The organism is Kitasatospora sp. NPDC059795, assembly GCF_042732175.1.
In the GTDB taxonomy this organism is placed as follows: Bacteria; Actinomycetota; Actinomycetes; order Streptomycetales; family Streptomycetaceae; genus Kitasatospora.
Map to the genome: position 1 here is coordinate 1 of NZ_JBHWID010000016.1, position 57,671 is coordinate 57,671.

At 74.8% G+C, this 57,671-nt stretch carries 43 protein-coding genes (1 of these 43 running past the window's edge); 31 read left to right on the forward strand and 12 right to left on the reverse strand.

The genetic code is table 11. From position 1 onward, the window contains the following. Positions 1–125: 125 nt before the first annotated feature. Positions 126–560 carry a RidA family protein gene (locus ACFV4P_RS28035; protein ID WP_380475685.1) on the reverse strand — a complete coding sequence of 145 codons (435 nt, stop codon included), beginning with the start codon at positions 558–560 and terminating at the stop codon, positions 126–128. A 140-nt stretch (positions 561–700) separates the two neighbouring features. Here ACFV4P_RS28035 and ACFV4P_RS28040 point away from each other — a divergent pair, with 140 nt between their 5' ends. The 24 genes from ACFV4P_RS28040 to ACFV4P_RS28155 all read left to right on the forward strand — a co-directional run bounded on the left by ACFV4P_RS28040 (position 701) and on the right by ACFV4P_RS28155 (position 31,683). Beyond that, on the forward strand, positions 701–1,507 hold the full coding sequence (locus ACFV4P_RS28040) for a fumarylacetoacetate hydrolase family protein (RefSeq protein WP_380475687.1): 807 nt from the start codon (positions 701–703) through the stop codon (positions 1,505–1,507). Between the two features lie 131 nt (positions 1,508–1,638). Next, positions 1,639–2,142, forward strand: a complete 504-nt coding sequence (locus ACFV4P_RS28045; protein WP_380475689.1) for a cupin domain-containing protein — start codon at positions 1,639–1,641, stop codon at positions 2,140–2,142. Continuing rightward, the gene (locus ACFV4P_RS28050) at positions 2,142–3,068 is read left to right on the forward strand and encodes an acyl-CoA thioesterase (RefSeq protein ID WP_380475691.1); all 927 of its coding nucleotides are present in this window, start codon (positions 2,142–2,144) and stop codon (positions 3,066–3,068) included. The genes ACFV4P_RS28045 and ACFV4P_RS28050 overlap by 1 nt, the downstream gene beginning before the upstream one ends. Continuing rightward, positions 3,065–4,744, forward strand: a complete 1,680-nt coding sequence (locus tag ACFV4P_RS28055) for an AMP-binding protein (protein ID WP_380475693.1) — start codon at positions 3,065–3,067, stop codon at positions 4,742–4,744. The genes ACFV4P_RS28050 and ACFV4P_RS28055 overlap by 4 nt, the downstream gene beginning before the upstream one ends. Continuing rightward, positions 4,741–7,104, forward strand: coding sequence for a bifunctional salicylyl-CoA 5-hydroxylase/oxidoreductase (locus tag ACFV4P_RS28060; RefSeq protein WP_380475695.1), 2,364 nt, complete (start codon positions 4,741–4,743; stop codon positions 7,102–7,104). Before ACFV4P_RS28055 ends, ACFV4P_RS28060 begins: the two co-directional genes overlap by 4 nt. A gap of 67 nt (positions 7,105–7,171) precedes the next feature. Beyond that, a complete protein-coding gene (locus ACFV4P_RS28065; RefSeq protein ID WP_380475697.1) occupies positions 7,172–8,023 on the forward strand; it encodes a PaaX family transcriptional regulator C-terminal domain-containing protein in 852 nt (283 codons plus the stop codon). A gap of 456 nt (positions 8,024–8,479) precedes the next feature. Beyond that, complete coding sequence (locus tag ACFV4P_RS28070) at positions 8,480–9,910, forward strand: DUF2252 domain-containing protein (protein ID WP_380475699.1); 1,431 nt, start codon at positions 8,480–8,482, stop codon at positions 9,908–9,910. A 203-nt stretch (positions 9,911–10,113) separates the two neighbouring features. Next, positions 10,114–10,917: a hypothetical protein gene (locus ACFV4P_RS28075; protein ID WP_380475701.1), complete on the forward strand. Its 804-nt coding sequence runs from the start codon at positions 10,114–10,116 to the stop codon at positions 10,915–10,917. Positions 10,918–11,065: 148 nt separating this feature from the next. Then, complete coding sequence (locus tag ACFV4P_RS28080; protein ID WP_380475703.1) at positions 11,066–12,394, forward strand: hypothetical protein; 1,329 nt, start codon at positions 11,066–11,068, stop codon at positions 12,392–12,394. A gap of 32 nt (positions 12,395–12,426) precedes the next feature. Further along, on the forward strand, positions 12,427–12,831 hold the full coding sequence (locus tag ACFV4P_RS28085; protein ID WP_380475705.1) for a hypothetical protein: 405 nt from the start codon (positions 12,427–12,429) through the stop codon (positions 12,829–12,831). 31 nt (positions 12,832–12,862) lie between these two features. After that, entirely contained in the window at positions 12,863–13,102 is a 240-nt protein-coding gene (locus ACFV4P_RS28090) for a hypothetical protein (RefSeq protein ID WP_380475707.1), read from the forward strand. A 30-nt stretch (positions 13,103–13,132) separates the two neighbouring features. Further along, positions 13,133–13,372: a hypothetical protein gene (locus ACFV4P_RS28095; RefSeq protein WP_380475709.1), complete on the forward strand. Its 240-nt coding sequence runs from the start codon at positions 13,133–13,135 to the stop codon at positions 13,370–13,372. After that, positions 13,369–16,803: a hypothetical protein gene (locus tag ACFV4P_RS28100; protein WP_380475711.1), complete on the forward strand. Its 3,435-nt coding sequence runs from the start codon at positions 13,369–13,371 to the stop codon at positions 16,801–16,803. The genes ACFV4P_RS28095 and ACFV4P_RS28100 overlap by 4 nt, the downstream gene beginning before the upstream one ends. A 7-nt stretch (positions 16,804–16,810) precedes the next feature. After that, entirely contained in the window at positions 16,811–17,320 is a 510-nt protein-coding gene (locus tag ACFV4P_RS28105; protein WP_380475713.1) for a hypothetical protein, read from the forward strand. Continuing rightward, the gene (locus ACFV4P_RS28110) at positions 17,317–17,745 is read left to right on the forward strand and encodes a hypothetical protein (protein WP_380475715.1); all 429 of its coding nucleotides are present in this window, start codon (positions 17,317–17,319) and stop codon (positions 17,743–17,745) included. Before ACFV4P_RS28105 ends, ACFV4P_RS28110 begins: the two co-directional genes overlap by 4 nt. Further along, positions 17,736–19,616, forward strand: a complete 1,881-nt coding sequence (locus ACFV4P_RS28115; RefSeq protein WP_380475717.1) for a hypothetical protein — start codon at positions 17,736–17,738, stop codon at positions 19,614–19,616. Before ACFV4P_RS28110 ends, ACFV4P_RS28115 begins: the two co-directional genes overlap by 10 nt. Further along, positions 19,616–19,993: a hypothetical protein gene (locus ACFV4P_RS28120; RefSeq protein ID WP_380475719.1), complete on the forward strand. Its 378-nt coding sequence runs from the start codon at positions 19,616–19,618 to the stop codon at positions 19,991–19,993. The genes ACFV4P_RS28115 and ACFV4P_RS28120 overlap by 1 nt, the downstream gene beginning before the upstream one ends. 1 nt (position 19,994) lies before the next feature. Continuing rightward, entirely contained in the window at positions 19,995–20,603 is a 609-nt protein-coding gene (locus ACFV4P_RS28125; protein ID WP_380475721.1) for a hypothetical protein, read from the forward strand. Continuing rightward, positions 20,596–21,963 (forward strand): baseplate J/gp47 family protein, encoded by a 1,368-nt coding sequence (locus ACFV4P_RS28130; protein WP_380475723.1) that lies wholly within the window; start codon positions 20,596–20,598, stop codon positions 21,961–21,963. Before ACFV4P_RS28125 ends, ACFV4P_RS28130 begins: the two co-directional genes overlap by 8 nt. After that, positions 21,960–26,012: a LamG-like jellyroll fold domain-containing protein gene (locus ACFV4P_RS28135; protein WP_380475725.1), complete on the forward strand. Its 4,053-nt coding sequence runs from the start codon at positions 21,960–21,962 to the stop codon at positions 26,010–26,012. The genes ACFV4P_RS28130 and ACFV4P_RS28135 overlap by 4 nt, the downstream gene beginning before the upstream one ends. Then, entirely contained in the window at positions 26,009–26,599 is a 591-nt protein-coding gene (locus tag ACFV4P_RS28140) for a hypothetical protein (RefSeq protein ID WP_380475727.1), read from the forward strand. Before ACFV4P_RS28135 ends, ACFV4P_RS28140 begins: the two co-directional genes overlap by 4 nt. A 101-nt stretch (positions 26,600–26,700) precedes the next feature. After that, complete coding sequence (locus ACFV4P_RS28145) at positions 26,701–28,212, forward strand: hypothetical protein (RefSeq protein ID WP_380475729.1); 1,512 nt, start codon at positions 26,701–26,703, stop codon at positions 28,210–28,212. 3 nt (positions 28,213–28,215) lie between these two features. Next, positions 28,216–29,949, forward strand: a complete 1,734-nt coding sequence (locus ACFV4P_RS28150; protein ID WP_380475731.1) for a hypothetical protein — start codon at positions 28,216–28,218, stop codon at positions 29,947–29,949. Between the two features lie 3 nt (positions 29,950–29,952). Further along, a complete protein-coding gene (locus tag ACFV4P_RS28155) occupies positions 29,953–31,683 on the forward strand; it encodes a hypothetical protein (protein ID WP_380475733.1) in 1,731 nt (576 codons plus the stop codon). Positions 31,684–31,699: 16 nt separating this feature from the next. Here the strand turns inward: ACFV4P_RS28155 and ACFV4P_RS28160 are convergent, their stop codons facing one another. The 6 genes from ACFV4P_RS28160 to ACFV4P_RS28185 form a co-directional block, all read right to left on the reverse strand. After that, positions 31,700–33,499, reverse strand: coding sequence for a hypothetical protein (locus tag ACFV4P_RS28160; protein ID WP_380475735.1), 1,800 nt, complete (start codon positions 33,497–33,499; stop codon positions 31,700–31,702). Next, the gene (locus ACFV4P_RS28165) at positions 33,496–37,275 is read right to left on the reverse strand and encodes a DUF5682 family protein (protein WP_380476070.1); all 3,780 of its coding nucleotides are present in this window, start codon (positions 37,273–37,275) and stop codon (positions 33,496–33,498) included. The genes ACFV4P_RS28160 and ACFV4P_RS28165 overlap by 4 nt, the downstream gene beginning before the upstream one ends. A gap of 170 nt (positions 37,276–37,445) precedes the next feature. Continuing rightward, complete coding sequence (locus ACFV4P_RS28170) at positions 37,446–38,573, reverse strand: AAA family ATPase (protein WP_380475737.1); 1,128 nt, start codon at positions 38,571–38,573, stop codon at positions 37,446–37,448. 26 nt (positions 38,574–38,599) lie between these two features. Continuing rightward, complete coding sequence (locus tag ACFV4P_RS28175; RefSeq protein ID WP_380475739.1) at positions 38,600–43,618, reverse strand: hypothetical protein; 5,019 nt, start codon at positions 43,616–43,618, stop codon at positions 38,600–38,602. Next, positions 43,615–44,469: a DUF4132 domain-containing protein gene (locus tag ACFV4P_RS28180; protein WP_380475741.1), complete on the reverse strand. Its 855-nt coding sequence runs from the start codon at positions 44,467–44,469 to the stop codon at positions 43,615–43,617. The genes ACFV4P_RS28175 and ACFV4P_RS28180 overlap by 4 nt, the downstream gene beginning before the upstream one ends. A 128-nt stretch (positions 44,470–44,597) precedes the next feature. After that, positions 44,598–45,170: a DUF4232 domain-containing protein gene (locus tag ACFV4P_RS28185; protein ID WP_380475743.1), complete on the reverse strand. Its 573-nt coding sequence runs from the start codon at positions 45,168–45,170 to the stop codon at positions 44,598–44,600. A gap of 203 nt (positions 45,171–45,373) precedes the next feature. Here ACFV4P_RS28185 and ACFV4P_RS28190 point away from each other — a divergent pair, with 203 nt between their 5' ends. Then, on the forward strand, positions 45,374–45,787 hold the full coding sequence (locus ACFV4P_RS28190) for a hypothetical protein (protein WP_380475745.1): 414 nt from the start codon (positions 45,374–45,376) through the stop codon (positions 45,785–45,787). Between the two features lie 582 nt (positions 45,788–46,369). Here ACFV4P_RS28190 and ACFV4P_RS28195 read toward each other — a convergent pair. Together ACFV4P_RS28195 and ACFV4P_RS28200 are read right to left on the reverse strand one after the other, a co-directional pair. After that, the gene (locus ACFV4P_RS28195) at positions 46,370–47,023 is read right to left on the reverse strand and encodes a response regulator (protein ID WP_380475747.1); all 654 of its coding nucleotides are present in this window, start codon (positions 47,021–47,023) and stop codon (positions 46,370–46,372) included. Beyond that, positions 47,020–48,243, reverse strand: a complete 1,224-nt coding sequence (locus ACFV4P_RS28200) for a sensor histidine kinase (protein ID WP_380475749.1) — start codon at positions 48,241–48,243, stop codon at positions 47,020–47,022. Before ACFV4P_RS28200 ends, ACFV4P_RS28195 begins: the two co-directional genes overlap by 4 nt. 135 nt (positions 48,244–48,378) lie before the next feature. Here ACFV4P_RS28200 and ACFV4P_RS28205 point away from each other — a divergent pair, with 135 nt between their 5' ends. Genes ACFV4P_RS28205 through ACFV4P_RS28215 form a run of 3 tightly spaced genes read left to right on the forward strand, consistent with a single transcriptional unit; the run spans position 48,379 to position 51,367 of the window. Beyond that, positions 48,379–49,290, forward strand: a complete 912-nt coding sequence (locus ACFV4P_RS28205; protein ID WP_380475751.1) for an ABC transporter ATP-binding protein — start codon at positions 48,379–48,381, stop codon at positions 49,288–49,290. Beyond that, entirely contained in the window at positions 49,287–50,123 is an 837-nt protein-coding gene (locus tag ACFV4P_RS28210) for an ABC transporter permease (protein WP_380475753.1), read from the forward strand. Before ACFV4P_RS28205 ends, ACFV4P_RS28210 begins: the two co-directional genes overlap by 4 nt. A gap of 38 nt (positions 50,124–50,161) precedes the next feature. Beyond that, positions 50,162–51,367, forward strand: coding sequence for an alpha/beta hydrolase family protein (locus ACFV4P_RS28215; RefSeq protein WP_380475755.1), 1,206 nt, complete (start codon positions 50,162–50,164; stop codon positions 51,365–51,367). A gap of 153 nt (positions 51,368–51,520) precedes the next feature. Here the strand turns inward: ACFV4P_RS28215 and ACFV4P_RS28220 are convergent, their stop codons facing one another. Both ACFV4P_RS28220 and ACFV4P_RS28225 read right to left on the reverse strand, forming a co-directional pair. Then, positions 51,521–53,311 carry a glycoside hydrolase family 3 protein gene (locus ACFV4P_RS28220; RefSeq protein ID WP_380475757.1) on the reverse strand — a complete coding sequence of 597 codons (1,791 nt, stop codon included), beginning with the start codon at positions 53,309–53,311 and terminating at the stop codon, positions 51,521–51,523. Continuing rightward, entirely contained in the window at positions 53,311–54,057 is a 747-nt protein-coding gene (locus ACFV4P_RS28225; RefSeq protein WP_380475759.1) for a tyrosine-protein phosphatase, read from the reverse strand. The genes ACFV4P_RS28220 and ACFV4P_RS28225 overlap by 1 nt, the downstream gene beginning before the upstream one ends. Positions 54,058–54,270: 213 nt before the next feature. Here ACFV4P_RS28225 and ACFV4P_RS28230 point away from each other — a divergent pair, with 213 nt between their 5' ends. Next, positions 54,271–55,086: a GntR family transcriptional regulator gene (locus ACFV4P_RS28230; protein ID WP_380475761.1), complete on the forward strand. Its 816-nt coding sequence runs from the start codon at positions 54,271–54,273 to the stop codon at positions 55,084–55,086. A 2-nt stretch (positions 55,087–55,088) separates the two neighbouring features. Here the strand turns inward: ACFV4P_RS28230 and ACFV4P_RS28235 are convergent, their stop codons facing one another. Then, positions 55,089–55,715, reverse strand: coding sequence for a TetR family transcriptional regulator (locus ACFV4P_RS28235; RefSeq protein WP_380475763.1), 627 nt, complete (start codon positions 55,713–55,715; stop codon positions 55,089–55,091). 257 nt (positions 55,716–55,972) lie between these two features. Between ACFV4P_RS28235 and ACFV4P_RS28240 the strand changes: the two genes are divergently transcribed. Next, positions 55,973–57,520 carry an ABC transporter substrate-binding protein gene (locus ACFV4P_RS28240; protein ID WP_380475766.1) on the forward strand — a complete coding sequence of 516 codons (1,548 nt, stop codon included), beginning with the start codon at positions 55,973–55,975 and terminating at the stop codon, positions 57,518–57,520. Then, on the forward strand, positions 57,517–57,671 hold the 5' portion of the coding sequence (locus ACFV4P_RS28245) for an ABC transporter permease (protein ID WP_380475768.1). Its footprint extends 805 nt past the window's final position; 155 of the gene's 960 nt are visible here — the first part of the coding sequence; the start codon lies at positions 57,517–57,519; the stop codon falls past the right edge of the window. Before ACFV4P_RS28240 ends, ACFV4P_RS28245 begins: the two co-directional genes overlap by 4 nt.

Sequence of the window (57,671 nt, forward strand, 5' to 3'; positions counted from 1 at the left end):
TGGGCCCGGCCTCGGCGCGGGTCTTCCCGCCGCCGCCGGGGGCGGGGGGCCTCGGCGCTAGCCCGGCGCCCCCGGCCGCCCTTCTTCCGTTCCGGTCTTCTGTTCCGGCCGACGGTCGTCAGTGATCAGGACGAGGTGGGACGGACCAGCCGCTCGTCGGGAATGACCGCGACGCCGAGGATCTCGATCATCGCCTCGGGCTGCCACAGCGCGGTGGTGCCGATGCCCGCCATCGCCGGGTAGACCGGCCCGGCGAGCTCCCGCCACACCTCGCCGATCTGCTTGCCGTGCGCCTGGTAGTCGGGGATGTCGGTCAGGTAGAGCGTGATGCTGACCAGGTCCTGCGGCCGGCCGCCCGCCTCGGCAAGGGTGGCGAGGAGGTTGCCGAAGGCCTGCCGGAACTGCTCGACGATGCCGCCGGGGACGATCCGCATCCGCGCATCGAGCGCGGTCTGGCCGCCGAGGTGGAGGGTGTTGCCGCAGAGCGTGCCGTGCGAGTAGCCGCGGGGCTCGGGCAGCGACGCGGGATTGACCGGAACGGGGACCGAGTGGCTCGCCATGGAGGACTCCTGCAGAAGGGTGCCGTCGTCGGTGCGACACGGTAGCAGCTATTGACAGTCCCGTGACGGTCGCAGAAACATTGGGACAACGCTCCCGGCACCGGGCGGCGGACAGCGGCGCCGAGGCGGAGGTATCTCCCATGCAGCTCGCAACGGTCTCCCACCCCGACGGCGGCACCCGCGCCGCGGTGCGCAAGGACGGCGGCTGGCACGCGCTGCCCGCCCCCGACCTGTCGGCCTTCCTGCGCGACGGCGGCCCCGCGCGGGCCGGGGCGGAGATCCCCGGCGCCGTCCCGGTGCTGCCGCTTCCCGCGCCCGCCAAGGTGCTCTGCTGCGGCCTGAACTACGCCGAGCACATCCGCGAGATGGGGCACGAACTCCCGTCCCACCCCACGCTGTTCGCGAAGTTCGCCGACACCCTGACCGGCCCGCACGACGACCTGGTGCTGCCGCGCGGCCTACAGGTCGACTGGGAGGCGGAACTCGCCGTGGTGGTCGGCACGACGCTGCGCCGCGCCGACCGGGCGACGGCGCTGGCCGGGATCGCGGGCTACACGGTGGCCAACGACGTCTCGGTGCGGAACTGGCAGAACCGCACCGCGCAGTGGCTCCAGGGCAAGGCCTGGGACGGGTCCTGCCCGGTCGGCCCGGTGGTGGTCACCCCGGACGAGGTGGACCCGGCGGCGGGCCTGAAGGTGGTCTGCCGGGTCAACGGCGAGGAGGTGCAGCGCGACAGCACCAAGACGCTGGTCTTCGACCCCGCCGACCTGCTGTCGTACGTCTCCGCGTTCACCGTGCTGCGCCCGGGCGACCTGATCCTCACCGGCACGCCCGGCGGCGTCGGCGCGGCCCGCGACCCGCAGCGCTTCCTGGCCGACGGCGACGTGCTGGAGACGTCGATCTCCGGCATCGGCACGCTCCGCAACACGGTGCGCTTCACCGACTGATCCCCTGATCCCCTGATCCCCCGGGCCGACGATCCGGCCCAGGGCCTGTCCGGTCGATCGCGCCCGGCAAGAACGGCCGGACAGGCCCGAGCGGACCCTCTCGCACCACCCCCGACGACGAGGAGCTTCCCATGGACCCCACCCCCGGCAACTCCCCCGACTACAGCTCGTACCTGCTCGAAGGCGACAACTCGATGTACGCCACCGGGAGCGGCCTGGTGGTGCCGGTGGTCACCAGGGCGGGCGCCGAGCCCGGCGACACCGGCCAGTCGGCCGGAGCGACCCGGATCTCCGGCATCAGCATCCAGCACACCCCGGCCACCCGGCTCTGGTTCGGCAAGGTCGGCAACGAGCCCGGCTACCGGTCGGTGCCGCACCACCACGGCGAGGCGGAGACCGGCGGCTACGTGCTGTCGGGCCGGGGCCGGATCTACTTCGGCGCGAAGTTCGCCGACTACGTGGACCTCGCCGAGGGCGACTGGGTGTTCGTCCCGCCGTTCATGCCGCACGTGGAGTGCAACGTCGACCGCAACCGCCCGCTGACCTGGATGACCACCCGCACGCCGGAGAACATCGTGGTCAACCTGCCCGAGGTGCCGGACGCGGAGCTGCCCGACTGGCTGGACCGGCCCTGATGGCCGACACCACCTCGGAGTTCTTCGCCGCCGCCGTCGCGCTGGAGCCCGTCCCGGCCGAGCACTTCGACCTCGCGTTCACCGCGGTCACCCAGCCCTGCCCGTGGCCCAAGGCGTACGGCGGCGACCTGGTCGCCCAGGCGGCGGCCGCCGCGATGCGCTCGGTCGAGGACGGCAAGGTGCTGCACTCGATGCACTCGTACTTCATGCGGCCCGCCGAGATCGGCGAACCGGTGCGCCACGAGGTCGAGTTGCTGCGCGACGGACGCGGCTACGCGACCCGGCAGGTGCGCGCCTACCAGCGCGGCAAGGCGCTGTACGTGTGCCTGGCGAACTTCGCGGCCGGCGAGCGCGGCGGCAGCTTCGCCGCCGCGCTGCCCGGGCGGTACGCCGACAGCCTGCCCGGGCCGGACGAACTGCCCGGCTCCGCCGTCTACTTGGCGGACCGCGAGGGCGGCACGATGACCGGGGCGGCCAAGGAGTACTGGTCGGCGGGGCGCAGCTTCGACCTGCGGCACGTGCCGGGCCCGGTGTACCTGGACGTGGAGGGCGGGCGGGCGCCGCACCAGGCGGTGTGGGTGCGGCCGTTCGACGCGCTGCGGCCGGTGGAGGGGTTGAGCGAGGCGCAGCGGGACGCGGCGGCGCTGGCGTACGTCTGCGACTACACGATTCTGGAGCCGGTGCTGCGGGTGCTGGGCCTGGCGTGGGCGCGGCCGGGGCTGGTGACGGCGAGTCTGGACCACGCGATGTGGTTCCACCGTCCGCCCCGGGCGGGCGAGTTGGACGGCTGGCTGCTGTACGCGCAGCGGGCGGTGGCGGCGGAGTCGGGCCGGGGGCTCGGCGAGGGGCGGTTCTTCACGCCCGGCGGGGTGCATCTGGCGACGGTGCTCCAGGAGGGCATGATCCGGGCGGGGGACGGCAGATGACCGAGTCCGCGTTCCGTGACACCTTCGCGCGCGACCACCTGCCGCCCCTCGGGCAGTGGCCGGTGCTGGAGTTCACCACCGAGCTGCTGCAGTATCCCGAACGTCTCAACGCCGCAGTGGAGTTGCTGGACCGCCAGGTCGTGGAGCTCGGCCCGGACCGGCCGGCGCTGCGGACGCCCGCCGGGGAGGTGTGGACGTACGGGGAGTTGCAGCTGCGGTCGGCGCAGGTCGCGCAGGTGCTGACCGAGGACCTGGGGCTGGTGCCGGGCAACCGGGTGCTGCTGCGGTCGCCGAACAATCCGTGGGCGGTGGCGGCCTGGCTGGGCGTGCTGCGGGCCGGCGGGATCGCGGTGGCGACCATGGCGGCGCTGCGGGCAAGGGAGTTGGGGCCGATCCTGGCGAAGACCCGGCCGGTCGCGGCGCTGGTGGACCACCGCTTCCTGGACGAGGTGCGGGGCGTGCCGGTGGTGGCCGTCGGCGGCGCCGGGGCGGACGACCTGACCCGGCGTGCGGCCGGCAAGTCGGGGCGGTTCGCGGCGGTGGACACGGCGGCCGACGACGTGGCGCTGTTCGGGCCGACCTCGGGCACCACCGGCGTCCCGAAGATCACCGTGCACTTCCACCGCGACCTGATGTCGATCGACAACACCTTCGGCCGGTGCACGCTGCGGCTGCGCCCGGACGACCTGGTGGCGTGCACGGCGCCGCTGGCGTTCACCTTCGGGCTGGGCATGCTGGTGGTGTTCCCGCTGCGGGCGGGCGCGTGCGCGTTCCTGACCGAGTCGGCGACGCCCGCGCAGTTGGCCGAGCTGGTCGCGGAGCACCGGGTGACGGTGCTGGCGACGGCGCCGACCGCGTACCGGCAGATCGTCAAGTCCGGTCTGGCGGAGCGCCTTTCGGGGCTTCGGTGCGCGGTGAGCGCGGGCGAGCACATTCCCCGCGAGGTGTGGGAGCAGCTGCGGGCGGAGACCGGTCTGCGGGTGGTGGACGGCATCGGCGCGACCGAGCTGCTGCACATCTTCATATCGGCGGCGGGGGACGAGATCCGTCCGGGTGCGACGGGCCGGCCGGTGCCGGGGTTCCGCGCGACGGTGCTCGGGCCGGACGGCGAGGAGCTGGGGCCGGGCGTGGAGGGCCGGTTGGCGGTGATCGGCCCGGTGGGCTGCCGGTACCTGGACGACGAGCGCCAGGCGGACTACGTGGTCAACGGCTGGAACGTCACCGGCGACACCTTCGTCCGCGACGAGGACGGCTACTACTGGTACCGGGCGCGCAGCGACAACATGATCGTCTCGTCCGGCTACAACATCGCCGGCCCGGAGGTGGAGGCCGCCGTGGACACCCACCCGGACGTGCTGGAGTCGGCGGTGGTGGCGGCGCCCGACGCCGAACGGGGCTCGGTGGTCTGCGCGTTCGTGGTGCTGCGGGCGGGCGCGGCGGCGGACGCGGTGACGGCGAAGAGCATCCAGGACCACGTGAAGCGGCAGCTCGCGCCGTACAAGTACCCGCGCGAGGTGCGGTTCGTCGAGGCGCTGCCGCGCAATCCGAGCGGCAAGCTCCAGCACTTCCGGCTCCGCCGGCTCGTCGAGGACCCGACAGCGGACCCGGCGGCGGGCACGACGGCGGGCACGACACCGGGCACAACGGCGGGCACGACAGTGGAGGGCACGGCATGAGGATCGCGGTGGTCGGCGGCGGGCCCGGCGGGCTGTACTTCGCCTCGCTGATGAAGCAGTTGGACCCGGCGCACCGGGTGACGGTGTGGGAGCGCAACGCCCCGGAGGACACCTTCGGCTTCGGCGTGGTGTTCTCCGACGAGACGCTGACCGGCATCGCGGGCGCGGACGAGGCGGTGCACGCCGAGATGGAGCGCGGCTTCGCCCGTTGGACCGACATCGACGTCGAGGTCGACGGCCACCGGTTCACCGTCGGCGGGCAGGGGTTCGCCGCGATGGGCCGCAAGGAGCTGCTGCAGATCCTGCAGCGGCGGGCGGCGGAGCTCGGCGTACGCGTCCACTACCGCACGCCCGCGCCGGACGTCGAGGAGCTGCGGGCCGCGCACGACCTGGTGCTGGCCGCGGACGGCGTGAACTCCGCCGTCCGGTCCGCGCTCGCGCCGGCCTTCGGCCCGTCGCTGGACCGGCGGCACAACAAGTACATCTGGCTCGGCACCGATCTGGTCTTCGAGGCGTTCCAGTTCTTCGTCAAGCAGACGGAGTGGGGCACCATGCAGATCCACGGCTACCCGTACTCGGCGACGGGCTCGACGTTCATCGTGGAGATGCACGAGGAGGTCTGGCGGCGGGCCGGGTTCGACCGCACCGACGGGCGGGAGTTCGGGCCGGGCGAGTCGGACGCGTTCGCGGTCTCCCGGATCGCCGAGATCTTCGCGGACGAGCTCCAAGGGCATCGGATCCTCACCAACAACTCGCGCTGGCTGAACTTCACCACCGTCCGCAACGAGCGCTGGTACGACGGCAACGTGGTGCTGCTCGGCGACGCGGCGCACACCGCGCACTTCTCGATCGGCTCCGGCACCAAGCTCGCCATGGAGGACGCCCTCGCGCTGGCGGCCTGTCTGCACGAGCGGCCGGGCGTTCCCGAGGCGCTGGAGGCGTACCAGGCGGAGCGCAGGCCGGTGGTGGAGTCGACGCAGCGGGCGGCGCAGGCCTCGCTGGAGTGGTTCGAGAACATCGGCATGTACGCCGGGCAGGAGCCGGCCCAGTTCGTCTTCAACCTGCTGACCCGCTCGCGCCGGATCACCTTCGAGAACCTGAAGGAGCGCGACGCGGAGTTCGCGGCCCTGGTGGAGGGCGGGTTCGGCGCGCACCCCGGCCCGGCGATGTTCCAGCCGGTGCGGATCGGCCCGCTGGAACTGAACAATCGGATCATCGTCTCGCCGATGGACATGTATTCGGCGGTGGACGGCGTGCCCGGCGACTTCCACCTGGTGCACCTGGGCTCCAGGGCCCTCGGCGGCGCGGGCCTGGTGATGAGCGAGATGGTCTGCGTCTCCCCCGAGGGTCGGATCACGCCCGGCTGCGCGGGCCTGTGGACCGACGGGCAGGCCGAGGCCTGGCGGCGCGTCACCTCCTTCGTCCACGGCGGCAGTTCGGCGAAGGTCGGCCTCCAGCTCGGGCACTCCGGCCGCAAGGGCTCGACCCGGGTGATGTGGGAGGGCATCGACGAGCCGCTGCCGGACGGCAACTGGGAGGTGATCGGCCCGTCCGCGCTGCCGTACGGACCCGGCTGCCACGTGCCGCGCGAAGCGACCCGCGACGACCTGGACCGGGTGGTCGCCGACTTCGAGGCGGCGGCGCGGCGCGGCGCGGAGGCGGGCTTCGACCTGATCGAGGTGCACGCCGCGCACGGCTACCTGCTCTCCTCCTTCCTCTCGCCCGTCGCCAACCGCCGCACCGACGCGTACGGCGGCAGCCTGGAGCGGCGGCTGCGCTTCCCGCTGGAGGTGTTCGACGCGGTCCGGCGGGCGGCGCCGGAGCGGATCCCGGTGACGGTGCGCATCTCGGCGACCGACTGGCTGCCCGACGGCACCACCGAGGAGGACGCGGTGGAGATCGCCCGGGCCTTCGTCGAACACGGCGCGGCCGCGATCGACGTCTCCTCCGGGCAGGTCGCCCGGCACGAGCGTCCGGCCTACGGGCGTTCGTACCAGACGCCGTTCGCCGACCGGATCCGTCACCGGGTGGCGGCGCCGGCGGGCGTGCCGGTGATCGCGGTGGGCGCGATCTCCTCCTGGGACGACGCCAACTCGATCCTGCTGGCCGGCCGCGCCGACCTGTGCGCGCTGGGCCGCACCCACCTGTACGACCCGCAGTGGACGCTGCACGCCGCCGCCGAGCAGGACTACCGGGGCCCGGGCGCGGAGTGGCCGGTGCAGTGGCAGGCGGGCCGCCGCCGGCCGCCCACCTCGCGCACCGACCGGATCCCGCCCCGGCTGTCGCTGCTGCGCGACGGCGTCTCCGGCACCGCGCACCTGCGGTGGACGCCGGAGCGCCCGGTCGGGGTGTCCGCGTGACGGGTCGGGGTGTCCGCGTGAAGGGCGCGGTCCGATCATGTGCGCGGCGTCCGCCATACTCGGTGGGATGAGCGAGACGATGGAGGCCCGGCCCGCCGCGGCGCGCCGTTCCCGGACGGTGCTGGTGACCTTCCTCGGCGCCGTCGTCCGCAAGCTGGGCAACTGGATGCCGATCGCCGGCACCGTCGAACTGCTCACCCAGGCCGGCCTGGACGCCTCCAGCGTCCGCACCGCGGTGTTCCGGCTGAAGCAGCGCGGCTGGCTGGAGGCGCAGAGCCGGGCCGGGGTGCGCGGCTACGCGCTGACGCCCGCCGCGCTGGAGGCACTGGCCGCCGGGGACGAGGTGATCTGGCACGCCCGCCAGCCCGCCGACCTCGCCGACGGCTGGTGCCTGGTCAACTTCTCGGTGCCGGAGTCGGCGCGCGCCAAGCGGCACCAGCTGACCGCGCACCTGGCCGCGCTCGGCTTCGGCAACATCGGCGCGGCCGTGTGGATCGCGCCCGCCCGGATGCTGCCGGCCGCCGTCCGGGCGATCGCCGAACTCGACCTGACCGACCAGTGCGCCGTCTTCACCGGCGACCACGTCGGCGGGCAGGACCTCGCCGGGATGGTCCGCAAGGGCTGGGACCTGGCCGAGATCGACCGCCGCTACCGGGAGTTCCTCACCGACCGCACGGCCGAGGCCGACCTGCTGGCCACCGCCGCGTTCGTGGAGGGCCGGGACGCCTTCGTCGGCTACCTGTCGGTGGTCGACGACTGGCGCAAGCTCCCCTTCCGCGACCCCGGCCTGCCCCCGCAGGTCCTGCCGCCGGACTGGTCCGGCCCTGCCGCCCTCCACCTCTTCGAACGCCTGGTCGCCGCCCTGGAGGGCCGCGCCCTGGCGCACGCCGCGCCCTACTGGTCCGTCCGGGGGCGCTGAGCCGCCGCGATGAGCACGGGCAGCGGTCGGACGGGCGGGCGGCCCCGGGTGCCGAAGTCGGTAGCCAACGGCTTCGCCTCGGAGGCCACGGCGGCCCGGACCCGGAACACGGTGCCGTCCGGGTCGACCCCGGTGGCGCACGGTGTCCGAACCGCCCTCCGGCGGCGCTCGGCACGGTGAGTCACCGTCCGGCCGCCCGCCGAGTGGTTGCGGAACCGCGCGGGCGCCGGCCGGCTCGCCCCGTCCGAGCCCAACTCGCGCGGACCGGACGGCCCGCCGCCCTCGGCGGCGCGCTGTCGGTCGTGTCCCCTTCGTCGCGGGCCGCCGAGCACCGGGCGCGACCGACACAGCCGCGCCACTCCGACAGGCCGGATCCGGCCGGTGCCGAGATGATCGGGGGTGGTGCCCGCCGGGCGCCGAGAACCGGCGGCCGCAAGAACCGCGAGGAGGCCTCTGATGGCACAGGAGTCGACCACGGCGATCCGGGCCGTGCCGAACGCGACGCCCGAGGAGCGGGCGGCACTCGGACGGGAGGCCCGGCGCCGCGCCCCGCGTTCGAGCCACGCGGAGTTCCGGCCCGGGAAGGACCGGCCGGACCCGCTGAAGATCCTTCAGGCGCAGTCGGCGACCCGGGTGCCCGAGCTGGTGCCGATCCGGTACGCCCGGATGACGGAGTCGCCGTTCCGGTTCTACCGGGGTGCCGCCGCGCTCATGGCCTCGGACCTGGCCGGCTCGCCCGACTCCGGCATCCGGGCCCAGCTGTGCGGTGACGCCCACCTGCTGAACTTCCGGTTGCTGGCCTCGCCGGAGCGGCAACTGCTGTTCGACATCAACGACTTCGACGAGACGCTGCCCGGCCCGTGGGAGTGGGACGTCAAGCGGTTGGCGGCCAGCCTGGTGATCGCCGGGCGGGCCAACGACTTCGACGACCGGGTGCGGGCCGGCATCGTGCGGGCGACCGTCCGCGCCTACCGCGAGTCGATGATCCGCTTCGCCGCAATGCGCAACCTCGACGTCTGGTACAGCCGGGTGGACGCCGACCGGCTCCAGGACCTGGCCACCACGCACCTCCACAAGCACGGCCGGAAGGCCCTGGCCCGCAGCATGGCGAAGGCCCGCACCCGCGACAGCCTGCAGGCCTTCGACAAGCTCACCCGGGTGATCGACGGCGAGGTGCGGATCGCCCCCGACCCGCCGCTGCTGGTGCCCGTCGACGAACTGCTGCCGGAGCTGGAACACGCCTCGCTGGAACAGGAGTTCCGCGGCCTGGTCGAGCGCTACGGCCGCACCCTCGCCTCCGACCGGCGCACCCTGCTGGCCGACTACCGGCTGGTGGACGTGGCCCGCAAGGTGGTCGGCGTCGGCAGCGTCGGCACCCGCTGCTGGATCTTCCTGCTGCTCGGCCGGGACGGCCGCGACCCGCTGTTCCTCCAGGCCAAGGAGGCCGACCAGTCCGTCCTGGCCGCCCACCTCGGCGACTGCGAGTACGACAACCAGGGCGAGCGGGTGGTCTCCGGCCAGCGGCTGATGCAGGCCGCCAGCGACATCTTCCTCGGCTGGGAGCGGGCCCTGGGCATCGACGGCAGGCGCCGCGACTTCTACGTCCGCCAACTGCGCGACTGGAAGGGCATCGTGGTCGCCGAGGACCTGCTGCCGTCCGGCATGAAGGCCTTCGGCGAGGTCTGCGGCTTCACCCTGGCCCGCGCCCACGCCCGCTCCGGCGACCGGATCGCCATCGCCGCCTACCTGGGCAATGGCGACGTGTTCGACCGCGCCCTGGTGTCGTTCGCCGAGGCGTACGCCGACCGCAACGAACGCGACCACCGGGCGCTGGTCGACGCCGTCCGGTCCGGCCGGCTGCCCGCCCAGGAGCTGCCGGAGCATTAGCGCCCGGACCGGACGCCGGGCCCGGGAGCCACTGACCGTCAGGGCTGTTCGGCCGAAAAGGGGCGGCGTAGGGTGGCCGTGGACCGAGCGTCCGGGCCGAAGCGACACCCTCGTACGCTTCGTGACGGACGGTCCGCGCGATTCACCATGCGCAGTGCGCGATGCACGCGGGATTTGGCATGAACACATTTTGCGATCAGCTGATGATCCGATATCTGGATCCGGCCCGGATCCAGGACCTGCTGGTGCCCGCCGCCGACCCCGACAAGAACCGGCTGCGCGCGCTCCTGGCGTCCGTGTACGAGCCCAGCACCCTGGAGGTGCGGGTCCTGGAGGCCCCCCGCGTCCTGACGACGCAGTTCCAGGTGCCGCTCGACGACCCGCTGACGGTACGGGCGAACTGGGAGAAGCTGCTGCCCGACACCGCCCAGGCGCGGGCGGTCCTGGAGGTCCCGCGCACCGGCCCGCCGCTCTGGATCGACGTCGCGCTGGACACCCGGGTCACCGCCCAGGTCGCGCTGACCAGTGGCGCGCTGGACGCCCTCGCCTCCGAGGACCTCACCGGGCTCTCCCAGCAGGAGTTCGCCGCCCGGTTCGCCTTCCTCGACCTCGCCGACCTGATGCGCCGTGCCCAGGTGGCCGACTACCAGGAACTCCAGGCGGAGTTCCCCCGGCTCTACCGGCTGCACTACGCGCAGCCCCCGCCGTTCGACCCCACCGCGCCCGGCCGCACCTTCCGACTGCGCATCTCGGCGCTGGTCTTCCCCGACCTCAACGACCTCGCCGGTGCGCTGCGCCGTCTGGTGCAGAGCCGGCAGGCGCTGGACGAGTCCCGTCCGCACCCCGACGAGTACGACGGCGGGGCGGTGCTGGCCGCCGGCGCATGGCTGGCGGTCTTCCCCCGGGCGGCGACGTTTCCGAACCCCGAACCCGCCGGCCTGGAGCAGCAGGTGACCGACCTGCTGGCCACGGACGGCTTCGTAGCCGCATTCGAGACCACGACCTGAGCGAGAGGGCGCCCCTGAGACCTGAAGACCCGAAACCTGCAGACCACCTTCGAAGCCCGTCAGCCGGGACCGCCCCGGGCGAGTTGTCGTCCGGCACCGGATCGGCCCGGACTGACGCGTCGTCACCGCATCACGTAGGGAGCGGTCGATGCCGGTCACATACATCACGGTCAACACCCGCAGCGAACTGTTCGCACCGGCGGTGCGGGCGTTCGGCAACATCGCCATCGTCGGCCGGGCCGGATTCGGTACGCCGACCCCGGACCCGGTGCGGTTCACCTCGCCGGTCACGGCCGCGGAGAAGCTCAAGTCCCTCGGCGGGACCACTTTGACGGCGAAGGCCTCCAAAGGAGACAAGACGGCCACCGCGGCGGCGAAGGTTCCGGCACCGGTGCTGGTGCGGTTCACCGACGCCACGCAGCCCGGCCACGTCCAGTCGGAGGTCCGCACGGTGACCGCCGCCACCGCGACGTCCACCGGGAACAGCCCCACCTTCGGCCTCACCCTGGACAGCGCGTTGAGCGCCGACTACAGCGCCGGAACGAAAGTCACCCAGGAGAGCGACAGCGAGCTCACGAGCGCGATCCGCACGGCGTTCGCGCAGACCCCGCCCCCGACCGTGGTCTGGGGCGTCCCGCTGGTGCCGGACTCCCCCAAGTGGGAGGACGGTCTGACCGCGGTCGACAAGCTCGACGTCCAGATCGTGCTGCTCGCCCGCACCCCGCTCACCTCGGACAACTCGGACACCCTCACGAAGCTGAAGAACCATGTGACGGCCGATCTCGGTGACGGCAAGGAGCGGATCGGCGTGGCCATGCTCGACCAGGGCGTGAAGACCGAGGATCTGAGCAAGCTCGTCGTCGCGCCGCTGATCGACGAGCGGATGGTGCTGATCGCCCACAAGTCTCCGAACGACGTCGCCGCGGCACTGGCCGGCGTCATCGCCGGCTGCGAGCCGCACATCTCGCTGCTGCTCAAGCCGATCAGCGTCGCGATGCCCGACGTCTTCTCGGACAACGAGATCGACGCCTTCGACCAGGTCGGGGTCAACTGGATCACCAGGCCGGTGCTGCTGCCCGGCCAGGCCCTGTACCTCGGCGAGGGCTACACCTCGGACTGGAGCCACGAGAAGAAGTACATCGACATCGTCCGCGTCCTCGACGACATCAACTTCCGGATCAAGGCGGCCCTGATCCCGGCGATCGGCAACGTGCGCCTGTCCCGGGTCGGGCTCCGGACCGTCGAGACGGTCGTGCAGGCGGTGCTGTCGCCGCTGGTGGCGCGGCAGGTCATCGACGGATTCGGCGTGGTCGTCCCGCTGCTGACGCTGATGGACAAGGACCCGGCGGACCTCACGACCGTCGAGGCCCAGGAGATCACCACCGCCCGGGCGAACCGGTCCGTCGACATGACCGTCGAGGTGGTCTACGCGGGAGCGATCCACCGGCTGACGATCGACCTCGTACTCAAGGGCTGAGCGAGCGGGACGACCAGAAGGAGTGAGACACCATGCCCGACGCCCTGAAATGGGACACCCGGCTGACGGTGATGCTGAACGGCATCGCGGTGACGCCGATCGACTCGTTCAACCCGACCTTCAACGTGCCCGTCCAGCCGCTGCATTCGCTGGAAGCGGACAACGTCGCACACATCGTCCAGCCGCAGGCGTTCACCTTCACCATGGCGGTCAAGGCGATCGGCACGGCGGTGGCGACCCTCACCACGATGGCGCTGAACAGCACCGCGTTCACCATCGCGGTGCAGGAGGCCAAGGGGAACGACTGGACCTTCAACAGCATCGCCTTCAACGACTGCTACATCACCTCGGTCGCCACCACCATCGTGATCGACGGCGTGCCCACCACCACGTTCAACTGCGTCTGCCTGCAGGCAGTTCCGGCCCTGCCGGGCTGACCGGCCGTCAGCCGCGCGGAAGGAGGATCCCATGTCGGACGGGTACCAGGGCGCCATGCCCGAACCGGACGGCGGGCAGGCCGTCGCGCCGCCCGGAGCAATCGGGGAGACCGGAGCGATCGGGGCGACCGGACCGGACGAGGCGATCGGGGGCGCCGACATCCACTACGTCTTCCCGATCCACGTGGTGCTGGCCGGCGGCACCGACCGGGAGACCGGAGCGGTCGCGGCCGACACCGTCTACGACGCCCTCTACCGGGCGCTGAGTTGAGCCGTCGAGGGGCGAAGGAGAGCCGAGCGCATGCCCCGGGTCGAGTGGGAGTTCCCGATCACCGTGACGGTCGTCGGCACGCCGTCGCCGGACCGGCTGGCCGAGCTCGGCCGGGCGGTCGAGGAGGCGCTCGCCGCCCGGCTCCGTCAGGCCGGGGAGCTGCTGGCGGCGCACCGGGTGCACCGCCCACCGTGCGAGCCGGCGCAGCCGGAGCCCGAGGAGCAGCCCGAACTGGCGGGCCGGCTGCCGCAGTTGGAGGACGAGCCATGAGCGGTGCCGAGTTGCGGCGGGTCCGGGTGCACCCTCCGGAGGCGGTGGTCTTCGACGCCGGTCCGGTGCAGCTGCCCCCGGACGTGGCGCGCCAGGTGGAGCAGGTCCTGCTGGAGGCGGTCGGCCGGGCACTGGCCGGGGCGAACCTCCTGGCCGCCGCGGCCCCCGCGCCGCCCGCGCCGATGGCCGGCCCGCCGGCCGGCGGTGGCCCGCTGCTGGCGTTCTCGCTGTCGGAGTCGGCGACGGACCAGGGCACGGAGACCGCCGCTCCCCCGCCGCCGCCCGATCGGCTGCCGCGACGGGAGCGGGCCGCCGACCGGGCCGGGCCCGGTGCGAAGCGCCGGACGACGGCGGGTGCGGTGCGCGGGCCGACCCGGCTGCGGTTCCGGGTGCGGGTGGACCACGAGATGGGCCCGGACGACCTGCTGCGCGAGTTCGTCCGCCAGTACTACCGGATCACGGACCGGCAGGAGGTGGAGCGGCGGCTGGCCTGGTGGCACTGGACGGACAAGCGCGGGCGGTCCGTCACCAAGCAGGACGCCGACCGCCGCTACCTCGACCTGACCGTCACCGACGCCACCGAGACCGAGACGGAGCTGCTGCCCGAGGCCGAGCGGCAGCAGATCGAGGCGGAGACGGAGGAGCGGCTCCGACAGGCGATGGGCCTGCCGCCGGGCACGAAGGCAGGCACCGGCCCGGAGGCGGCGGCCCGCCGGCGCGGCGTGCGGGCGGATGTCGTCGAGGAGCACCTGCGCCGGGAGGTCGCGGACCTGCCCGAGGACGTCCGGCGGGCCCTCCTGGTGGACGACCGGCCGCTGTCCGTGCCGGACCTCACCGCGTCCGTGCGGCTGGGGCGCAGGCTCGCCGCGATGACGCCCGAGCAGCGGGCCGCCTACCTGGACACCGTCACCGCCGAGCCGGGGAACTGGACGGAGCTGGACGCCTCGGTCGACCGGTTCCTGGCGGACGAGCGCGCCCGCGAGGCCGAGACCGCCCGGACCGAGGCTGCGGCGGCTTCGCTGTTCGGCCGCGAGGAGCTCTACCTGTTGTGGCGGACCTCGAAGAACCTGGACGAGCAGCAGGCCTTCGGCATGGCCGAGCATCCCCCGCCGCCGTCCGCCGAGTTGATGGAGGCCCACCGGCGCCTCGCCGAGGCGCTCACCCGGTTCGGCCTCACCGAGGAGGCGTTCGAGGCCGCGGTGAAGGCCTACCTGGGGCAGTTCCGCGCCGAGGCGGTCCGGATCGCGCTCGACGTCCTCGCCCACGTCGACCACCAGCTCCAGGAGGAGCGGCGCAGGCTGCGCACCCCCGGGTACGTCGAGACGATGGTCGCCGCGATCGCGTGGACGTCCGCCCCCGCCGAGTACGCCCGGGCCGTCCACCTGGAGGCCGAGGTCGGCTACGCCCCTTCCCCCGGCATCTACGTCCCGGCGGAGGGCCTGAACCGGATCGAGGCCGCCGAGTTGCGCACCCGGGCCGACCGGGAGACCGCGAGCGCCTCCGAGCACGACCTGCTGGTCGACCCCGAGCGGCTGGGCCGGGGCACCGACCGCGCGAAGCTCTCCCACCTCGACGCGGACGCCGCCCGGGCCTACCTGCTGGAGGTCGCGGACCGGCGGCAGGCCGACGGGGAGACCGTCCGGCAGGACCTGGCGCAGGATCCCGAACGCGTCTTCAGCCAGCCGGGCCTCGTGGAGGCGACCAAGCGCAGCCTGGGCGTCAAGGACGGGACGGTCTACGCCTGGATCGTCGACCACCACATCGAGGCCATCGGCAAGTACCACCTGTTCACCGAGGCGGCCACCCTCGCCATCACGCTGCTGCTCGCGGCGCTGGTACCGGTCGGCGGGTGGGTCGCCGCCGCCGCCGTACTGGCGAACCTCGCGATCACCACCGCCCAGGCGGTGCGGGCGATCGAGGAGTACCAGGAGGCGTCCGCCGAGTACGACCTGAGCTTCATCGAGAACAGGCCCTCGCTGTTCTGGGTCGCCGTCGCCGTGGCCTCGGTGGCCCTGGAACTCCACGTGTCGACACTCACCCTGCTGAGGCGGGGGGCGAACGCCAAGGGCCTCTTCGGCCTCCGGAAGGAGTTGCACGAGTTCGGCGAAGCGAGGGACGCCGCGACGGCGACGGCCCGCTACCGGGACCTGGTCGAGAAGATCGACGAGGTCGAGGGCCTGGAGCCGAGGCTCGCGGAGGTGCTGAAGGCGCGGGCCGCGGCGGAGCAGGGCCTCAAGCGCGTCCTGGGCGAGTTCGCCGGCCGGCTCCACGGCGGTTTCCTGGTCGACCCGACCGGGCCGATGGAGGCGATGTACTACCTCGCCAAGAAGCACGTGGCCACCGTCGAAGCCCTGCGCGGCGAGGCCCGGATCGCCGAACTCCTCGGCGACATCACGCGGTTGAGCCCGGCGGAGCAGGAGGCGATCACCACCGCGTACACCCGGGTGAAGGAGATCGTCCGGATCGCCGAGGAGCGCGGCATCGACGAGGCCGTGGCGATGCGGTACGTCGACCGGCTCGCCGCGGAGCGGTCGGCGGCGTTCGAGGAGATCGTGGCCGAGCTGCACGCCTGGCGCCCGCCGACCCCGGAGCAGCTCCGGGCCGGGAAGGCGCTGGCCGAGGCGAGCGAACGCCTGCGGGCGCTGTACGCGGAACGGGACGCGCTGCTGCGGGAGCTGCGGGCCCGGCCGAAGACCCCGACGGGGGCCCGGGACGACGCCCGGATCGCGAAGATCAGGGCGGAACTCGACCGGCTCTCCGGGGAGTTCGTCACGCGCCCGGGCGGCGTGCGGGAGCGGGCCGCCGAGCAGGGCGAGATCGCCGAGGCGCACCGCGCGATGGCGCAGGCCGAGGAGGTCGTGATCGCCCTCCGGGTGGATCCGCTCGTCCGGATGCGGCAGGTCTTCAACGCGTCCCGGGAGCGGGCCGAGGTCATCGCGTCCGGCGAGATCGACCAGGTCGGCACGCTGCGCGTCTCCTCCGGCCGGCTGGAGGTGGACCACATCGTCGCGCTGAGCCGGATCACCCGGATGGAGGGCTTCGAGCTGCTGACCGCCGCCGAGCAGAACAGCCTCGCCGTCAAGCGGGACTACCTCCGCCTGATGGACGCGTCCGCCAACGCCTCCAAGGGCGAGCACACCTTCGCGAGCTGGCCGAACGCCCGGTTCTACTACCCCGACCCGGCGGACCTCGCGAGGTCGCAGGCCCTGGAGGCACGGCTGATCGAGGAGATTCAGACCTGGATCCGGACCAGGGTCAAGGGCCGCCGGCCGGTCGCCGCGCCGCAGGTACGGGTCTCGGCGGACGTGGACGCGCCGTCCGCACAGGTCCGCGTCGGCACGGAGGGGGAGCCACTGCCGGAGGAGCCCGCCGAGGCCCCCGCCGAGCAGCCGCCGTTGCGCCGCCGCGCCGTACCGAAACCGGAGAGGTAGGCCCGTCATGCTGTCCGGCCTGAACGTCCCCGTGCTGATCGGCCCGGTGCCGCTGCTGACCGTCACCAGCCTGACCGTCGACGAGGGCTACCAGGTGGCCCGGATCGCGGGCAGCCGGCTGGCCCAGCTGGTCTCCCCGACCACCAGGACCATCACGGTCGAGGCGGTGCTGGTCGGCCGGACCAGGCTGCTGGTGAAGAAGGGCCTGGAGGCGCTGGCGCTCACCTCGCGGGCCCTGGCGCCCGCCACCGCTCCGCTGATGAACCTGGCCGGGCTCCCGGTGGTGTGCGGGATGACGATCAGCCTCGACATGCAGATCACCGGCCTGCGGTTCACCCAGTCCAACCGGAAGCGCGACGCGATCGATGCCAACATCACCCTGGAGCAGGTCCCGCGGTCCAGCCTGTCCGCGCTGATCGGCGAGGCCGCCGACATGCTGCTCGCGGTCGGCATCGCGGCCGTGCCCACCGTCAGCGACATGGTTCCCGTCCGCCGCCAGCTGGGAGGCAAGCTGTGACCACGTCCGCCGTCCCGACCGTTCCGGCCCCGGAGTTCGACCGGCTGCCGGTGGAGCCCGACGAGGGCCTTCCGCAGGCGTTCAGCTGCCCGGTCGGCGCCACCGTCTACGACTTCGGCCTGTACGCCGAGCTGGACGCCCCCGACTCCGACCCGCCGGAGACGCTGTACGACCTGACGGCCCCCGCCCCGGCGCCCACGGCGGTGACGCCGCCGGGCTACCTGGTGCTCCGGGTGGTCCGCCAGGGGGCGGCCGGGCCGCGCACGGTGTTCCTGCGCAAGCTCGTCGTCGAACCCGAACTCGTCCACACCGCAGGACAGTTGGCGATCCGCCTGCTGACCGCCAAGGTGGCCCGGGGCAACCTCAACGGGCCCGGCCACTACGGCACCGAGATCGTGATCGGGGTGGCGCAGCGATGGGCGTGATCCTCTGGTACCGGGTGGCGTTCCCGACGCTGGGCCTCACGGTGTCCGACGACGCCACGTCCGCGGGCATCCTCAGCGACGCGGCGATCACCGTGGACCACGCGCTCGGCCGGGCGGGCGGCTTCACCGTCGAGCTGGCCACCCTGCCGTTGGCCGCCCACCGGGCGCTTTCGGGCGCGCTGGACGACAGGCGCGGCGGGGCGGGCGGCGGCGTGCCGGTGGTGATCACCCTCGGGTACCTGGACGCGCCGGGCTCCCGGCAGGCCGTGCTGCGCGGCCGGGTGACCGGGATCGGCGTCTCGCCCCGGTTCCCGCCGCTCGGCGTGTGCCTGACGGGCGACGAGGAGGCCGCGCACCGGCTGCTCACCGCCACCGGCGCGACCGACGGGGACGGGCTCGTGCACTTCCACTCGGTGCAGACCACGCCGGCCGCCGCCGCCGCGGCCATCGTCGAGCGCAGCGGCGGCACCCTCGCGGCCGGCGCCTCCCCGGCCGGGGAGGCGCAGGACTTCAACCTGGACGGCCCCAACGACTTCGAGCTGCTGTCGGACCTGGCCCGGGACTGCGGGGCGGAGTTCCTGGTGCAGGACGGCACCGTGCAGTTCGGCACGGCCGTCGCCCACCCACCGCAGGGGCCCGGCCCGACCGTCCCGGCCGACCCGTCGGCCGCGCTGTCGGCGCTGGCCGGCGAGGACGCGCTGATCGCGCCCGCGACCGGAACGGTCGCCCGGCTGGCGTCGTTCCGGCCGGTCCGGGCGGCCACCGCCGGCGCGCTGCGGGTCGCCGGCGACCTGCCCGACGACGTCTCGGTGGCGGCGTTCGACTTCACCGTGCTGGGCACGCCGGAGCTGCGGGCCGGCCAGCTGGTCGCGGCGGGCGTGGCCGGGTTCGAGAACCCGCTGCGGGGCTACCGGATCATCGAGCTGACCCACTCCTCCTCCCGGGAGGGCTACGTCTGCACCGGCCGGGCGGCCGCCTTCACCCCCGCACCGGGCGGCCTCGGCCTCGGCGGCGGCGGGAGCGACGACGCGAATCGCCGGAACACCGAGGCGGCCCGCCGGGGCAGCCCGGCCGCGGTCGTCGAGGCGATCTCGCAGCGCATCCGCGACGCCCGCGCCGTCTCGCCGTCGGTCGACGTCGGCGAGGTCTCCGCCGCCGAGCCCGACCGGCGGGTCGCCGATCTCCGGTACGGGCAGGGCGCGGGCCCGCCGGCGGCCGCGCCGAGCGTGGACCTCGCCGTGATCCCCGGCGGTCCGGTGCTGCACGGCAAGCCGTTGGCGGCGCCGTTCGCCTGGTACAACACCGGCCTGAGCGTCCCCGTGTACCCGGGCATGCGCGCGCTGCTGCACGGCGTCCGCGGTTCCCGGGCCGACACGGTGGTCGGCGGATTCCTGTGGAGCAACGAGCCGACGATGGCCCGCCCGGCCGCGAAGGCCGGCGACTGGTGGCTGTGCCTGCCCACCGCGATCTCGCCCGGCCCGAACCCGCGCCCGATCGGCAAGGGCGCCAACGACCTCACCGCGGCGGACGGCCGCCGGGTGATCGAGGCGGCCGGGCTGAAGGTGGTGGTCGGCGCCGCCGCCTGCTCCGCCGTCGGGGACCGGCCGACCGAGGGCGCCGCCGAGGAGTTCCAGCTCTCGCACGCCTCCGGCACCGCGCTGCGGATCGGCCCGGGCGGCGACGTCGACCTCACCGCCGCGGCCGGCGCCGAGGTGACGGTGACGGCCGGAGGGACCTCCGTCACGGTCTCCGCCGACCAGGTGCGGGTGGCCGTCGGAGGGTCCGAACTGAACGTGACCGCAGAACAGGCGAGCGTCAGCGCCGGCGGAGTCGGCCTGACGCTGAAGCAGGGGAAGGTGGCGATCGGCTGATGTCGTTCGTCCTGGTCGAAGGAGCAGTCATCACCTGTGTGCACGGCGGTGCGTGCCGGCTGCCCGGGCCGGGCAGCACCGCGCTCACCGTGGGCGGAGCGGGCGCCCTGCTGTCCGGCGCGGAGGCCGGGTTCGCCTTCGGGAGCGCCGCCGCGCCCGTCCCCGGCATGATCACCCCCTGCCCCGCCACCCTCCCGAACGGGCAGCCGCAGCCCTGCGTCACCGCACCCACCCGGCCGGTGGGCCGCACCGCGAAGCTCACCGTCGCCGAGCAGCCGGTGCTGCTCGACACCGCGACCGGCGACACCGTGAGCGGCACCGGAAAGGGCAGCTGGACGATCGCGGACGCGGGCCAGAAGATCCTGGAGGCGAGCTGACATGACACTCCCCGGCGACCCCACCGCCCCGGTCGACCCCGCCGTCCTCGCCGACCCGGCCGTCCTCGCCGACCCGGGCGTGCTGACCGACCCCGCCGTGCTGGCCGCCCGCTACCCCGACCTGCCGGGTACGGCGCCGACGGACGGCTCCGGCGCGCCCAGCCTCGGCCGCGGCCTCGCCCTCGACGACGGCGACCTGGTCACCGACCCGGCCACCGGCGGCCCCGCCGAGAACGCGGGCCCCGACGCCCTCGTCCAGGCGCTGCTGCTGGCCGTCGACACCCAGCTCGGCAGCGACCGGCTCAACACCGGCTTCGGCTTCGACCGGCTCTCCCTCGGCCGCTACGCGCTCGACCTCCCGGCCCGCAAGGAGTACCTGCGGATGGAACTCGTCCGCTGCCTGGCCGCCGACCGCCGGGTCACCGACGTCCGGGAGGTGTTCTTCGAGGACGACCCGCGCTTCCTCGAACTGCGGCCCGACCTCGACCCGGCGGCCTTCCAGCAGATCGTCGCGACGGCCCGGGCGAGCCGCCGGTACACCGTCCACGCGATCCTCGACACCGTCGCCGGCTCCACGCTGACCCTCACCTCAGGGGGACGCCTTGACTGACCAGACCCCTCCCACCGAGCCGGTCGGCCCCGACCCGCCCGCCGACGACGGCTACGGCGTGACCGCGGACGGCTTCGTCCTCAAGGGCATCGACCGGATCGTCGCCGACCAGCAGGCCCGCGCCCGCGCCATGTTCGGCAGCGACGTCGACCTGAGCTCCGGCTCGGCGCTGCGCAAGGTGCTCGACGCCGCCGCCGTCCACGTCCACGAACTCTGGCGCGCGTTGGAGAACCAGTACTACGCCAACTTCGTCACCACCGCGCAGGGCGAGGCGCTCACTCTGCTCGGCCTCGACCTCGGCCGGCCCCGGCAGCAGCTGTGGGCCACCGGCGAGGTCGACCTGACCGTGAAGGACCAGGGCCCGGACCGCGCCGTCGTCGTCCCCCAGGGCGCCGCCGTCCGCACCGTCCCCGCCGCCGGCCGGACCGTCGTCGAGCTGCGCACCACCGCCTCCGCCACCCTCGACGCCGCCTCCCCCACCGCCACGGTCGGCGTCCGCGCGGTGCAGCGCGGGCCCGGCGGCAACCCGCCCGACGGGGCGGACCTCGAACTGGAGCCGCACTGGGCCGAGGTGCACCTCGCCCTCGGCCCCGCCATCGTCACCGTCACCGCCCGGGGGCCGATCACCGGCGGCGAGCTGGACGAGCCCGACGACGTCCACCGCGCCCGGCTGCTCGGCGTGCCCCGGACGGTGTGGACCCAGGACGCGGTGCTCGGCGAGCTCCTCGACATCCCCGGGGTGCGCGACGCCGCCCTGTTCGACCCGCTCGGCGGCATCGACACGTCGACCGCCGCCTTCAACACCTACGCGTTCGGGCAGCACCGGTTCACCGCCGGACGGCAGACCGGCTCCCCGTACTTCTTCGACATCGTCGTCGCCGTCGAACCGGGCTGGCCCTGGCTCCCCGAGGACGGCGACGTCCCGGCCGTCCGCCCGGCCGTGGTCGACGTGGTGCGCCAGTGGCGGCCGGTCTCGATCTTCCCCGACCTCAGGCCCGCCAACCAGGTCGACGTCGGCCTGCGCGCCACCCTGGTGGTCGAGCCCGGCCACGACGCCGACGCCATCCGCGGCGAGATCCTGGACGCCGTCCAGACCGCCGTCGGGCGGCTGCGCCTGGGCCGCGGCCTGCTCCACTCCGACCTGGTGCTCACTGCCCGGTCGGTCGCCGGGGTCGCCGACGTGCAGAACCTGCGCCTGCGGCGCGGCGCCCCCGTCTTCGGCGAGGTCGGCCAGGGCGGCGCGGTCTACGGCGACGCCCGGGAGCTGTCCGTGGGCGAGAACCTCGCCCTGGCCGCCGACGAGATCGCCGCCTTCGACCTCGACAGCCCGCTGATCGACCTTCAGGTGGTGAGCGCATGACCGCCGACTTCCTGGACGTGATGGCCGGCGGCCTCACGCCCGCCTACGCCCGGGGCCTGGAGCGTCTCGCCCTGCCGCTCACCGCCGGCACCGACGGCGTCCTAGAGCCGCAGTACGACGGCCTGTCCGCCTACCGGTCCCGCTGGGGCCGCGACCCGGAGGCCCCGCGCCACCTGCTCGCCCCCGCGCACACCTGCGCCGAACCGACGACCGTCCGCGTCACCTTCACCCGCAGCACCGCCCCCGGCACGACGCAGGAGCACGCCGACGTCACCTTCCCCGCCGGATGGCCCGGCGGCGACCAGCTGGCCGTCGAACTCCCCGGTACCGCAGCCGAGTTCGGCCCCGGCCTGCGGATCACCGGGCTCGCCCCGCAGCCGCCCGCGCCGACCGGCCCGGAGGACTGGCAGCTCACCGCGCTGCTCGGCACCCTCGCCCGGCTGCTGTGGACGATCGGCCGCGACCACCAGGACCTCGACCGCCGCGCCGCCGACGTCGCCCGCCAGCGCTTCGCCCAGCACGCCCGCGGCGCCGGACTCGACCTGCTCGGCCAGGACCTCGGCGCGCCCCGCTTCCCGCCGCAGCGGCACGAACCGGACGTGCACACCCTCGCGCTCCTCCACCTCGCCGGACCCGCGCCCGTCGACGCGAGCGGACACCTCGACCCGGCCCGCACCACCGTCACCGGCAACGCACGGCCCGGGCGCCCCGGCCGGTTCGGGCCCGCCTTCGGCTTCGGCCCGCCCGGCGGCGCCGTCACCGTCACCGACCTGCCCGACCTCACCGCCGACTTCACCGTCGAGGCCGTCGTCCGCCCCGACCGGACCGTCACCGGCCCCGGCGCCGTGCTGGCCCGCCGCGATCCGCCGAGCTCGTCCGGCCCGCCGCGCGGTTGGTCGCTCGCCCTCGGCACCTGGCGCGGCATCGACCACAACCTGCGCTTCACCGTCTCCGACGGCACCGCCGACACCGATCTCTTCGCCGACCTCGACCTGGCCGACGGCCGCTTCCACCACCTCGCCGCCACCCTGCGCCGCTCCGGCCCCGGGGCCGACGCCAGGCTGTACCTCGACGGCGCCGAGGTGAACCGGGTCCCGATCGCGAAGCTCGGCCCGCTCACCTCCGGGCAGCCCCTGGTGATCGGCACCGGCCACGAGACCGCCGGGGGCTCCACCACCGACGCGCCCTACCTCGGGCTGGTCGAGGAAGTCCGGATCTCCGACCTCGCCCGCACCTCGTTCGCCCCCGTCACCGGCGAGAGCGACGAGCAGTACCGCGACCGGCTCGCCATCTTCCAGAGCTGGCTGCTCCCCACCCCCGACAACCTGCAGGACGCCCTGAACCGGCTCGCGGGCGGCGGCTCCGACCTGCTGGTGGTCGACGAGACCACCGCCGAGATCGCCTCCGGCTCCGCCGTGCTGCGGGTGCTGCCGCCCCGGCTCACCCCCGGCCGGCGGATCGCCGCCGACGGCGACCCGCTGCCCACCGAGGAGCAGGCCGTCGGCACCGCCGCGGACGAGCCCGACTTCGACCCGCTGTGGATCTCCGCCCACCGGAACGCGCTGGGCCTCGGCTTCGACGGGAACGACGACAACCGGCTGATGCAGCTCACCACCCGACAGGCGCTGGACGCCCTGCTCGCCCGGCTCGCCGGGCTGCCCGAGGCACAGGGCGGCGAGCTGACCGTGCTGCACGCCTACGACCCGGCCGGCCCCGGCCTGCACGCCGTCGGCCGGGCCCTGAGCCTGCGCCACAGCACCGTCCCGACCGCCGAGCTCGGTGTGCACGCGCACGCCGCCGGCTTCGGCTGGGTCTCCTGCGGGCCGGACGACCGGATCCACGCCTCCCAGCCGCCCGGGGACGCCTTCGCGATCTCCGTCACCGCCGGACTCCCCCCGGTCCAGGGCCAGAGCGCCGCTCTCGCCCTCGACCCGCCGGTATCGGCGGCGACCGGCGCGGTCGTCCACTGGTCGGTCACCCGTGACGGCCCCGGCTCCGCCGACGTCTCCCCCGGCAGTCCGGCCGACACCGCGACCCTGCACGCGACGGCGGCGGGCGACGTCACCGTCGGCGTCGAGGTCACCCGGGCCGGACACACCCGTGGCGGCCGTCTGCCGCTGCGGATCGGCCTGCCCGAGGACCTGCTGACAGCCGGGCAGAGCATCGGACGCGACGGCCGGATCGGCGCGACCGAGGCCGAGGCGGCCGGCACCGTCACGGAGGACTTCGACGCCGCGTACCTGCAGGTGCGCACCGACGACCTCGGCGCCGAACCCGCCCCCGTCGACTATGGCTCCGACCCGGACAACCGTCGGATGCAGCCCGCCGCCGGAGCCGCCCTGGACCGGCTGCTGGCCGGCCTCGGCCGGACCGCACCGCTCACCGTCGTCAGCGCCCACCAGCCGACCGACCCCGGGTTGGCCGGCCAGGGCCGGGTCCTGGTGCTGCGCGACGACAAGCCGGTCACGGTCGGTCACCCGTTCCCGCTGACCCCGGCCGCACTGGCCGCGCGCGCGTTCGCCGCCGGCTTCGACCACATCGCCGTACAGGCCCCGGCCACCGTCGGCGGGCGTGGCTCCGTCCGGCTCGCGGTGGCGGCGGGCGAGCAGCTCACGGTGACACCGAGCCCACCCGCGGCCGAACTGACCACGGAGACCGGGATCGACGTCGCCGTCGGCCCGCGTGCGGCACCGGCCGCCGCCTGCTTCCGGCCCGACGGCGGCCGGGTCTTCCTGGCCGACCGGGGCAGCCACCGGATCGTCGCGTACGACCTGTCCGCGCCGCCCGGAGCAATGCCCCGACCCGCCTTCGCCGGTGCGGTCCGCACCGGGCCGCTGCCCGTCTCGCTGGCCTTCGTCGGCGGCCGGCTGTTCGTCGCCCACGAGCGCGGCCGGGTGGTCGCCCTCGACCCCGGCACCCTCGCCGCCACGCCGCTGGCGACCCCGGACGCGGTGGCCCTCGGCACCGACGGCACCCGGCTCTACCTGACCGCGACCGACGGCACCCTGCGCGCCTACGACCCGCAGTCCGGAACCCAGCTCCTCGACCTGCCGCTGCCCGGCCCGCCCGGCGCCGTCGCCGCCGGCAGCGGCCCACTGCTGGCCGTGCTCCTGGACGGCTCCCGGTTCTGCCTGGTCGACCGGCAGGCCGGAACACTGCACGGCGGCCCGGTCGCCGTCCCCGACGCCGCCCGGGTGCTGTGCGCGGCGTACGGCCCCACCGACGGCAGGCTCTACGTCGGCGTGGACACCGGGGCCACCGGGGCGGGCCGCGGCGCGCTCCAGGTCTACCGGCCGGGTGCGGCCGTGCCCGACACCACCCTGACCGCCTTCCCGCCGGGGACGGCCCCGGTGGCGATCTGCCCGGCCACCGACCAGCGCCACCTGTACGTGGCGACGGCCGGCCTCGGCGGGACGGGCGGACGGGTGCACGTCCTCGACACCGCCGACGGCCAGTGGCTGCCGCTGCCGTTCGCGGCCGGCGACGACTGCCGCGCGCTGGCCGCCTCCCCCGCCGCCGCGCCCTACCCGCCGTGCCTGCTCGCCGCCCCCGAGGCCGGCGGCGCCCTGCTGCTCGCCGACCAGCGGCCGCTCGGCCAGAGCCCGCCGCAGCCACCGCAGTTGACCTCCCGGCAGACCCTCGGCCCGGACGCCGGGGTGCGGGTCGCCTGGTCCGTGCTGCCGTTCGGTCCGGGCCGGGCCGAACCCGTCGCCTTCGACGCCCCGGTCACGGCGGTCACCGGCCTCGCCCCCGGTCTGGTCCGGGTCCGCGCCGACTGCCTGCGGGGCAGCCCCGTGCTGCCCTACCAGTGCGAGGTGCGGCCCGCGGACCCGCAGGCGGTGATCGGCAAGGGCCAGTACGACCTGGTGCTGAACGTCCTCAACTGGTTCCAGCCGATCGGCGTGGAGTTCCTGACCGGCGACCTGCGCGCGCACGTCCGCGAACTCGCCGGGGCCGACGCGGACCTGCTGCCCGCGTTCACCTTCCCGACCTACCACACCTACGACCAACTGCCGTTCCACCGGCCGGAGAGGGACGATCCGCCATGATCAACGAGTACCATCCCGCGTTCACGCACCAGGACTGGATCGACAACGAGGACCGGGTCCAGGCCGGCGGCGAGAAGGGCCTCAACATCCGCTTCCACAACCTGGAGGCCGAGTTCCGCACGATCGCCGACGACCACCTCAACCCGGTGATCGACAAGATCGCCGGGAAGCAGACCGTCCTCAGCCTCGTCCCGGTGCTGGCGCCCAACACTTCCCCGCCCGCCGCCTGGGTCCTCAACAACGACTTCGCGCAGAAACCGGACACGGTCGCGGAGGCGCACGGCATCATGAGCGTCGTGCTCCCCGGCGGGGCCGCCATCGTGTCGATGACGGTCTTCGGCTCCGTCCGGCCCGCCGACCCCACCAAACCGGTGCCGCTGCCGGGCGTCCACCTGCGGAGCAACGACATGGCGTCGACGGGCGCGGTACCGATCATCGACTTCAAGGCCTTCGGGGAACCCGCCCAACCGGTGACGCCGACGACCGTCAAGAACTCCGCGAACAAGTACTTCGTCGAGGCCGATGCCACCAGTGGCGGCAACACGGGCGCCGTCACGCTGAACTGCATCCAGATCGTCTGCCAGTGAACGCACCCGGCCGAGCCGAGGAGGTGTGATCGATGCCCATCAAGCCACCTGCGTCACAGTCCGGAACGAGCACGTTCGATCCGGGTCAGGAATCTCCGGCGTTGACGTTCGGCGTGTGGGGCGACTCCGACGTCGGCGCGGGCGTGATCGGCGCCAGCGACACACCGATGACCGACACCGCACACGTACGCCCGGCGGGAGTCGTCGGCGTCAACGAAGCCACCCGGGGCGTCGGCGTGGAGGGCTTCTGCGCGCAGGGCACCGGCGTCCTCGGAATCGGCGGCGCCGACCAACCCGGCGTCTCCGGGAAGGCGGACACCGGCCCCGGCGTCACCGGCGTCAGCGCGCAGGGAGTCGGCGTCACCGGGGTGAGCGGCGGAGCGGCCCCCGGTGTCACCGGGCAGAGCGGCGGAGCAGCCCCCGGTGTCACCGGGCAGAGCGGCGGAGCAGCCCCCGGCGTTTCGGGACGGTCGGACAGCGGTCCGGGTGCGGCCGGCGAGAGCGGCAGCGGGCCCGGACTGCAGGGGACGAGCACCTCGGGGACCGGGGTGCTGGGCCGCGCCACCGACGGCGCCGGCGTCTCGGGAACGGCCTCCGGCGGGCCGGGCGTGCAGGGCACGAGCGCCCGGGGTGCCGGGGTGCTCGGCCAGGGCACGGGCACCTCGGCCGGGGTGTCCGGCCAGGCGGACGCCGGCCCGGGCGTGACCGGGGCGAGCGGCCAGGGTCCGGGTCTGTCGGGGACGAGCGCGCACGGCGCCGGCGTGAGCGGCCAGAGCGGCGGCACGGCGCCCGGTGTCTCCGGGACGAGCGCAGGCGGTGTCGGTGTGAGCGGTACGGGCGGGCCGGGCGCGGCCGGGGTCACCGCGGCGGGCGGTGCCGGCGCACCGGGTGTCTTCGGCCGCAGCAGCGACCGCGCAGGGGTGTTTGGTTTGAGCTCCAACGGTCCGGGAGTGATCGGATACACCCACACCGGCGCGGGTGTATCCGGCACCTCGTCCGATGGCACCGGGGTGACCGGCCACAGTTTTGGGGTCGGGATCGCCGCCACCGGAGGCACGACCGGACTGACGGCCAGCGGAGGCGATCTCGGCGCGGACATCACCGGCGGCCTCCGGGTGAACGGGGTGATGGTCGCGGCCGGCAGCGCCCAGTTCGTGATCGACCATCCGCTCCTCCCCGCCGAGAACACCCTCGCCCACGCCTTCGTCGCCTCGCCGGAGCGGAAGAACGTCTACGACGGGGTGGTGGCCCTCGACGACTCGGGAGCCGCGACCGTCACCCTCCCCGACTGGTTCGACGCACTCAACCAGCACTTCCGCTACCAGCTCACCCCGATCGGCGCACCCGCCCCCGGCCTGCACGTCAGCGCCGAGATCTCCGGCAACAGCTTCTCCCTGGCCGGCGGCCCACCTGCCGGACGGGTCAGCTGGCAGGTCACCGGCGTCCGCCTCGACAGCTGGGCACAGGCCAACCCCCTCACCCCGGTGGCCGCCAAACCTCCGGACCAGCAGGACTTCTTCCTCCACCCCACCGTCTTCGACCAGCCCACCGAACGCGGGATCGGCGTCCCGCCCGTCCCCGCCCGGCAGGACGACCTCCCCGAGGAGGCGTGAACGATGCCCATCAAGCCACCTGAGTCACAGTCCGGAGCGAGCACCTTCGACCCCGGTCAGGAATTTCCGGCGTTGAAGTACGGCGTGTGGGGCGACTCCGACGTCGGCGCGGGCGTGATCGGCGCCAGCGACACACCGATGACCGACACCGCACACGTACGCCCGGCGGGAGTCGTCGGCGTCAACAAAGCCACCCAGGGCGTCGGCGTGGAGGGCTTCTGCGCACAGGGCACCGGCGTCCTCGGAATCGGCGGCGCCGACCAACCCGGCGTCCTCGGGAGAGCGAGCACCGGCCCCGGCGTCACCGGCGTCAGCGCGCAGGGCGCAGGCGTCACCGGGGAAGCCGACTCCGGCCCGGGCGTCCTCGGTCGCAGCGCCCACGGCGTCGGCGTCACCGGACGGGCCGCCGGAACCTCCGCCGGCGTCACCGGGGAGTCCGACGCGGGCCCGGGCATGTCCGGCACCAGCGCCCAGGGGGTCGGCGTGTCCGGACAGGGCGGCGGGACCTCCGCCGGCGTCACCGGACAGGCCGACTCCGGCCCCGGCGTCATCGGTACCAGCACCCACGGCGTCGGCGTGGCGGGTGCGGGGACGGCCGGGCCGGGGGTGTCGGGCACGAGCACGAGCAGTCCCGGCGTGACGGGTTCGAGCACCGGCGGGCCGGGCGTGGTGGGAGCGAGCGCGCCGGGTCCCGGCGTCGCCGGCAGCAGCACCGGCGGGCCCGGCATCTCCGGCACCAGCACGCCCGGACCAGGGGTGTCCGGCAACAGCACGGCCGGGCCGGGTGTCTCCGGCAGCAGCACCGGCGGGCCCGGCGTCGCCGGCACCAGCACCGCCGCACCGGGCGTCTCCGGCACCAGCGCACTCGGACCGGGAGTGTCCGGCGGCAGCACCACCGGCACCGGCGTCCTCGGCACCTCGCAATCCGGGACCGCGGTGAGCGCAACCAGCACCAGCGGTGAAGCACTCAGCGCGACGACCGGCACGAGCACCGCGGCGGCGATCTACAGCCACGACGGTGTCGCCGTCGCGGCCTTCTGCGGGCACCCGGAACCCGAGCAGGGTGGCATCGGCTTCGGCGACGCGCCCAACAGGGGCCCGGCCGTTCGAGGCCACAGCTGGTTCGGACACGGCCTCGAAGGCATCAGCGAGTACGACGCGGGCGTCTCCGCCAGCGGCTCGACCGGCCTGACGGCCAGCGGCAGCGCCCTCGGCGCGGACATCAGCAACGGCCTGCGGGTCAACGGCGTGATCGTCTCGGCCGGCAGCGCCCGCTTCGTCATCGACCACCCCCTCGACCCCGCCGAGAACACCCTCACCCACGCCTTCGTCGCCTCACCCGAACAGAAGAACGTCTACGACGGCGTCGTCACCCTGGACGACTCCGGAGCCGCGACGGTCACCCTCCCCGACTGGTTCGACGCCCTCAACCAGCGCTTCCGCTACCAACTCACCCCGATCGGCACACCGGCCCCCGGCCTCTACGTCAGCGCCGAGATCTCCGACAACAGCTTCTCCGTCGCGGGAGGCACCCCGGGCGGACGGGTCAGCTGGCAGGTCACCGGCGTCCGCCTCGACAAGTGGGCGCAGGCCAACCCCGTCACCCCGGTTACCGCCAAGCCCTCCGACCAGCGGGGTCTCTTCCTCCACCCCACCGCCTTCGACCAACCCGCCGAACGCGGGATCGGCGTCCCGCCCGTCCCCGTCCGGCAGGACGACCTCCCCGAGGAGGCGTGAACGATGCCCATCAAGCCACCTGATTCACAGAACGGATCGAGCACCTTCGACCCCGGCCAGGAATCACCGGCGTTGAAGTTCGGCGTGTGGGGCGACTCCGACCTCGGCGCGGGCGTGATCGGCTCCAGCGACGCACCGATTTCCGGCACCACACACGTACGCGCGGCGGGAGTGGTCGGCGTCAACGAGGCCGCCCAGGGCGTCGGGGTCGAGGGCTTCTGCGACCGGGGCACCGGCGTCCTCGGAGTCGGCGGCGCCGACCAACCCGGCGTGGCCGGGAAAGCAGCCACCGGCCCCGGCGTGTCCGGGTCGAGCACACAGGGCCCGGGCGTCACCGGGCAGGGCGGCGGAACATCCCCCGGCGTCTCGGGAAACGCAGCGGCCGGCCCCGGCGTGTCCGGCACCAGCGCGCAGGGCGTGGGCGTGACCGGAACGGGTGCCGGAGCGTCCCCCGGCGTCTCCGGGCAGGCAGACTCCGGCCCCGGCGTGCTGGGGTCGAGCGCGCACGGCGTGGGGGTGGCCGGGCAGGGTGCCGGAGCGTCCCCCGGCGTGTCCGGGCAGGCAGACTCCGGCCCCGGCGTCCTCGGCACCAGCACGCACGGCGCCGGTCTGTCGGGCGCGGGGACAGCCGGTCCAGGGGTGTCGGGCAGCAGCACCGGTGCCCCCGGCGTGTCGGGTTCGAGCACCAGCGGTCCCGGCGTCGTGGGAACGAGCCCGCCGGGACCGGGCGTCGCCGGGACCAGCACCGGGGGCCCGGGGGTCTCGGGCACCAGCACCGGCGGGGCGGGCCTCCTGGGCACAGGCGCCCCCGGAGTGTCGGGCATGAGCACGAACGGCGTGGGGGTGACGGGCACCTCCGCCCCCGGGCCGGGTGTGTCCGGCATCAGCACGATCGGCACCGGCGTCTCCGGCATCTCGGACTCCGGGGCCGGAATGCGCACAACCAGCACCAGCGGCATCGCGCTCGACGCGACGAGCTGGTCGAGCATTGCGGTGGAGGCCTTCAGCTCCGACGGTGTCGGCATCGAGTCGTACTGTGGGCACCCGGAACCCGGGGGCGGCGGCAGCGGCAGCTCGCCCGACCCGCCCAACAGGGGCCCGGCCGTTCGAGGCCACAGCTGGTTCGGTGCGGGCGTCGAAGGTCTCAGCGAGTACGACGCGGGCGTGCACGCCTGGGGCTCGACCGGCCTGACGGCCAGCGGCCGCACCCTCGGCGCGGACATCAGCAACGGCCTGCGGGTCAACGGCGTGATCGTCTCGGCCGGCAGCGCCCGCTTCGTCATCGACCACCCGCTCGACCCCGCCGAGAACACCCTCACCCACGCCTTCGTCGCCTCACCCGAACAGAAGAACGTCTACGACGGCGTCGTCACCCTCGACGACACCGGAGCCGCGAGGGTCACCCTCCCCGACTGGTTCGACGCACTCAACCAGCACTTCCGCTACCAACTCACCCCCCTCGACGCCCCCGCCCCCGACCTCCACGTCAGCGCCCGGATCTCCGGCAACAGGTTCTCCGTCGCGGGCGGCCCGCCCGGCGGAGTGGTCAGCTGGCAGGTCACCGGCGTCCGCCTCGACAAGTGGGCGCAGGCCAACCCCGTCACCCCGGTTACCGCCAAATCCACAGAACACCGGGGCCGTTTCCTCCACCCCACCGTCTTCGACCAACCCGCCGAACGCGGGATCGGCGTCCCGCCCGCCCCCGTCCGGAACGACGCGCCGAAGGAGAGGTGAACGAGGCCCACCCCCGTCACGCGGCGCCCGTCGGCCAAGCGGCCGCGCAGAGCGCGGTGGTCACCTCCTCCTGGTAGCGGGCGGCGGCGAGCCAGGCCGTGGCGAAGGCGAGGTGGTCGGTGGTGTGCAGGCGGCCGAAGACGTCGCGTTCCTGGTCCGCGGCGGCCGCGTGGACGGCCGTGAGCAGCTGGGCGGCGGTGGCGAGGCCCGCCGACCGCAGTCGGCGCGCCTCGGTGGCGGCCCGGTCGGAGCGTCCGGCCAGGGCCCGACGCCCGCCGGTGACGGCCTGTTCGAGTGGGCGGGCCAGCAGGTGGAAGGGCGGCTGCGGGGCGAACGCGGCGGCCGGCGGCAGCGTTTCGGGCCGGTCCGGCAGCAGGTCGGCGTGCTGGAGGCGTTCCAGGCCCAGGTTGATCCGGTTGCGGTACTCGGGCGGCAGGGCGAGGACCGGGCCGGGCCCCGGGGCCGGGGCGGCGGCCAGCAGGCGCAATCGAGGATGGGTGGCGCGCTCCAGTCGGCCGACCACGCGCAGCGGCAGGCCGGGCGCGGAGGCCAGCGCCGCGAGGTTGGCGGCGAATGCGAGCCTCGGATGGTCCTGGGCGGGGAGCAGCGCCACCGTCGACCCCGCGCACTCGGCGAGCAGCTGCGGGGCGGTCGACCCGGGAACGGTCCCCGGTCCGAGCACGGTGACGTCGAGGAACAGCAGGTCCGATCCGGCGGGACGCTGCTCGTGGGGGATGCGCCCGGCCGCCAGCGCCCGTTCGACCTGGGCGGGCACCGGCTCCGCCCAGAGCCGGGCGGCGGGCTCCTCGTCCCAGCCCGCCCCGGCGGCGCGCACGGCCCGGACCTTCGCGCCCGCGCCGAGCCGCCCGGAGTCGGTCCGGGTGGCGCCCTGGACGGCCAGCCCGGCCCGGGCGAGGTCGCGGTGCGACAGCGTCGCGTCACCGAGCCGGACCGGTCGTCCGGCCGCCGCCCCGGCGAGTTGCGCGGCCTCGGTCGGATCGGCGTGCGGGGTGACGTCGGAGACGGTGGCGAGCTGCCCGGCGCCGTCCACCACCCAGACCGTGACGCCCGCGTGGGTGGCCGACACCACCGGTTCGGCGAACAGTCCGTACAGCCGGAGCGAGCCGACCTCGCGGTAGGTCTGCCGCGCCGCCGCGCGCACCTGGCGGGGCGTGAACACGGTGGTGGCGTCGAGCAGTTCGCGATGGGCGGCGGCCAGGTCGGCGAGCCGGTGGTCGGGTTCGGCGGCCCGGGCGGCGCGCAGCCGGGTGACCACCGTGGCGGCCAGCGCGGCCGGCCGGTGCAGGCCGAGCAGCCGGGCCTGGTGGGCGGTCCGCAGCAGTTCGGCCTGCTGGACGCTGCCCGCGCCGCTGATGCCCGCGGCCAGCGTGTCGGCCGCGACCCGGCGCAGGCGGTCGACGGCCTCGGCCTCGGCGGGGGTGAGCGGCTCCTCCTTCTCGACTGCGGTGTCGGGTACGGGTCCTGCGGGCGTCTGCCGGCCGGTCGGCGTCTGCTCGTCGGCGGGCGCGGCCAGCGGGGCGGCCGTGACGGCGGCGGCGCGGTGCAGGCACCCGGGGGCGAGCAGGCAGCCGCACCGGACGTCGTCGGCCGTCCGGACGGTGCCGTCGGGGGCGTGCAGGACCAGCACCGTCTCGTCGTCGATCCGCACGCTCCAGTCGTCGCCCGTCCGGACCGGCGGGCGGTCGGCGAGCTTGGCCGCCGCGCCGTCGAGCCGTTTCTGGAGGCGCGCCGACAGGGCCGACACCACCTCCGCGACGACCTCGGCGGCGACGGCGGGCCATCGGGTGTCTGTCATCGGATCTTCTCCCCCACCCAGCGGGCCAGTTCCAGCGGGCTGAGTGCCGCCACCGGCATGCCCGCGGCGACGAGTTGTTCGGCGACGGCTCTGGAGTACCGGGGTTTCCCGGTGTCGTCGAGTGCGGCGCAGCCCAGCAGGTGGCAGCCGGCGCCGACCAGCGCCCGGGTCTCGGCCAGCAGCCCGCCGAGCGGGTAGCCCTCCTCGAAGTCGCTGACCACCGCGATCAGCGTGCGGGACGGCACGGTGACCAGGTCGCGGGCGTACCGCAGGCCAGCTGCGATGTGCGTGCCGCCGCCGACCTGGACCTCCAGCAGCAGCCCCAGCGGGTCGTCCACCCGTCCGCTCAGGTCGACGACCTGGGTCGAGAAGGCCACGAAGTGCGCGGTCAGGGACGGGACTCCGGCCAGGATCGACGCGGTCAGCGCCGCCCAGACGGTGGAGGCCTCCATCGATCCGGACACGTCCACGACCAGGATCAGTCGCCAGTCGTTGGCCCGGCCGGCCCTGGTCCGGAAGACCGGCCGGTCGGGCACGATCACGGTGCTGCCGTCCGCGCCGGGCCGGGCGGTGGCGAGGTTGGCCCGGATCGTGCGGTCGAGATCGAGCGGGCCGGCCCGGCGGCGGCTCGGCCGCGGCAGGGTGAGTCCGGTCAGGGCCGGGCGCAGCGTGGTCGCGAGCTCGCGCGACAGTTCGTCCACCAGTCGCCGGACCAGCGGGCGCAGCGCGGCGAGGCGTGCCTCGGGCAGGCCGCCCGCGTGCTGGAGCACCGTGCGCAGCAGGTCGACCGAGGGGCGGACGGCCTCCGGGGCGAGCGCCTCCAGGACGTCGGTGCGGCCGTGCGCCGCCGCGGCGGCGAGGACCTCCTCGCGGATGCCCGGTCCGAACAGCGCCACCAGTTCCTCGGACCATTCCCGGACGCCCGGGTACGGGGCCTCCCGGCCGCCGCGCCGGTCGCCGGTCGGGCCCGGGGCGGAGCCCTCGCCCCGGCCCGTGCCGTAGAGCTCGTCGAGCGCGGCGGCGAGCCGCGCGGACCGCCCGGTCGGGCCGGGGCCGCTGCCCGGGCGGCCGAGCACCAGCCGCCAGCGGTCGGCGGGCGGGAGAACGGCCCCGGGGGCCGGTGCCACCGGCTCGTCCCGCACCTTCGCCGCGTCGGGCGCCTGCGCCACGTCGGACGCCTGCGCCACGTCGGGTGCCCGCGCCGCGTCGGACGCCTGCGCCGCGTCGGACGCCTGCGCCTCTTCGCTCGCGGCGGGCAACAGTCCGCCCGCCTCCAGGATGTGACGAGCCGTCAGATCGGCTCTCGCCCAGGTGGCGAGGGTGGCCGGGTCGAGCTCGGTCGGCAGGGTGTCGAGGTGCGTGCCGAGACGCTCCTCGATGACGGCGAGCAGCCGGTCCCGGGCGGCCGGGCTGAGCGTGTCGAAACCGCCGCGCAGTGCGGGCAGCCGATCCAGGAAGGAATCGTCGGAGAGCTCGGTGACGCGTGCCAGCAGGGGTTCGAGCGCGGCCGGGGCAGCGGTGAGCAGCCCCTCGGCCGCGGTGAGCAGGCCGCCGAGGGACCGGCCGAGCGCGGCCCGGCTGTCCGGGGCGGTGGCGGCGTCCACCCAGGAGGCGACCCGGCCTCCGAACTCGGCGGGCTCCTGGTGGCCGAGCAGTACGCGGGTCGCGCCGGCCGCGCCGCGGATCAGCGGCGAGCCGTCGTCGGCCAGCCGGCGCAGCACATGGCCGAGCCTGATGCCGCCGTCGGCGTCGGCCCGGCGGGCGAACTCCACCAAGGCGCGGGCGTCCGCGACGTCCTCGGAGCCCGCCAGGCCTTCGAGCCCCCGGACGGCGGCGACGGTGAGCAGTTCGGCGGCTGCGGCGGCCGGGCCGAGCAGCGGCGCGGCCGCCTCGGGCCCGGCCAGGTGTCCGGCGGCGAGCCGGTCCAGCAGGGCGAGACCGTCGAGGAGTTCGGGGAGGGACGCCACCGCCGGTACCTCGTCGGCGAGTTGGTCCAGCCGGGCGGCGCTCAGGCCCGGCAGGGCGCATCCGGCGGCGGCGGTGAGACCGTCGATGATCTGCCGGGCGGTCGAACCGCCCGCGTCCCGTTCGCGACGCAGCCGTTCCCGCAGCGTCCCGTCGGCGGCCTGGGCGGGCGTCACCCCGCGCATCCCCGCGACGGTCAGCATCGCGGCGACGGCCGGCGTCCACTGCACCCGCCAACGCGAGCCGACGGCGTCGGCGCCGCCGGCACCGGTCACGGCGACCGGTTCGCCGTAGGGCACGCCGCACACCTCCAGGCGACGCAGCAGCAGTTCACGACCTGCGTCGAGGGCCGAACGGTGCGGGTCGAGACGGAGATCGCGCGGCGACGGTTCGGCCGCGCCGGGCAGACCGAGCTCCGCGATCAGGGCCTCCACGGCGGGACCGAGACCGGTACGGGGCGCGACCGGAGTCGGCCGACCGGTACGCGTCCCGACCAGCACCGCTTCGAGCGCCCGCGCCACAGCCCGCCCACGCCCGAGCGGCTCCCCCTGCGCCAACACCGTCTGCACCGCCTCGATCAACTCCCCCCGCCCCGGCGCCGGCAACCCCCGCAACCGCCCCAGGTCCCCGGCCACCCGCACCACCTCCCGCCCATCGGCGGGCCCGGCAGGGTGCCCCTGCCCGCGCAGCGCCTCACAGATCCGCACGGCAGTACGAGTGAGCTCCGCGGCAAGGCGCTCCGGATCGCCGGCGGCAGTCAGCACGGTGTGCTGCCATTCCGGGTCGCGAATACCGGCGGGGTAGCCGGAGCGGGCGTCGAGCAGCGGGTAGGTGTAGGGCACGAGAGAGATGACGTACGACTCGGGTCCGCCGGGAGACGCGGTCACCGACGATGGTCCGCTTGCCGTTGCCGGAGCGGGTGCCGTTGCCGGGGCGGGTGCCGAAGGCCGGTCGATCGCCGGCCCCGGCACGGGCGTTGACGCCGGGTCGGCCGCGACGTGCTGCGGCAGGTCGGCGACGGTCGCCGACGGAGCGCCCGCAGTCCGGTCACTGTCGAGCAGGGCCGGTGCGTGGAAGGCGCCGATGACCGCGGTGACCCGGCGGCCGTCCGCCGACGCCGCGTGGATGCGGGCGCGCATCCACGACTCGCGGTGCAGGTCGAGCGGGTCGACGGCGGGGGCGTCCTGGCGCAGGGCCCAGCCGACCAGGAGGGCGGCGCGGCGGACTTCTTCCGGGGTGCAGCCGGGGGCGGGGGCTTCGACCAGGCGGTCCCACAGGTCCTCGTCCGGGCGACCGGTGAGGCGACGGCGGAGGGCTTCGGCGAGGCCTTGCGCGGCGGGGCCGGTGGCACGGGTCTCGGTGGTACGGGTCTCGGTGTCGCAGGTTTCGGTGGCACGGGTCTCGGCGGCACGGTGGGCCAGTGGCAGGTCGCAGGCCACGACCGGCACGCCGTGGCGGACCGCCCAACGCAGGGCGGTCAGTTCCGGGGAGAAGTCCGCGAACGGGTAGAACGCTGGGCCGGAACCCTCCTCGGCGGTTGCGGCGGCGAGCGCCACCGGCGCCTCGGTGCGCTCGTCCGCGAGGAGGCCGAGCCACGGCTGGAACTCCTCGGGCAGTTCGACGAGCAGCACGTCCGGCCGCGCCGCGTCGAGCAGGGCGGGCAGCACGGCCGCGATCGACGGGGCGTGGTGGCGAACGCCGATCAGGTACGGCCCGGGACCGTCGACACCCGAACCGGCAAGCCGGGCAACGGCCTCCGCCGGAGAACCCCCGGACTCGACGCCGGCGCACCGGCCGTCGCCGTCGGCCACGACCGTCGATCCGGTGCCGTCCACGCCGGAACGGGCGAGCTCCGCCGGAGCGTCGATCGGGGGCGCCCCGGTCGCGGCCGACCGGGCGTCGTCGCGAGGGTCCGCATCCGGGTGGACAGGCCCCGGCGGTGAGGTGCTGGTGGGCGGGGTGGCGTCGGTGGTCACTGTGGTCAGTCCCCCAGGGCCGGGCGGAGGTCCCACAGGGTGCGCCAGGTGGCGGAGCCCTGTTCGGCGCGGCGGCGGACCGGGCCGTCCCAGTAGCCGAGCAGGCGGGCCGTGTCGGTGGGGTCGTCCTTGCGGACGACGCCGACGAGTTGGCCGGGGAGGTGGTGGAGGGTGTCGGTGCCGTCGAGGTAGGCGGCGGTGACGCCGAGCGCGGTGGCGACGGAGACGGCTTCGGCGGTGCTCATGACGGTGGAGGGGCGTTCGACGTCCCAGCCTTCGACGGAGCGGCCGGTGCGCAGGTCGCGGAACGCGGTGACGAGCGCTTCGAGGACGGCGTCGTCGACGGCGTAGGGGGCGCCGGCCCGGGCGACGGCGGCGGTGGACTGGCGGCGGACGAGTGCGATCTCGGCGTCGAGGTCGCCGATCGGCCCGACGGTCTCGAAGTTGAAGCGCCGCTTGAGCGCGGCGGACATCTCGGAGACGCCCTTGTCGCGCAGGTTGGCCGTGGCGATCAGGGTGAAGCCGGGCGCGGCGTGCAGCTGGGCGTCGGCGCTGCCGGCGAGTTCGGGCACGGCGATGCGCCGTTCGGAGAGCAGCGAGACCAGCGCGTCCTGCACTTCGGGCAGGCAGCGGGTGATCTCTTCGACGCGGGCGACGGCGCCGCCGGTCATGGCGGTGAGGACGGGCGAGGGGACGAGGGCGTCCCGGCTGGGGCCCTTGGCGAGCAGCAGGGCGTAGTTCCAGCCGTACTTGAGCTGGTCCTCGGTGGTGCCGGCGGTGCCCTGGACGGTGAGGGCGCTGGTGCCGCAGACGGCGGCGGCGAGGAGTTCGGAGAGCATCGACTTGGCGGTGCCGGGTTCGCCGACGAGCAGCAGGCCGCGTTCGCCGGCCAGCGTGACGACGCAGCGTTCGACCAGGGCGCGGTCGCCGACGAACTTCGCTTCGACGACCATGCCGCGCCGGCCGTGCTTGAGTTTCTCGCCGCCGCTGCCGAGGACGAAGGTGACCACGGCGCGCGGGGTGAGCCGCCAGCCGGGCGGGCGCGGGCCGGTGTCGTACGCGGCGAGGAACTCCAGTTCGGCGGCGTACGTGTCCTCGGGCAGGACGAGCTGCCGGTCGGGGGCGGTGCTCATGGCGTGGTCCTCAATCGTGTGCGTGCTCATCGGCGGCCTCGCCGGCGGGTGTCGGTGGTGAGCTGTTCGTAGCCGGGCCGGTCGCCGTCGGCGAGCCGCTGCCAGGCGCGGGCGAACAGTTCGGGTGCGGGGAGGTGCGGCAGGATCGCGTGCCCGGACGGGATCTCGTACAGGCCGGCCTTCCAGACCTCGACGGGCAGGCCGGGCGTCTTGGCCTCCTGCCAGCCGCCGGGCAGGAACAGGCCGCGGCCGGCCCGGGACCGCTTGGCCTCCAGCACCAGTGCGCCGGCGGCGGCGAGTTCGGCGCGGGCGCGCTTGAAGCGGGTGGGCTTCCAGCCGTTCCAGCGGGCGATGTTGCGGTCGGTGGGGTCGGGCAGCGCGAGCAGTTGCAGGTAGAGGGTGGCGGCGTCCTCGCCGAGTCCGAGTTCGCCGGCGGCCTCGGCGACCAGGGCGGGGGCGCTGCGCTGCGGGTCCTGCGGCCAGCCGGCGGGTTCGTCGGCGGCGCAGCCGTGGGCGGTGAGCCGGGTGAGGTCGTCGCCGAGCAGGGCGCGCAGTGCGGTCACTCCGCTCGCGACGTCGTGCGCGCCGACCAGGCCGGCGAGCAGGTCGAGCAGCGGGTCGTCGGCGCCGGTGAGCGCGGCGGGCCGCAGGTACGCGGTCTCGCCGCGGCGGCCGGGGGCGAGCACGATCGCCTCTCCGCAGGCGGTCGGCTCCTCCGTTGCGGCGTCCTGTTCGGGCAGGCCGAAGTGGTCGCGCAGCACGGCGGGGAGCGTCCGGGCGCGGACGGTGGAGTACCGGTTGAGGTCGAGCAGCAGGTTCGGGTCGGCGAGCCGGGCGCGGATCGCGGCCAGCGCCTCGGGCAGCACGGGGCGCAGCTCGGACCCGTGCGGCAGGCGGTACGCCAGCCAGCGGAGCGCGCCGACCGCGCCGGCGAGCTGCCCGCCGCCGGGGACGGCGCCCGGGTCGTCGGGCAGCAGTTCGGGGCCGTGTTCGGTCGGGCGGACGCGCTGGGTGGTGGTGCGGGCGATCCAGCCGGTGGTGGCCGGGTTGAGGACGGCTTCGACGGCGAAGACGGTCGTCCCGTTGACGGCGGTCTGGTCCTCGTCGGGGAGGGTTCGCAGTCGTCCGCGGAGTTCGAGCCAGCGGGCGGCGGCGGTGTCGGCGGCGAGGCCGGTGGTCCAGAGCTGGGCGGGGTCGGCGGGGAGCAGGGCGGCCATGACGGCGTCCCACTGGGTGCGGTCGACGGTGCGCAGCCAGGTGGTGGCGGCGTTGACCTGGGCGGACTTCAGGTCGTACTGGGCGAGTTGCTCGGCGGTGGGGTCGCCCACCCAGGAGAACAGGCTGGGCGGCGCGGCGAGCACCAGGGTGGCGCGGGCCCGGCCGATGCCGATGGCCGCGTCGAACGCGGTGACCTGCTCGGGCTGCCAGGCGATCGGGCCGTGCTGGGCGAGGCCTTCGGTGAAGCGGGCGATCCAGTCGGCCGTCAGGTCGTCGTGGACGCGCCGCTCGTCGGTGACGGTGAACTCGGCGACGGCGCCGAACTCGCCGGCCGGGTCGTGTTCGATCGCCGCCCAGTGCAGGTGCTGCCCGGTGTTGCGGCAGGCGAGGATCACCACGGTGCGGTCGCCGTTGCGCAGCACCTGGCCGGCCCGGTCCTCGAAGCGGTCGTTGCTGTTGTCCTCGACGAGGGTGAACTGACGGAGCGTCGGGCCGCGGTCGGCGAGCCAGCCCCGGGTGAGTTCGGTGAGCAGCAGGGTGAGCGCGGCGCGGGCCGGTTCGCCGGTGGCGGGGGTGGCGGCGGCCACGGCCATCGGGGCGGTGCGGCCGAGCAGGTGGGCCCAGCCGTGGTAGCCGAAGTTGTGGGCCCGGCTGCCGGGCAGGTCGAGCCGGACGGGGTCGACCGTCCAGCCGTCGGGCCGGCTCTGCGGCGGGGCGGCCAGTGCCTCGGTGACGGCCCGCAGGTGGGTGAGCACGTGCCACTCGCCGGGCGTGCGGTCCCAGGTCCGGCCGAAGCCGTCCAGGTGGCCGAAGACACCGCGGACTGCCTCGAACAGCACGTCGTCCTGGCCGTGCTCGGGCCGGCCGGGGGCGGCCGGGGCGTCGACCTCGGCGGCTTCGGGCTCGGTCTCGGGCTGCGGGAGCGGTGCGAAGCGGGCGGCGCGGGTCGCGGTGTCGGTGGCGATCCGGGCGAGTCCGGCGACGCCGGCCCGCAGCAGCGGGTCGGTGAGGCCGGGCAGCAGCTCGGCGACGGCCGCGACCGGAACGGCGTGGCTCGCCGAGGTGCCGGCGACCTGCCGGACGGCGCCCTGGATCGTCAGCAGCTCGGGGCGGCCCGTGCGTTCGACGTCCTTGGCGTCCACCGGCCAGGCGGCGTCGAGGAGTTGGGCGGCCTGGGCGTCGGTGACGGTGCGCAGCAGTCGCGAGCCGGCCTCGTCGCGGGGGCGCAGCGCGTGCCAGTGGTCGAGCGGCGGGACGAGGGCGGTGCCGGCGGCGTGCAGTTGGCCGGGGTGGGAGGTGGTGAGGTCGGCGAGCCGGTCGCCGGTGCGGTGGGCGCCGTCGGCGGGGCCGAGGGCGACGCTGCGGTCGGCGGCCGTCAGCGTCAGGGCGGCGCCGCCGGGCAGGTCGAGCCGGCCGGCGGGGTGGCGGTGGCCGACGGGTACGGTGACCAGGCGGCCGTCGACGCCGTGGTGGGTCGCCCGGTCGGCGCCGGTGCGGACCCAGCCGCCGAGCAGCGCGCCGTCGGTGCCGAGCGGGGTGTGTTCCAGGCCGGGCTGCATCGGCAGCAGCCGGGACTGGAGCGGCTGGAGGGCGCCGGAGGTGTCGCCGTCCTTGCTGAACAGCGGCGGTGCGGAGGCCCGGCCGAGGGCGCCGGTCGGCGGGTCGTACTCGACGAGGGCGCCGCGGCGGTACGTCCAGTGGCCGACGCCGTCGCTCATCACGGGGCGTTCGGCGGGCAGCACGGTGTCGCCGGCGTGCAGGACGCGGCCGCCGGTGGCGCGGCCGCCGCCGGGCAGCGGCAGCGAGGTCCAGCCGATGTTGTGGGGGCCGTAGTAGCCGATGTCGAGGGGTTCGCCGCCGGGCACGAAGGTCTGCCCGGGGCGGCCGGACCAGTAGGCGCGGAGGCCGTCGGAATCCCGCCAGGCGACCAGGAGTTCGCCGTCGACGAAGCGCAGCCGGGGGCTGTGCCAGCGGGACAGGTCGGCGGGCGAGCGCAGGTCGTGTTCGAGCAGGATGCCGTCGGGGCCGACCACGACGGCCTTGTTGTGGCGGGCCAGGATCAGGTTCGGCCAGGCGTCCTCGACCTGCAGGTCGCTGCGGTTGATCCGGCCGGGGACGCGGCCGGTCGCCTCGTCCTCGTAGCCGAGGCGGCGCAGCGCCTCGTCGAGGGCGGGCCAGCCGAGTTCGTCGAGGATGCCGGCCCGGAGGGTGTGTCCGAGCAGGGCGGCGACGTCGAGTCCGGCGATCCGGGCGGCGGCGGCCGGGTTGGCCTCGATGACGGCGGGGCGCACGGCGACGAGGTCGGCGAGCAGCGCGGACGCGCCGGACAGGCCGGTGGCGGACAGCAGTTCGTCGGCCCGCAGGTCGGCCCATTCGACCAGCAGGGCCTGGAGCGCCGGGTAGTCGGCGAGCTGCGGGCCGAGGCGGCGTCCGTTCGAGGTGCGCAGGAGGGCGGGGACGGCGTTCCGCAGGGCGGTGCGGAAGCGCGGGTCGGCGGCGACGGCCGCGAGGTCGCGGCGGCCGGGGCCGCCGTGCTCCAGCCAGTCGCCGAGGTCGATGTTCCGGATCTCCTCGGGGTCGGCGACCGGCACGTTCTCGGCGAGCAGCAGGTCGAGCAGGTTGAGCGCCGTCGGGTGGGTCGGGGTGAGCTCGACCGGGACGGCCTCGGTGCGCAGCCGTTCGACCATCCGGGCGGCGAGTTCGACGGTGTCCGCGCAGGCGGGGCGGGAGCGCCAGCCGCGGTCGAGGTGGGCGGTCCAGCGCCGGAGCCAGCGGGCGGCGGGTTCGGCGCCGGTGGTCTGCGGGTCCGTCAGGAGCCGCTCGGCGCCGGTCTCGTGGAGCAGCGCCAGCCAGTCACGGTCGACGGCGGCGTCGTCCTTGGCGCCGGACGGGGTCGGCAGGATCTCCAGCAGGCGGGCCCGGACGGTGTCGTCGCGGCGGGCGAGCTCGACCAGCGCGCCGTGCCAGGACTTCCACACGGCGGCGGGGGCCCGTCCGACGGCGGGCGAGGTCAGCAGTTCGGCGAGCAGCAGCTGTTCCTGTTCGCCGCGGTCGAGGCCGGCGGCGCGGATCAGCTGCCGGGCGTCCTCGGCGATCCCCGCGTAGGGGGCCATGCCGGCGCCGGAGCGTTCGGCGCACAGCTGGCGGAAGCGCTGCCAGGCGGTGGCGGCGTCGAGTCGTCCGGCGAGGTCCTTGACGTACTGGCGCAGCGATTTGACGGTCAGTGCGCCGCCGAGCGCGAACTCCAGGAAGACGGCGCGCAGCCGTTCCTCGTCGATGGCGAGGCTGTGGGTGCGTTCGGCTTCGCGGGCCTTGCCGAAGTACGTGCCGGCGTAGGTCTGGTTGCCCTGTTCGAGGAAGATCCGGCCGACCTGTTCGCAGTAGGTGGGCAGGAAGTGCGGGACGGCGCGGCCGAGCCGGACGGCGAGTTCGTCGAAGCCGTCCTTGGCGTTGCCGGGCTTGGACTTGACCTGGCGGGCGAGGCGTTCCATCTCCTTGACCACGGCGAGCGCGTGGTGCCCGTTGGCGGGGTCGTTGACCAGCGCCCAGGCGGGGAAGCCGAGTGCCTCCTGGCGGACCTGGCCGACCTCGACGGGTTCGGCGGCGGGTGTCAGGCCGAGGAATTCGACGGCGAGGTCCTCGGCCGGGCCGAGGGCGGCGGGCACCAGGCGGACGACGGTGCGGCCGTCCAGGCCGGGGTGGCGGTAGCTGCGGGCGGTCAGCGTGTCGGCGGTGCTGTCGAGGCCGTCGGCGGCGGTGACGGTGCCGACGGGCAGGACGGCGCCCGCGTCGAGCAGGTGGTCGTGGTCGTGGTGCTGCTGCGTCATGCCGACGCCTCCTCTTCGAGCGTGCGGCCCGCGTACAGCGCGGCGGCCATCCTCATGCCTTCGGACCAGGCGACCGGGCCGACCTCGGTGAGCGGCACCGGCCGCCCCTCGGTGCCCGCCCAGCCGAGCCCGCCGGTCTCGCACTCGTCGTAGTCGTAGTAGTCGCCGACCCAGACCCGGGCCTCCAGGGTGCGGCCGCCGTCCACCAGCGGCACGGTCGTGTACCCGCCGCGGACGCGGTAACCGAGTCGGGCGCAGCGGCCGACGAGTTCGCGCAGTTCCTCGTAGCGGCCGCCGGCGTAGGTGTCGACCTGGGTGGCGGCCGGTTCGAGGTCGGCGGGCCGGTGCCAGACCTCGCGGTGCAGCTGCTGGAGCTGCTGGGCGACGCCCAGTTCGGCGGCGAACTCCCGCAGCTCGTCGAGGTCTTCGAGCAGCACCGGGTGCGGGATGCGGATCTCGGCGTCGGTCAGGCGGACGGTGTCGCCGTCGAGGTCGACGACGCCGAGGCCGCGCTGCGGGTCGGCGTCGCGCAGGAATCCGGCGACGGAGCCGTCGGCGCCCGTCACCACGAGGTCGCGCAGCACCGCGCGCCAGGTCTCGTCGGCCCACACGGCGGCGATCACGGCGGCGGGCACCGGGAGCGAGCGGACCATCCACCGCTCCGCGGTGGCCAGGCACTGGCGTTCGTGCGCGGCGAGCCACTCGGCGAGTTGGCGCAGCCCGACGACGGCGGGGTCGTCCTTGAGCTTCGACGGGACGGTTTTCAACCGGCGCCCGGCCGCGTTGCGACACGCGACCTTCCCGTCCGGTTCCAGGGCGACCTGATAGTCACCCGCTGCCAGCCATGCCACGTCAAAGCCCTCCCAGCTGCTGTTTTCGAGCTGGGACGAACGTAACGGGCACCACCGACAGGTGATCGTCCGGGGGTCCGGGGCGGGCTCCCCGCCGCACTCGGGGCGCCGTTCTGACGGCGGTTCGGTCAGAGCTTGGCGGCCACCGGGCGGACGTAGGTGCCGGGGTGGGTGGCACCGCTCTGATCCTGCGGGTTGGCGCCGCTCCAGTCGACGACGACGTAGGCCTTGCCGCCGGGCTGGAGGGTGACGAGTTCGCCCTGCGCGGCCTGGTAGCGGGGCAGGCTCCAGGTGCCCTTGTCGCCGACCAGGTCGAGGCCCGGGTAGCCCTTCATGGTGCACGCCGACTTCGACCGGTTGGTCGGTTCGATCTGCTCGACGCCCTGCGCGTCGGGCGTCTGCGCGCCGCTGCCGGGGCCGAGGGCGGCCTTCAGGTCGGCGGCCGTGCACGTGCGGCTGCCGCCGGCCTGGGAGTTGGCGGCCTGAGGGGTGGCGGCCTTGGGGCTCTCCGGCGTGCCGGAGGGGCTGCTCGCCGGGGGGTTCGGCGCCTGCTGTCCGGCGTTCGACGCGGTGGCGGCCGGGGCGGGGGCCTTCGCCGCGCCGGCGTCGCCGGAGCCGTCGACGTCGTCGCCGCAGGCGGTCAGGGTGAGGCCGAGGGCGGCCACCAGGCCTACGGCGGCGGTGAGTTGACGGGTGCGCATGCTGGTTCTCGCTCATGGTTCTGCGGCCCCGCGGGCGGGGTCGGTGCGGTTCGTTCGGCCGGTCGCGCCCGGCCGGGCCGCACGATCTCCGAGCCCGATGGACGTTCGACGGGCACGCCCGTTCGGGCGGGGTCTACTGTGGCCCCCTGCGACCGCCGACGATCTTCGTCCGTCGGGCGGCGCCGGGCAGGGAGCGGAACGTGATGGATGACACGGGGCGGGGCGCCGTCGCACTGGCGGTGGCCCTCCGGGACGCGCATTTCCGGCTGAAGGCGCTGGTGCGCGGCTGGGAGGAGCGCCTCCCGGGGCGCGGGCGGCAGTCGCTGGGGCCGGTGTGGCAGTATGCGGACGACCCGGACGAGGCCTCCTACGCCGACGGTTGGGTCCTCGAACTGGACGGCGGCCTCGCCGTGGTGTTCCAGCTGCACATCAGGTTCGGCGCCGCCGGCACGGACCTGCTGGCCGAGGTCTCCGTCCAGAACGAGGCGGGCGACGTCGCCGAGCTGCTGGCCGTCGGCCCCGAGGAGTTCCCGCCGAGCGCCGGAGCGCTGGCCGCCGAGATCGCCCACTGCCTCGACCACCTGGAGCGACTGGACCTCTCCGCCGTCCCCGGCTGACCCTCCCGCAGCAGCACGGCGGTGGCCCCCAGGTCCTCCCCCGGTGCCCACGCCTGCGCTGACCCGAACAGCCTCGCCGCCGCCCTCACAACCCTCCGCGTCGCCACCCCGGCCGAAGCGCAGCGCTTCAACGGCCGACCAGACCCAAATCGTAAGCAGTGACCACGAGTCGGACCCGATCGCGGCCACCCACCATCCGCCACCCCGACCCGCCCCGCGACCCCCCACCACCCCGACAACCGCCACCCCCGACCGAAGCGCAACGCTTCAGCCCCCGCCGCCCGGGCAACCGTCGTCCCCGACCGGAGCGCAGCGCTTCAACGGCCGACCAGACCCAAATCGTAGGCAGTGACCACGAGTTGGACCCGATCGCGGCCACCCGCCATCCGCCGCCGCGACCCGCCCTGCGGCCCCCGCCGCCCCGGCAACCGTCACCCCTGGCCGAAGCGCAGCGCTTCAGCCCCCCGCCGCCCCGACAACTCATCGCCCCCCAGCCGAAGCGCAGCGCTTCAGCCGACCGCCGCCCACCGCCCACCCCCCACCGCCCGGGCCACCGTCGTCCGCCGGCCGAAGCGCTGCGCTTCAGCCGACCAGGCCCGATTCGTAGGCCGTGATGACGAGTTGGACCCGGTCGCGGGCGTCCAGCTTGGTCAGCAGGCGGGAGATGTAGGTCTTCGCGGTGGCGGTGGTGAGGTGGAGTTCCTCGGCGATCTCGGTGTTGGAGCGGCCGAGGCCGACCAGGGTGAGGATCTCGCGTTCGCGGCCGGTGAGGTGGGGGAGTTCCGCGGGCGGGGCGGCGGCGGCGACGGGCCCCCGGGCGAAGTGGGCGATCAGACGGCGGGTGACGGTCGGGGCGATCAGGGCGTTTCCGGCGGCGACGACCCGGATGGCGGCGAGGATGTCGTCCAACTCCATGTCCTTGACCAGGAATCCGGAGGCGCCGGCCTGGAGCGCGCCGTAGACGTGTTCGTCCTGGTCGAAGGTGGTGAGCACGAGTACCTGGGGGGCGTCCTCGGCGGCGGTGACGTGGCGGGTGGCCTCGATGCCGTCCATGCCGGGCATCCGGATGTCCATCAGCACGATGTCGGGCCGCAGTTCGGCGGCGAGGCGGACGGCGTCGGCGCCGGTGCCGGCCTCGCCGACGACGGTGAGGTCCGGGGCGTCGGTGATGATCATGTCGAGGGAGGCGCGGACCAGCGGCTGGTCGTCGACGAGCAGGACGCGGACGGCGGTCATCGGGTGAGCTCCAGGGACGGGAGGAGGTCTTCGCGTGCGGTGACGGGGAGCGGCAGTCTCGCGACCACCCGGAACCCGCCGTCGGGCGTCGGCCCGGCGGTGAACTCGCCGTGCAGCAGGACGGTCCGCTCGCGCATGCCGACCAGGCCGTACCCGGGCCCGCCGCCACTGCCCGAACTTCCGCCTCCGCCACCGGCGTTGACCACACTCACCGCCAGCTCCGCCGACCCGTACTCGATCACCACCCGGCAGGCCCGCACCTTGGCGTGCCGCACCACGTTGGTGACGGCCTCCTGCACGATCCGGTAGGCGGAGAGCTCGATCTCGGGCGGCAGCGCGCGGCGCTCGCCGGAGCGGTGCACGGCGACCCGGACGCCGGCGGCGGCGGTGGTCGCGGCGAGGCGGTCCAGGTCGTCCAACCCCGGTGCGGGGGCGACCTGTTCGGCGGCATCGGGGGTGTCGGCGTCGCGCAGCGCGCCGAGCAGGCGGCGCAGCCCGGCGAGGGTCTCGCGGCCGGCGGTCTCGACCTCGCCGAGGGCGGCGCGGGCCCGTTCGGGTTGGGTGTCGAAGACCCGGCGGGCGGCGCCGGCCTGCATGGCCACGATGCTGATGTTGTGCGCCACCATGTCGTGCAACTCGCGGGCGATGCGCAGGCGTTCGGTGGTGATGGCCTGTTCGGTGGCTTGCGTGCGGAGCGTCTCGGCGTGGGTGTGGCTCTGGTGGACGGCGTGTCCGATCAGCCAGGCGATGGCGGTGGTGAGCGCGGCGGTGAGGGTGGTGCTGCCGTAGTCGTCCATGCCGCTCAGGGCGCGCAGGCCGGAGTAGCCGAGCAGGGTGCCGAGGGCGAGCGCGCCGGCGGCGACGGAGGTGCGGGTGGGCCGGGTGGCGGCGAGGTAGCAGATCGCGACGTCGACGACGAGGTACTGGAGCAGCGGGATGTCCGCGACGGCCATCGCCATCACCGACGCGACGGTGCCGAGCAGCAGCAGGCAGAGCGCGGTGAGCGGGCGTCGGCGGCGGCGTCCGGCGGCGATCACGGCCAGGACGGCGATCACTTCGTCGATCTGGTTGCCGGTGCTGAGGGTGAGAACGGAGATGCCGTCGCGGGTGTGGCTCTGCTCGAAGACGGTGTACGCGGTGACGGCGAGCCAGAGCAGCACCATCCAGGTGCCGGGTGCCACGCGGGAGAGGACCTTGGGAGGCACCCGGGTGAGATTCATGCTCCCGAGCGTAGCGATCACCGCCGGGGCGGCGCAGTCCTCCCCGGATGACATCCCGGAGTTGATCGTCCGTCACCGCGATTGTTGTCCGTCGGCGACTGCGGGCGGGCGTCGCTGCCCGGCACCGTTGTCCCCGTGATCGAAGTCAACCGTCTCACCAAGCGCTACGGCCGCGTCATCGCCGTCAACGACCTGTCCTTCACGGTCCGTTCGGGCCATGTCACCGGTTTTCTCGGCCCGAACGGTGCGGGCAAGAGCACCACCCTGCGGATGATCCTCGGGCTGCACGCCCCGACGTCCGGTTCGGCGACCGTCGCCGGCCGGGACTGCCGGGGTCTGCGGCGGGCGCTGCGGCAGGTGGGGGCACTGCTGGACGCCGGTGACGTGCACGGCGGCCGGACGGCCCGCGACCAGTTGCGTTTCCTCGCCCGCAGCAACGCGCTCCCGGCGGGCCGGGTGGCGGAGGTGCTGCGCGAGGTGGGCCTGTCGGCGGCGGCGGACCGGCGGATCGGCGGCTTCTCGCTGGGCATGCGGCAGCGGCTGGGCATCGCGGGTGCGCTGTTGGGCGACCCGCCGGTGCTGATCTTCGACGAGCCGTTGAACGGGCTGGACCCGGAGGGCGTGCTGTTCGTCCGGGGCCTGTTCCGGCGGCTGGCCGCCGAGGGCCGCACCGTGTTCGTCAGCAGCCACCTGATGACGGAGATGGAGCACACCGCGGACCGGCTGATCGTGGTCGGGCGCGGCGAGTTGCTCGCGGACGAGACGGTGGCGGAGTTCGCGGCGCGCGGGTCGCAGCGGAGCGTGCAGGTCCGCACGACCGACCCGGCGGAGCTGGTGGCCGCGCTGACCGCCGGGGGCGCGCGGGTCGCGCAGGCGCCGGACGGCCTGCTGACGGTGACCGGCCCGGACGCGGCGGCGATCGCCCGGACCGCCCTCGACCGGGGCCTGCTGATCCACGAACTGACCACCCGGACGGGCACGTTGGAGCAGGCCTTCATGGAACTGACCGGCAGCAGCGTCGAGTACGCGGCAGGAGCATCCGCATGAGCACCCTGACAGACCTTCGCCCCGCGGACGCGCCGCAGGCCAGGTTCACCGACCTGGTGGCCGCCGAGTGGATCAAGCTCCGGTCGCTGCGGTCGATCCCGTGGTTCCTGCTGGCCGCCGGGCTGACCCTGGTCGGCCTGAACGCCAACGGCGCGCGCCTCTCGCGGGCCGAGTTCGGCTCCTGGACGGCCCAACAGCAGCAGTACTACGCCGAGTTCGGGGCGCTGCACGACGCGTTCACCCGGCCCTGCGGGACGCTGGTGCTGCTGCTGATGGGCTCGCTGGGCGCGATCGCGATCCTCAGCGAGCAGACCACCGGCCTGCTGCGGACCACCTTCGCGGCGGCGCCGGCCCGCCGGGAGGTGCTGGCCGCGAAGGTGCTGCTGGTCACGGCCGTGGCGACCGGGTTCGGCGTGCTGGTGGCGTCCGTGTCGTTCTGGCTGGACGAGGCGATGCTGGCCGGCCGGTACGGCGGCGTGTCGATCGGCGATCCGGGCGCGCTGCGGCTGGTGGCGGCGTCCGCGCTGCTGGCGCCGCTGGGCGCGCTGGTGGGTCTGGCGGTGGGTGCGGTGATCCGGCACAGCGTCACGGCGATGGTCGCGCTGTTCGGGCTGCTCTTCCTGATCCCGATGTTCGTCCGCGACACCACCCACCTGGGCGCGGTCGTCGCCCACGCGCAGCCGTTCAACGCCTGGGCCCGACTGGGTCTGGTCGGGGAGATCACCGGCCAGCCCTTCCCGTCCTCCGTCGGCGGGGCCTGGGCGGTCTACCTGGTCTGGGCGGCCGTCGCCGTCCTGCTGGTGATGACCGCCGTGCCCGGCCGCGACCAGTGAACTCCCTTTTCCCCTACCGGACTTACCAAGGAGCTCCCATGACCGGGATGACCCGCCGCCGTCTGCTGGGCACCGCCCTGGCCCTCGGCGCCGCCGCACCGCTCGCCACCGCCCTGCCCGCCACCGCCCTGCCCGCCCGGGCGGACACCCCGTCCTCCCCCGGGCGGCTCACCCTGCCCGCCCCCACCGGCCCGTTCCCGGTCGGCACGGTGGCCCTGCACCTGGTCGATCCGAACCGCCCGAACCCCATCGCGGGCATGAACCCGCACCGCGAGCTGATGGCGAGCGTCTGGTACCCGGCCCGGGCCGCCCATGGCCTGCCGCTCGCCCCGTGGCTGCCCGACGGCACGATGCGGGCGTTCCTGACGGACACCGGCTTCCCGCTCGACCCGGCGCTGGTCCCGCTCACCGCCGGCCGCATCGGCGCGCCCGTGCACCGCACCGGCCACGGCCTGCCCGTCGTGGTGTACTCGCACGGCTCGGGCAGCCACCGCGCCGACCACACCGTGATGGTGCAGGAACTCGCCAGCCACGGCTACGCGGTGGTGACGGTGGACCATCTCGGCAACTGTTTCAGCGAACTGCCCGACGGGCGGGTGATCACCCCGGCCGACAGCCCGGGGCCGATGTACGCGCTGGACTACTCCGTGGACCTGCGCTTCGTCCTGGACTGCGTGGAGCAGCTCGCCGCCGGCCGCAACCCGGACGCCGAGCGCCGCCCGCTCCCGGACGGGCTGGGCGCGGCCCTCGACACCTCGCGGATCGGCATGTTCGGCTGGTCGAAGGGCGGCACGGCCACCGCCTGCACCATGCTGGCCGACCGCCGGGTACGGGCCGGTCTGGCCCTGGACGGGCCGATGCAGCCCGGCTTCGGGCACCCCAGCATCACCGCCGACCTGGACCGGCCGTTCATGATGATGACCGCCGACTTCCCGCGCGCCACCGACCCGTACGTCGCCGAGTTCTGGTCCCACCTGCGCGGCAGCCGCCTGGAACTGCGCGCGGCGGGCGCCGTCCACTCCTCGTACGGCGACAACATGACGCTGATCCCGCAGGCCGGCCGGATGCTGGGCCTGACCGAGGAGCAGATCCACCGCATGGTGGGCACCATCGACCCGGCCCGTGCCCTGCTGATCCAGCAGGCCTACCCGCTCGCCTTCTTCGACCTCCACCTGCGCCACCGCGCCGCGCCGCTGCTCGACGGCCCCTCGCCGCGCTTCCCCGAAGTCGCCTACCTGCCCTGACCCGGGACGCCGCTCCGGACGGCGGCCGGGGGCGGTGACGAAGGGCGGGTCGCGCTGCGGGCGGCACCGCGCCGGACAGGGCGCGGCGCCGCCCTGCGGCGTGTCCCGCGCGCCCGGCCGCCGGAGCCCCGGCCGGCCGCCGGGCGGGCGGGCTCAGGGCCGGGTCGCGTGCGGGTGGCCGCAGCGGTACAGCGGGTCGGCGGTGTCGAACGGCACGTCCTCGCGGGCGGCTTCCACGGCGGCCGTCGACGAGGGCAGGTCGAAGGGCAGGATGCCCGGCATTCCGGCCCGGCCCAGGGCCGCGTCGAGCAGCACGTCGTGCTCGGCGCCGAAGTCGCCGATCAGCAGCGCGGCCCGCTCGGCGAGCGGGGTGAGCACGGCGGGCCGGTCCAGGTACACGGCGAACGCGGTGGGCACGGTGTCCGCCAGCGCGCGCAGCCGCCGCACCTCGTCCGGCGGGAAGTCCAGCGAGCCGCTGTGGAAGTACCGCTCCAGCATGCCTTCGCGCTGCTCGTAGGGCGCCTGGAGGCGGACCACGGCGGCGTCGGCGTCCTCGGGGCGCGACACGACGGTGCCGTAGCGGGCGGCGACGGCCGGGTCGACGCCCTCCACGTACAGCCGCCGTCCGGCCACCGGCTGCCCGGCGACCTGCACCAGCGCACGCCGCTGGACGGTGCGGCCCAGCTCGCGGCCCTCGGGCGTGCCGACCAGCGCCGCGGCGGCGTCGGGGTCGACGTACGGGTCGTCGAACAGGCCGAGGCGGAACTTGTCGCGCAGGATGCGGCGCGCGGAGGCGTCGATGCGTTCCTCGGCCACGGCGCCGGAGCGGACGGCGGCGAGGACCAGTTCGGGGTCGGTCTCGCCGCCGAGCTGGTCGGCCCCGGCGTCGACGGTCAGCACCACCTGTTCGGCGACGGAGAGTTCCTCCACGCCCCAGTGGCGCGGCGGGAGGGTGGCGAGGCCGGGGACCTCCATGCCGGTGATCGCGTTGAAGTCGGTGCAGATCACGCCGTCGAAGCCGTACTTCTCGCGCAGCAGGCCGGTGATGACGTCCCGGTTGAAGTTCGCGCCGACCTCGGCGAGTCCGCTGCCGGAGGGGATCGCGTAGGCGGGCATGATCTGCGCGGTGCCGGCCGCGAACGCCGCCTCGAACGGGATCAGGTGCTGTTCGAAGGCGCCGCCGGGGTAGACCAGTCGGCGGCCGGCGGCGAAGTGCGAGTCCTCGCCCCGGTGCTGCGGGCCGCCGCCCGGGAAGTGCTTGGTCATGCAGGCGACGCTGTCCCTGCCGAGCGTGTCGCCCTGCAGGCCGCGGATGTAGGCGGTGATCATCCGGGCGGCGCGCTGCGGGTCCTCGCCGAAGGTGCCGCTGATCCGGGCCCAGCGCGGCTCGGTGGCGAGGTCGGCCATCGGGTGGATGGCGACCCGGATGCCGACGGCGCGCAGCTCGCGGCCGATCAGCCGGGCGTACTCCTCGACCAGCGCCTCGTCGTCGGTGGCGGCCAGGCCGATCGGCTCGGGTCCGGCGCTGAAGCCGCCGCCGGCGTGTGCGGTGGCGGGGTTGGACGCGAAGCCGTGCCGGGGGTCGGAGGACAGGGTGACGGGGATGCCGAGCCGGGAGGCCGCGGCGAGGTCCTGGACGTGGTTGTTCCACTCGGCCATCGCGCGGGGGTCGGGCACGGCCATCATCGCGAAGTGGGTGACGCCGCGGGAGGCGATCAGTTCGGCCCCGGTGGGCAGCGGGATCGGCATCCGCGGGTCGGAGCCGGTGACCATCCGGCCGTGGCACATCAGGGCGGCCTTCTCGGGGAGCGTCATCCGGCCGAGCAGGTCCTCGACGCGTTCCTCGACGGGCAGCCGCGGGTCCTCGTAGGGCTCCATGGTGCCGTTGTGGTTGAGGTCGCGGAACGGCGTGCCGTCCGTGTGGCGCAGGTACGCGGTCGGCATCAGAGCACCGCCCCGGCGGCGGGAGCGACCTTGGCGAGGAAGGCGTCCAGGGTCTCGGGGGCGGTGCCGAGCTCCAGCAGGAAGCCGCGGGCGTCGCCGTACCGGGCGTGGACGGCGTCGAGGAAGGCGGCCATCGCGCCCGCGGGGGCCTCCAGCAGCGGGGCGGGCACGGTCAGCGTGCCGCGCTCGACGTCGTTGAGGGCTTCGCGGTGGCGCTCGGCGAGTCCGGCCCAGATCTGCTCAAGGGCGTCGCCGGTGCGGGCGTAGTCCTCGACGATGCGGTCGGCGGGCACGCCGAGCAGGTCGAGCAGCAGCGCGGTGACGAAGCCGGTGCGGTCCTTGCCGGCGGCGCAGTGCAGCAGCACGCCGCCGGGGCGGGTGGCGGCCAGGACGGCGGCGGCGACCCCGGCGGGCGCGCCCTCGGCCATCGACACGTAGAAGGCGCCGAGGTCGGCGGCGGTGGTCATGGTGGCCATCCGCGCTTCGAGTTCGGGCGAGGTGGGGTCGATCGAGGCCTCGACGACGTCGATGCCGGCGGCCGTGACGGCCGTCCAGTCCTCGGGGGTGCGTTCGGAGTCGCCGCGCAGGTCGACGACGGTGCGGATGCCGGCGGTGCGCAGCTGCTCGACGGTGGCGGCGTCGGCGGCGGGGAACGGCTGGGCGGAGCGGTACAGGACGCCGGGGCGCAGCCGGGCGGTCGCGGGGTCGGCCTGGGCCGCCGGGTCGCGGAAGTTGACCAGGGACATGCGGGGTCCTCTCGGAGGTGGTGCGCGGTGCGAAGGGGCCGGACGCGGGGGCGGTCCGGGCGGGATGTCGGGGGGTGCGGGAGGCCGCACGCTCGAACACGACATCTAGATGTCTAGATGTCTACCTGCTGCGGCGGCCTCCGCGCAAGCGGCGGCCGGGTGAACGTCCGGCCAACGCCCGCCGCCGGGTCGGCGCTCCGTAGGATCTGCGACGTGGCAGCAGACCGAAGCGGCACGCCGCTGTACCGCACGCTCGCGCATCGGCTCCAGGAGCGCATCGACTCCGGGACGTACCCGGCGGGCGCCCGGCTGCCCAGCGAGCCGGAGTTGAGCGCCGAGTTCGGGGTGAACCGGCTGACGGTCCGCCAGGCCGTGGCGGAGCTGGAGCGGGCGGCGGCGGTGGAGATCCGGCGCGGGGTGGGCACCTTCGTGCGCGGGCCCGCCGTGCGGGTGTCGATCGACGTGGATCCGCGCAGCCGGCGCGTCGATGTCGGCAGCACCAGCCTGGCCCTGCCCGGTGACGGCGAACAGCCGGGCGCCGCCGGGGAGTTCGTGGTGGCCGCACCGAAGGTGACGGGTTCGGCGGAGGACCGGGAGGCGGCGCGGCAGCTGGGCCGACCGCTCGCGGCGCTGTTCCGGGTGGACACCGTGACCCGGCTGGACGGGCGGGCGGGCGCGGTGAGCAGCTACTGGGTGGCGTTCGGGCCGCTGCCCGCCGAGCTGGTGCGCCCGGGCCGGGCCGGCAACCTGGTGCAGGACCTGGCCCGGGCCGGCGGCATCCAACTGGAGTACGACTGGCGGGCGTTCGGCGCGATCGGCGCGGACCTGGCGGACGCCGAGCTGCTCGGCGTCCCGGTCGGCGCGCCGCTGCTGGTCCGCGAGGGCGTCAGCTGCACGCCGGAGGGCACGGCGGCGCTGTACGTACGGCGGCGGATCGACGGCCGCAGCGCCCGCTTCGTCCTGCGCTACCGCGAGCACGACGCCGAGTACGACGCCGGGCACGACGCCGGGCGCGACGCCCGCCGCTGAGGTCACCGCCGCGGGTCGCCCGGCGGCGGCATCAGCCGGCGGAAGGCCTCCCACCAGGCGTCCATCGGCACGTCCTCCTCGACCCCGTGCAGGACGCGACGGCGGGTCATCGCGCCGAGCACCGCGCCGAGCGCGTGCGGCCGCAGGTCCTGGTCGAGGTCGGCGCCGAGCCGGGCGGCGGCGGTCTCCACGGTGCGCTGGACCAGCTTGTCGAGCAGTTGCACGGCGTGGTCGTGCACGGTGCGGATGCCCATGAACCGCCGGCGCAGGGCGCGTCGGCGGACGGTGTGCTCGGTGGGTTCCTCCAGCGTGCCGTCGGTGCGGGACACCGCGTGCAGGAGGGCGTCCCAGAGGTCGAGTTCGGCGGGCGCGGCGGCGAACTCGTCGAGGATGCGCTCGCCGAAGTCCACGCCGAACAGCAGGGATTCCTTGCTGGCGTAGTACCGGAAGAACGTGCGGTGGGCGATGTCCGCGCGGCGGCAGATCTGGTCGACGGTGGTGCGTTCGAAGCCCTGCTCCTCGTACAGGTCGAGCCCGGCGGCGCGGATCGCCTGGCGGGTGCGCGCCTTCTTGCGGTCGCGCAGACCGGTCTCCGCCGTGGCGCCGGCTGCATCCCCCTGCGGCTGCATGCGTCTCCTGCTCCTGGTCGCCGCCCGGTGTTCGCCGCCGGGCGTCCTGGTTGTCGTCGGGTGTACAGAACCACGCGTGGCAGGGGCGGCTCAAGGCACGTTCCGAACCGTCGTCAACTGGCCATGTGGAATTTGCACTTCTGCCTTTTGGCAGTACTGCCACTTCTGGAGTGTGGCTGTCGCGGCGCTGCGGCACCGCCCCGCCGGCCCCACGACCGGCGGTCCTTCCCCCCTTCCGAGGAACCCGAGGAACCCCCATGAAGCGGCACAGGCAGGCTCTTTCGGCGGCGGTCTTCGCCACCGTCGTCGCACTCGGCGCGAGCGCGTGCTCGGCGTCCGACGACGCCGTGTCGGGCGTCGCGGACCGGGGCGGCGACGGGCCGGCGGTGGACGGCGGCACCCTCAAGGTCGGCCTGGACCGGCCGTTCGCCAGGCTCGACCCGGCGGACGGCACGCTGACCCAGATGCCCGTCATGATCCTGGCCAACGCGCTGTACGACCCGCTGATGGTCAACGACGACAACGGCGTCGTGAAGCCCTACCTGGCCACGTCGTTCACGCCCGACTCCGACGCCACTGTCTGGACGCTGACGCTGCGCGAGGGCGTGACGTTCAGCGACGGCAAGCCGCTGAACGGGCAGGCCGTGGTCGACCACGTGACGCGGCTGGCCAAGCCGGAGGCCAAGTGCGGCTGCGCGGTGGACGCCGCGACCATCGGCGCGATGGCGGTGAACGGCCCCACCGAGGTCGCCTTCACCCTGAAGTCGCCGAACGCCGCCTTCCCCGCGCTGTTCACCCGCTCGCTCGGCTACGTCTCCGAGGCCCCGGTCGGCGACGCCCCGGCGATCGGCTCCGGCCCGTACACGGTGGAGAGCGTGCAGCCCGGCGTGTCGGTGACCGTCACCCGCAACCCCTCGTACTGGGGCGCCAGGGCGCATGCCGACAAGGTGGTCTACCGGGTGCTGCCGGACTCCGACACCCGGTACCAGTCGCTGCGTTCCGGCGACGCGGACGTGGCCTGGGTGGAGACGCCCGCGCAGCTCAAGCAGGCCGCCGGGGACGGGCTGCGCACCGCCACCGGCCCCAGCTCCACCTCGACGATCCTGTTCAACACGAAGGTCGCGCCGTTCGACGACCCGCGGGTGCGGCAGGCCGTGCAGTACGCGATCGACCGCGACAGCGTGGAGAAGATCGCCTACCTGGGGCAGGGCAGGGTCTCCGACGGCCCGATCGGCTCGGCCTCCGCGTACCGCGCCGCGAGCGCCTACCCGGCCCGGGACGTCGCCAAGGCCCGCGCCCTGCTCGCCGAGGCCGGCCACCCGGACCTGTCGTTCGAGTTCCTGTCCGACAGCCGCCCCGAGGGCCGGCAGCGGGCCACCGTGATCCAGCAGATGCTCGGCGAGGCCGGCATCACCATGACCATCAAGCCGCTGGACCCGGCGGCCAGCGGGACCGCCCTGATGCAACGCCAGTTCCAGGTGATGGACTTCGTCACCAGCATGTTCGGCGACACCGACACCGCGCTCAACAGCCTCTTCCCGTCCGACGCGCCGTACAACTTCACCGGCTGGCGCAACCCGGCGGTCGACCGGGCGATCGCCGAAGGCCGCGCCGCTCTGGACCCGGCCGGGCGGACCGCCGCCTACAACGAGGCGTCCAAGGTGATCGTCGAGGAGGCCCCGATGCTGTTCCTCACCGAGAACCAGGCCGGCTTCGCCGCCTCCGCGAAGGTCGGCGGCCTGCCCGACCTGTCGAAGCGCAGCGTCGTCAGCCTCTCCCCGGCCGCCCTGTGGGTGAAGCGGTGACGTCGCCCTTCCTCGGCTTCGCCGCGCGGGCCGGACGGGCGGCGGCCGTACTGCTGCTGGTCGCCGTCACCGCGCTCGCCCTGCCCCACCTGATGCCCGGCTCGCCGGCCGTCGCCGCGCTCGGGCCCACCGCGACGCCGGAGCAGATCAC

Coding starts and splice junctions, on each gene's coding strand:
- ACFV4P_RS28055 (WP_380475693.1), top strand. CDS start 3,065: ATGACCGAGTCCGCGTTCCGTGACACCTTCGCGCGCGACCACCTGCCG.
- ACFV4P_RS28050 (WP_380475691.1), top strand. CDS start 2,142: ATGGCCGACACCACCTCGGAGTTCTTCGCCGCCGCCGTCGCGCTGGAG.
- ACFV4P_RS28045 (WP_380475689.1), top strand. CDS start 1,639: ATGGACCCCACCCCCGGCAACTCCCCCGACTACAGCTCGTACCTGCTC.
- ACFV4P_RS28035 (WP_380475685.1), bottom strand. CDS start 560: ATGGCGAGCCACTCGGTCCCCGTTCCGGTCAATCCCGCGTCGCTGCCC.
- ACFV4P_RS28225 (WP_380475759.1), bottom strand. CDS start 54,057: ATGTCCCTGGTCAACTTCCGCGACCCGGCGGCCCAGGCCGACCCCGCG.
- ACFV4P_RS28065 (WP_380475697.1), top strand. CDS start 7,172: ATGAGCGAGACGATGGAGGCCCGGCCCGCCGCGGCGCGCCGTTCCCGG.
- ACFV4P_RS28140 (WP_380475727.1), top strand. CDS start 26,009: ATGATCAACGAGTACCATCCCGCGTTCACGCACCAGGACTGGATCGAC.
- ACFV4P_RS28215 (WP_380475755.1), top strand. CDS start 50,162: ATGACCGGGATGACCCGCCGCCGTCTGCTGGGCACCGCCCTGGCCCTC.
- ACFV4P_RS28235 (WP_380475763.1), bottom strand. CDS start 55,715: ATGCAGCCGCAGGGGGATGCAGCCGGCGCCACGGCGGAGACCGGTCTG.
- ACFV4P_RS28100 (WP_380475711.1), top strand. CDS start 13,369: ATGAGCGGTGCCGAGTTGCGGCGGGTCCGGGTGCACCCTCCGGAGGCG.
- ACFV4P_RS28240 (WP_380475766.1), top strand. CDS start 55,973: ATGAAGCGGCACAGGCAGGCTCTTTCGGCGGCGGTCTTCGCCACCGTC.
- ACFV4P_RS28195 (WP_380475747.1), bottom strand. CDS start 47,023: ATGACCGCCGTCCGCGTCCTGCTCGTCGACGACCAGCCGCTGGTCCGC.
- ACFV4P_RS28060 (WP_380475695.1), top strand. CDS start 4,741: ATGAGGATCGCGGTGGTCGGCGGCGGGCCCGGCGGGCTGTACTTCGCC.
- ACFV4P_RS28090 (WP_380475707.1), top strand. CDS start 12,863: ATGTCGGACGGGTACCAGGGCGCCATGCCCGAACCGGACGGCGGGCAG.
- ACFV4P_RS28175 (WP_380475739.1), bottom strand. CDS start 43,618: ATGACGCAGCAGCACCACGACCACGACCACCTGCTCGACGCGGGCGCC.
- ACFV4P_RS28085 (WP_380475705.1), top strand. CDS start 12,427: ATGCCCGACGCCCTGAAATGGGACACCCGGCTGACGGTGATGCTGAAC.
- ACFV4P_RS28105 (WP_380475713.1), top strand. CDS start 16,811: ATGCTGTCCGGCCTGAACGTCCCCGTGCTGATCGGCCCGGTGCCGCTG.
- ACFV4P_RS28070 (WP_380475699.1), top strand. CDS start 8,480: ATGGCACAGGAGTCGACCACGGCGATCCGGGCCGTGCCGAACGCGACG.
- ACFV4P_RS28125 (WP_380475721.1), top strand. CDS start 19,995: ATGACACTCCCCGGCGACCCCACCGCCCCGGTCGACCCCGCCGTCCTC.
- ACFV4P_RS28200 (WP_380475749.1), bottom strand. CDS start 48,243: ATGAATCTCACCCGGGTGCCTCCCAAGGTCCTCTCCCGCGTGGCACCC.
- ACFV4P_RS28155 (WP_380475733.1), top strand. CDS start 29,953: ATGCCCATCAAGCCACCTGATTCACAGAACGGATCGAGCACCTTCGAC.
- ACFV4P_RS28115 (WP_380475717.1), top strand. CDS start 17,736: ATGGGCGTGATCCTCTGGTACCGGGTGGCGTTCCCGACGCTGGGCCTC.
- ACFV4P_RS28190 (WP_380475745.1), top strand. CDS start 45,374: ATGGATGACACGGGGCGGGGCGCCGTCGCACTGGCGGTGGCCCTCCGG.
- ACFV4P_RS28120 (WP_380475719.1), top strand. CDS start 19,616: ATGTCGTTCGTCCTGGTCGAAGGAGCAGTCATCACCTGTGTGCACGGC.
- ACFV4P_RS28185 (WP_380475743.1), bottom strand. CDS start 45,170: ATGCGCACCCGTCAACTCACCGCCGCCGTAGGCCTGGTGGCCGCCCTC.
- ACFV4P_RS28220 (WP_380475757.1), bottom strand. CDS start 53,311: ATGCCGACCGCGTACCTGCGCCACACGGACGGCACGCCGTTCCGCGAC.
- ACFV4P_RS28080 (WP_380475703.1), top strand. CDS start 11,066: ATGCCGGTCACATACATCACGGTCAACACCCGCAGCGAACTGTTCGCA.
- ACFV4P_RS28135 (WP_380475725.1), top strand. CDS start 21,960: ATGACCGCCGACTTCCTGGACGTGATGGCCGGCGGCCTCACGCCCGCC.
- ACFV4P_RS28210 (WP_380475753.1), top strand. CDS start 49,287: ATGAGCACCCTGACAGACCTTCGCCCCGCGGACGCGCCGCAGGCCAGG.
- ACFV4P_RS28160 (WP_380475735.1), bottom strand. CDS start 33,499: ATGACAGACACCCGATGGCCCGCCGTCGCCGCCGAGGTCGTCGCGGAG.
- ACFV4P_RS28075 (WP_380475701.1), top strand. CDS start 10,114: ATGATCCGATATCTGGATCCGGCCCGGATCCAGGACCTGCTGGTGCCC.
- ACFV4P_RS28150 (WP_380475731.1), top strand. CDS start 28,216: ATGCCCATCAAGCCACCTGAGTCACAGTCCGGAGCGAGCACCTTCGAC.
- ACFV4P_RS28095 (WP_380475709.1), top strand. CDS start 13,133: ATGCCCCGGGTCGAGTGGGAGTTCCCGATCACCGTGACGGTCGTCGGC.
- ACFV4P_RS28040 (WP_380475687.1), top strand. CDS start 701: ATGCAGCTCGCAACGGTCTCCCACCCCGACGGCGGCACCCGCGCCGCG.
- ACFV4P_RS28170 (WP_380475737.1), bottom strand. CDS start 38,573: ATGAGCACCGCCCCCGACCGGCAGCTCGTCCTGCCCGAGGACACGTAC.